Genomic DNA, 57,671 nt, shown 5'->3' with positions numbered 1-57,671 from the left:
AGTAGGATCCGCTGGTGCACGCGGGTTCCGCCTTTCACTCTGGTGCCATGTTGGCGTATCGCCCTCTTGGCTTGAGGTAGCCGCACGAGCGCAGAACAGAGATCGTATTGTACCGGCGGGAAGGGCTGACGCCGCTCGGGTGCCCTTGGCCTGTGCGGGCTGGCAACCGGCTGGGCTGCGGTGGTGGCCGCGCAGACCTTCCAGGTTGTCGTGGATTGGACGTTCACCCCTGGGGTGCCCAGCCTTCTGGTGGCCGGGGTGCCAGCCGTGGATTCGAGTGTGAAGCTGCGGGCGACGGCGCTGTTGCTCACAGCTTGCGCGTAAACCGATTTTATGAGGTCGCTCATAGTCTGGCCGAATCGGTCAAGCGCCTCAGGTTGACCGATTACCCCAGGGTCGCCTGTGGCGATATTCGGCGAGCCGTCCGGTTCTTTACCCCCGGGTTCCGTGATGGCCCGCCGTCCCATTGATTCAAAGCCGGTAATGCTGTCCGAAATTCCGGTCATGATCGATGTTTAAGCAGGTCAGGGTGGGTTGGCAGGCGGGGTGTTGGCCAGTAGTGTCGGCGCGTCCGGTGCGGTATCCGATCGCCAAAAGGCGACACCGCGCGGACCCGCTATATCGCCCATAGGCAAGCCGGTAACCATTGCACCTGGGGTGAATATGCGTGTTCTGCGGTAGGGCGTGCTGCCTGCCCGAATCCGTCAGCTAACCCGGTCGGCGGTGTCGGAAGGAGTTTGGCTTTCGTGCGGTATGAACCGGAACTGGCCCCTCGGGTGACCCGTCGTCCCCACGGCGCCGTGGTGCCCGCCCCCATCCGGCCGGTCGCCGGACGCTGACCAACCACCCCAACGCGCGGCCCCGCGGGCGCGCTTCCTCGTGGCCACCCTGCCAGCGGATTCGTTCTGCGCGGCTCTCCTGACGCTGCCGTCACCGGCATGGTGCGCCCTTCAGTCCTGACAGCTTGTGGAGGACCCGTGATGCATCACCTCAAGCGACAGCTTCGCCGTTTCGTTTCTCAGCCGCCGTACCAGGTGGCCGCCGCGTCGGCGGCGGCCTTCGTGGTCGTGGTCGGTGCCGGTGCTCTGGCTGCCGGCAGCGACGAGGCTCCTGCCTCGGTGCAGCCGACCACCGCCGCAACAGCTGAGGTGCGCGGTGAGGTTGCCGCCGTGCCCGACGAGGCCCGCGCCACCACAACACCCACCAGCCCTGCGCCGTCGAGTCCATCGTCGTTCAGTGCCGCCGCCAGCGATTCCGCCCCGGACCCGGATCTGAGCGCGGAGACGCCGACGTCCAAGGTGTTGGAGTACGACTACCAGGCGCAGATCAATTTCTACTACTGCGGCCCGGCGGCCGTTCGCAATGCCCTCAGCGCCAGCGGCGTCGAGCGGACGCAGGATGAACTCGCGGGCCCGTTGGGCACCGACCAGTTCGGCACCGACTCGGCCGAGGACACCACGCGGGTACTCAACGCTGAGGTGGCGGGCGAGCCCTACCAGACCCGGATGATTTCCGGCGGCTCAGCCACCCCGACGCAGATGGACCAGCTGCAGGCCGATGTCGTCAAGGCCATCACCGACGACCGGAGCGTGGTGGTGAACATCGCCGGCTCCGCCACCGACACCGCCGGCGGATGGCACTCCTTCCCGGGCGGCCACTACGTCGCCGTGGTCGGGTACGACGACGACGGTCGCCTGGTGCAGATCGCCGATTCAGCGAACCCCGCGACCAGTTCGTACTGGATGACCACGATTGCGCTGGCGAACTGGGCTGGGACCCGCGGATACTCCGCCTGACCCACCCACCGACCTCGCCTGACGGGCACCGGACCTTTCCCAGGGCCGGTGCCCGTCAGCGTGTCGGGCCATCCTTGACGTCGGCGTGCGTGACGGGCGCGGGCGGGAGGAAGTCAGGTGGTGGCAGCGGTGTCCGCTGTCCGCGGGGCCGGCACCATCACGGTGTCCTGCTCGTCGAGTTCCTGCCGGGCGGCGGTGAGGAAGCGCTCGGCATACGAGTCGGCGGGAAAGTCGCCCAGGTAGCGCGTCCGGGTGGCCCACCGTGACTCGGCCAGCGGGTCTTGGCCGAGTAGCAGGTCCAGCACGGCGCCCGCGTCGGGGGTGTCCCGCCGCAGCACGTACCCGGATGCGGCGAGGGGAAAGTCGATCGGGAACCGGTCACCCAGGTCCAGCATGTCGGTTACCGCGTACGGCTTGCCGGAGTAGAGGTAGTCGGAGACGACCCCGGAGACGTCGGAGACCAATGCGTCCGAGCGGTTGACGCACTCGGCGAGGCTCAGCTTGCGGCTGGCGGCACCGAACACGTGTTTCCGTCCGGTGCGGGTCCGGTCGGCGGAGAGTAGGCCGTGCAGCTGAGCGAGTTGCCGTGCCGAGGCTGGGTTCTGGGAGGTGTACGGGTGGGCCCGCAGGATTACCGTCACGCCCCGCTCCAGTAGGCCCCGGAGCAGCGTCTCCGCGATCGGAAGCGAGCAGTAGTCGGTGTCCGCGTGGTGACCGGTCCAGGTCGGCGTGTAGAGCACGGTCGGCGCGGCGGTGGTGACCGGTCCCCGGCGTACGTCGATCCCCGCCACCTGGGGACGGCCGACCACGACGAATTTCTCGGCGGGGAGGTGGACGCCGGCGCGAGCATACCGGTCGATTGCTGCCTGGCCGGCCACGAAGATTCGGTCGAAGACACCCGATGCCGGGTTGGCGCTGGGGGCCTTGTCGCTGTCGCCATGGTGTAGCTGCACGTGGGTGAGCCGGGTGAACCGGACGCAGTGGCTGTTCTTCGCGCCGTGGTTGACGTAGAACGCCACCTTCAGACTTGGCACCAGCACCTCATCCATGCCCTTGATCGTTGGGCAGAGGACGACCGGCGCCCGGGTCGCGGCGGCGACACTGGCCAGAAATTCGGGCTCCCGTACGAGCACCAGGAACGGCCGACCGATCTGCTCCAGGTGTGGTAGCCACATCTTGACCTGGTACTCGGAGCCGGGCGGGGCGGAGAAGTAGAGCAGAAACTCGGGCTGGTGCAGGCGTACCGCCCGCCCCACCCCGCCGCCCGCGGACGGCCGCCGGAACCGGCCCCGAGCCAGTTTCAACCCGACCGCACCGCTTACCGCCACGACCAGCAGCACGGCGGGCAGGGTCACCCAGACGGGCAGGTCAAGGCCGGCGGCCACGGCGACCACGGCGAGTAGTCCGAGCAGCACGTCGTCGAGCCGGGTGCCGATCGCCGCGGTCCACGTGCGGACCGGGAGGTTGGCTGCCCGATTCTCGTGCGCGCTGGCATCCCGCAGTGGCCCGACCAGCAGCACCAGGCCGAGCAGGAGCGGTGCGGTCAGGGCGAGCGACGGGCCGATCCGGTGGGCGTAGGCCACCAGGATCGTTGCGGCGATCAGGACCGTCTCGGCAGCGATATCCGCTTTCGGTCGTACCCGGCGCTCCACCGCAGCGGCGGTGAGGGCCGCCACGGTGATCGTCATACCCCAACCGGTTGCCCCGGTCAGCGTCACAACGAGGAATGCCAGCACCACCAGCCCGGTGGTCAACACCCGGGCCTGCAGCTTCCGGACCAGGTCCCCACGCATGTCGCCGGCCGCCTCCGTTCTTCGGTCAGCTGGCGCTGGCGCCGCTGAGAAGTGTGTCCCCGGTGGGCGGGGCCGGCTGGGTCGGCACGGCTGCCACCGGCTCGTCGGGCGCCCGGCGCACGTCAATAACCTGGCCGGTGAGCTCCGAGATCAGTGCATCCAGTGATGCCTGAGCGACCGCCTCGGCAGAGAGCAGGGTGTGCTCGGGCTCCGCCCCGAATGCCTTGGTGCGCATCGGGGTCGCGGTGCGTTCCGGGTTGATGCAGTTGACCCGGACCCCGAAGTCGGCCCATTCGTCGGCGAGGGCCTGGGTCAGGTTGACCAGGGCGGCCTTCGTCGCGGAGTAGAGCGCGTACTGGGCCCGACCCCGGGTGTATGAACTGGAGGTGTAGAGCAGTAGCTGGCCCTTGGTGCTCTGGAGATAGGGCAGCGACTGGCGGGCGGCGATGACCGGACCGACGAGGTTGACCTGCAGGATCCGATCCACAATGTCGTCGTCCATTTCGGCCAGCGCACCCTTCTCCAGGACGCCGGCGGTGACCACCACGTAGTCGATTCGCCCGGTTGCCTCGAACGCGGTCTTGAGCGCGGCCTCGACGTCCTCGGCTCGCTGGACGTGGGTACCGGTGCCGGAGCGGCTGAACGGGAAGACCTGCGCGCCGTAACGCTGAGCCAGCTCCGCCAGTTCATGGCCGATGCCGTAGCTGCCGCCGAAGATCACCACTGTCCGGCCGGTCAACGCCTCGCTGTAGCTGCGGTGGTCGTCCAGCTGGGGCGATCGGGCGGCGGAGAGCTGGAAGAGCTTGTCCGCCAGGTGCACGTCGACCGGGTGGGTGACCTTGATGTTCTCGTCCGAACCGTCGATCACCTTGATCGGGGTCCCGGGCAGGTAGCGCAGCACCACACCGCAGTCGTCCGTGGCGGCGAAATCGGGGTCACTCTCGGCCCGTCGGTACGCTTCCCGGATAGTGCTGGAGCGGAATGCCTGCGGGGTCTGGCCGCGGCGCAGGGTGGATCGGACCGGGATGTCGGTGATGCAGTCGTCCTCGTCAACCTGGATGATGGTGTCGGCCGAGGGGATCGCCACATCGACAGCGGCATACGTCCAGAGTGCATTGACGCACTCCCGAACAATTCGGGCACTGACCAGCGGACGGACTGCGTCGTGGAAGAGGAGGTTGACGTCGTCCCCGCCGACCGCGTCCAGTGCGATGCCAGTGGTGGCGTTGCGCGTGTCGCCCCCCTCGATGACCTTGCTGACCTTGCGGAAGTGGGCCTTGTCGACGATCTGCTGGGCCTCCGCGACATGGCCAGCGGCCATCAGCACGATGATTTCGTCGATCTCGGGGGCGGCTTCGAAGACGGCCAGGGTGTGCTCGATAATCGGCTTACCGGCGATCTTCAATAGTTGCTTCGGGATGCCCAGCCCGAGACGGGTCCCGGTGCCGCCCGCCAGTACCACCGCCACCGTCCGCGTGGGCCGCCACGGTGTCGCCGCAGCCGACGCGTTCTGCGGGCTGGTGGTGTGGTCCTGGGTCATTGCCGATCCTCGCTTTCAACGATGTACCTTCGCGGGTCACCCGACACTATTTGCCGTTCGAGAAGTCTTCGTAGGCGCGGAGCACCTCGTCGGTGGGGCCGTCCATCCGCAGCTCACCTGACTCCAGCCAGACCGTCCGTTCACAGGTGTCCCGGATGGAGGAGAGTTGGTGGCTGACCAGGAACACGGTGCCGGCGCTCTCCCGCAGCTCACGGACCCGCTGCTCGCTGCGCTTGCGGAAACCCTTGTCGCCGGTGGCCAGTGCCTCGTCAATGAGTAGCACCTCGTGCTTCTTCGCGGCGGCGATCGAGAAGCGTAGCCGGGCCGCCATGCCAGCGGAGTAAGTACGCATCGGCAGTGAGGCGAAGTCGCCACGCCGGTTGATGCCCGAAAAGTCGATGATCTCCTGGGTGAGCCGAGCGACCTCGTCCGGTCGCATACCCATGGCCAGACAACCGAGGGTGACGTTCCGCTCTCCGGAGAGGTCGTTGAGTAGCGCGGCATTGACACCGAGCAGGGATGGCTGTCCCTGGGTGTAGATCGCGCCCCGGTCAACTGGGAGGAGGCCGGCGATCGCTCGCAGCAGGGTCGATTTACCCGAGCCGTTGCTGCCGATCAGGCCGATGGCCTCACCCCGGTACGCGGTGAAGCTGACTCCCCTGACCGCGTGGACCTCCCGCACGTTGGGAGCGGAGGTGCGCTTGACCAGCCGGCGCAACGACGCCGCCGCGCCGCCTGCGGCGGCGGCCCCCATGTGTACCCGGTAGGTGATGTGTGCCTCGTCGACGACTACCGTGGGGATGCGGGGTGTGTGTGGTAGCACGGGGGTTTTTTCGGACCCGCGGAAAGGCTCAACCACGACCGTACTCCTGCTCGCCGCGCCAGAAGTAGATGAAGCCGCCGACGCCGGCAACCAAAGCCCAGCCGGCTGCGACCAGCCAGAGTTGCAGCAGCGAGTCGTTCAGCAGCGGAGCCTGCTCCAGCAGCGCGCACCGGGCCAGCTCGATATAGACCAGCAGCGGGTTGAATTGGACCAGGGTGGTGATCCAACCGGGTAGCCGCTCGAAGAGGTTGACGTTGTAGAGCACGCCGGAGCTGTACATGAACGTGCGCAGAATAAATGGCATGACCTGTTTCAGGTCGCTGGCTTTCGCCCCCATCCGAGCAACCGTCATCACCATGCCGGCGTTGAAGATCGCCTGGAGTAGCAGGGCCGGCGGCAACAGCAGCCACTCCACCGTGAGTGGTTCGCCGGTTACCAGCACGATGGTGATCAACACGATCATTGAGGCCAGTAGCTGCTGGAACTGGGTGAGGGTCGCGGCCAACGGCAGGCTTGCCCGGGGGAAGTGCAGAGCCCGGATCAGCCCGAGGTTGCCGCTGATGGACTGGGTGCCGGCCATTATCGAAGTCTGGGTGAAGTTGAAGATAAAAAGGCCGGTGGCCAGGTAAGCGATAAAGTTGGGGATCTCGTTTTGTTCCAAAACCACGCCGAAGACCAGGTAGTAGACCGCGACGTTGGTTAGTGGTGTCAGCACCTGCCAGATCTGACCCAGCCTGGCGCTGCTGTAGGAGGCAAGGAGCTTTGCGCTGGCATACGCGGAAATGAAGTGCCGATAGGCCCAGAGCCGACGGCTGTATTCGCGTAGCGGCAGGCGCTTGCCGGCGACCTGCAGCCCGTGTCGAGCGGCCAGCTGCGCCTGGGTCGGGCCCGCGTCGGGGCCGGCCAGGGCGGTGTCGGCCATGAGCTGGGCACTCCGATCTTCCATGCCAATGGGGTGGGGGTGAGCCGCCCGGGTGCGGTCCGGTTGCCGCGGCGGGCTCGCTGCTGCCTGGACAGTAGTCCACCGAACGTCAGGACGCAACGGTACCGTCGTTGCGCTACATTAACCCACGTGGAAGCCGAGATTGAGTCTCCGGCGACGGCCGGGAAGAGGCGCACGCCTGCCGGCGCGGCGGTGCTGCGGGGTGAAATCACCACCGCCATCCGTCGGGCCCTGTTGCAGGAGCTCGCGGCCGTGGGATTTGGCCGGCTCTCCATCGAGGCGGTCGCCCGCCGGGCCGGGGTAAGTAAGACGGCGGTCTACCGGCGCTGGAATTCCAAGCTGGCGCTGGTGCTGGAGGCCGTGGTGGCGGCGGCCGGCAGCAAGCTGCCGGCGCTGGACACCGGGAGCCTGCGCGGCGACTTGAGCCTGCTGTTTCAAGTGGTGCAGCATGCCCTGCGTCATCCGCTTGCCGCGCAGATCATCCCCGACCTGGTCGCTGAGGCAGCACGCAACCCGGCGCTCGACCAGGCGCTGCAGGAGGTGCTGCGTAGTAAGCAGCAGGAGATCGGTGGCCGGCTGGTCGAACGGGCGGTGCACCGGGGCGAACTGCCGCTCGGGGTGGACCAGGACGTGGCGATCGACCTGATCGTGGGGCCGCTCTACTGGCGGCTCGCCATCGCCCGGTCGGCGCCGACCGACGCGTACCTGGAGGCGTTGGTGGAGGTGGTGGCGACGGGGCTGGGTGCGGCTCCGGCCGTGCCCAGCCAGCGCCCCACCCCGACGACCTGACGAACAGCAGCCGTGATGCCTTGTTCAGCAAGCCTGGTCAGCTGGGAGCCGGGACACGATGTGCCGGGCAATTTCCAACGAACTGGTCGCGGCGGGAGAGGGCGCGTTCAGTACGTGCACTTGCCGGTCAGCCTCGACAATCAGGAAGTCGTCAACCAGGCCGCCGTCGCGCCGAATGGCCTGGGCGCGCACACCGGCCCCAGCCGGGACGATATCTACCGAGGTGAGTTCTGGTACAAGGCGTGCCAGACTCGCGGCGAAGCGCTTCTTGGAAAGCGAACGAGCTACCTCGGTGAGGCCATACCGATAGTGCTTGCGGCCGAGTGCCCAGAGGCCACGGTAGGTCAGCTCGTCCCAGACATCCCGCGGGTTGATCCTCCCCCACGAGTAGCCCTCCCGGGCTGCTGCCAGCACCGCGTTCGGACCTGCGTGCACGGTGTCGTCGATCATGCGGGTCAGGTGCACGCCAAGGAACGGAAACTGCGGATCCGGCACCGGGTAGATCAGGCCGCGGACTAGATCCCGCCGACGGGGGATAAGTTCGTAATATTCACCCCTGAAGGGAACAATCTGTACCGGAGTCGTAATTCCAGACAAACGGGCAATGCGGTCGGCGTGCAGGCCGGCGCAGTTGATCAGGACGTCCCCGGCTACTTCCCCCCGGGTGGTATGGACCACCACCCCACCCGTTCGTGTGGTCACCCCGGTTACCTCGGTGTCGGCTTTCGGCTCTGCCCCACCGGCGACCAGTAGCTCGGCTAGCTTGCGGCAGACCGCGCCAAAGTCGACGATGCCGGTCGAGGCAACGTGTAGCGCTGCGACTGCCGACACGTGCGGCTCGTATGCGCGGGCCTCCTCGCCGCTGACGAGTCTCACTGGCAAACCGTTGGCCAGCGAACGCTGGTGCAGGCCGTGTAGGCGGGGCAGCTCGGCTTCGTCGGTGGCGACGATCAGTTTGCCGCAGATGTCGTACGGCAGGCCGTGCTCCTCGCAGAACTGGAACATCGACGCGTTGCCCGCCACGCAGAGCGCGGCCTTCAAACTGCCGGGCTGGTAGTAGACCCCGGCGTGGACCACGCCGGAGTTATGACCGGTCTGGTGTGCGCCCCAGCCGGACTCCTTTTCCAGAACGGTGACCGAGTCACCGGGGCGGTCGGTCATCAGCCGGTGGGCCACAGCCAGCCCGACGATGCCACCCCCCACCACCACGAACTTTGTCATCATCATCTCCCCAGGCGGGTGCCGTGACCGATCGTAACGAAGGCCCGTCCGCCCGACTCGTGCCCAGCCCCCCTACGTGGCCTACACTGCACCGGGTCCATCACTCGGGGAGTCTTAGTGTCTGACGTCATCGCGCTCGGCCAGCCCACGGTCGGCGAGGCCGAACTCGCCGCCATCGCTGAAGTGTTCGCCTCCGGCTGGCTCGCCGGCTCCGGGCCGACCAGTCGTCGTTTCGAGGAGCGGTTCGCCGCGACTGTCGGCACCCGACACGCGCTTGCCACCAGCAATTGCGGCTCCGCATTGCACTTGGCACTGCTCACGCTCGGTGTCAAGCCGGGCGACGAGGTGATCGTCGGCGACTACACCTTCCCGGCCACCGGCCACTCGGTGATGTGGACGGGAGCGCGTCCGGTATTTACCGATGTCCGTCCAGATACCTGGACAGTGGACCCGGCTGCGGTGGAAGCGGCGATTACTCCACGTACCGTCGGTATCGTTGCTGTTGACGTGTTCGGCCAACCGGCCGACTACGATGAGCTACGCGTCATCGCGGATCGGCACGGATTGTTTCTGGTCGAGGACGCGGCGTGTTCCGCTGGGGCTGCCTACAAGGGGCGCCCAGCCGGCAGTCTCGCCGATATCGCCACCTTCAGCTTCCACGGCCGCAAGGGCATCACCGCCGGAGAGGGCGGGGCGTACGTTACGGATCGCGAGGATCTGTCGTCGCATGCCCGGAAGCTGCTTTCGTACGGCGTCGAGAGCGCCCTGAACCGGGCCGAGCTTTCTCACTTGGCCATTCCTGCCTTTACCGACTTGGGCTACAACTACCGGCTTTCTGACGTGGCTGCCGCTATTATGATTTCCCAGCTCGACCGATTGCCGGACCTGCTCGCGACCAAGCGGGCGATCGCCGCTCGCTATGGCGAACTACTCAAGGGTCACGAGCTGATCACACTGCCCTACGAGGCACCGGATCGCGAGCACCCCTGGCAGTCGTATGTGGTTACTCTCGACGCCAGGGTTGATCGCGGAGCGGTCGCGATGGAGCTGCGGCAGCGCGGCGTGCAGTGCACTTTTGGTACCTATGCTTCGCACCTCCAGCCGCTATACGGTCAAGCTGACCGCTGCCCGGTGTCGGCCGACCTGTTCGTCCGGCACCTGGCGATTCCGATGCACGCCAACCTTACCGAGGCGCAGGTTGAGACGGTCGCGGCGACACTCGTGGACGTCGTCGGCTCCTTTGCCGCCCGCTGACAATCCTGGAAGGACACGTTCTCAATGTCGAAGCAGACCGTATTCATCACCGGAGGTGCAGGCTTCATCGGACTGCACGTGGTCCCACTACTGCTGGAAAAGGGCTACCGGGTCCGCATCTTCGACAACATGTTCCGCGGTGACCGGGACCGGATCGCGGAGCTGACGGCCACCGGTGACGTCGAACTGATTGACCAGGATGTGCGGTACGGCGGTGCCGTGCATGCGGCCATGAAGGGCTGCGAATACGCGATTCATCTTGCCGCCGTGTCGATCAACAAGAGTCAAGCTGACCCGCATGAGTCGGTCGATATCAATATGGTCGGCAATCACCATGTTTTCGCCGCCGCCGCCGACCATGGAGTAAAACGGCTCGTTTTCGCCTCATCGGCCTCCGTGTACGGCGACCCGAAGAAGCTGCCGATGCACGAGGATGATCGACTCGATCCGCTGACCCCGTACTGCATCTCCAAGCGAGCCGGCGAGGACCTGCTCGGCTTCTACCAGCGCAGCAGGGGCCTGAACTGGGTCGCCCTGCGCTTTTTCAACGTGTATGGCCCTGGCCAGAAACCGACCGCCTACTACACATCCGTGATTAATCACTTCGTGAAACGGCTCAAGGGCGGCGAGCCGCCGGTCATCGACGGTAAGGGTGAGCAGTCGATGGACTTTATCCACGTTCACGACATCGCCCGTTCAGTGGTTGCTGCCATGGAGTCCGAGCAGGGGAACGTGCCGGTCAACATCGGCACCGGTATCGACACCTCGGTCGCTACTCTGGCCGAGATTCTGATCAAAGCGGTAGGCGTCGATGTCCAGCCGCAGTTCAACCCGCGTGACGTGCTGGTCAGCCGGCGCGCCGCAGACATCAGCCGGGCCAAGGAGGTTCTCGGCTGGGAGCCGTTCATCGCCGTCGAAGACGGGATGACCGACCTGATCAAGACTGAGACGGCGTGACCGGGCAGCCAGATGCCGGGGGCCCGTCGTCACACGGGATCCAGGGGAATCCGTATAATCCGCACGCCTGGATAATCGGCGAGCCGGAGATCGGCCCGGGGACCTGGATCGGCGCGTTCACAGTTATTGACGGGTCGGGCGGTCTAAGAATCGGCGCCGGCTGCGATATCAGCTGTGGAGCGCAGATCTATACCCACTCCACCGCCCGTCGTTGCGTATCTGGCCGCACCTATGCCTCGGTTGATCGGGAGCCGGTTCACATCGGCGACCGGGTGTTCATCGGCCCCAACGCAACGGTGCTGATGGGCGTCACAGTCGGCGACGGGGCGGTCATCGGCGCGGGCGCGGTGGTCGCCAGGGACGTACCTGCAGGGGTAGTGGTGGCCGGGGTGCCGGCCCGGATGGTGTCTACAGTTGAACTGGACGGGGAAGACGTTCGATTCTCGGGCGTGGAGAGCTAGGAGTTCCGTTTCTGTGCGAGTCACAGTGGTCAACAACTTTTTTCCGCCTCGGACCGGCGGCAGCTCCCACCTGTCCGAGGCGCTAGCCAAAGGTTACGCCGCAGCCGGACACGAGGTCCTCGTGCTCACGGCCGCATACCAGGATGCGCCGGCTCTCGAGGAGCGCGACGGTCTCCGGATCGTGCGGCTGCCTGCCTGGATGCTGCCACAGACCCGGTTGGCCGTTAGCTTCGACATCTCGTTCACGAGTCGGCCAACCCTGCTCCGCCGCGTCCGTACGCTACTCGATGATTTCCGTCCGGACGTGATCCACCAGCACGGCCAGTTCTTTGACCTGACGTGGGCGACTTCGCTGTATGCCCGTAGGCGAGGGGTGCCGACGCTGCTCTCCATCCATACCCGCTTGGAGAACCCGCGAGCTCGCTACGCGAAGGTCTTCCGGGGCTTGGACGCGATTATGGTCAAGCCGTTTATGTGGTGGGCCAAGCCCAAGTTGGTGGTCATGGACGTGCTCATGCAGGAGTACGTACAGCAGCGCTATCGTGGGGCACACTCCGGCCTGGTACCGATTCCGGTCGGCATTGACCCTGAATGGGTCCTCGGTGGCAATGGGCAACACATACGCGAGCGTTATGCCTTAGGTGACGCGCCGGTGATCCTGTCGGTCGGTCACGTCATTCCATTGCGCGATCGGGTGGCGTTGGTCGAGGCGCTACCCGCGGTCGTTGCTGCGGTGCCTGACGTAAAGCTGCTGGTCGTCGGCCAGATCTACTATCCCCTCTTTCAGGAGCGGGCCAGATCGCTCGGGGTGGAGCACGCGATCGTCGCTGTGGGCAAGGTGCCGAAGAGCGAGGTCCCGGATCTGCTTGCCGCCGCCACGGTCGAGTCACACGAGCAAGGCCTGGGTCTGGGTACCGCAACCCTAGAGGCAATGGCAGCCGGAGTTCCGGTCGTCGCGCCGGCGCGACCAGACAACTTCCCCGGGATCGCGCTGCGAGACGGGGAGAACATCCTGCTTTGCGAGCCGGGTGATACCAGGGGGCTCGCCGAGCGGCTGATCGCCGCGTTGACCGATCCAGCGGTGGCCAAGCAGGTCGGAGTGAACGGGCAGGCCCTGATCCATGAGCGGTTCAGTTTGTCGGGAATTACCGACCGGTACCTTGAGGTACTCGGTGATATGGCAGCCGCCCGGCACTGATCGCCAGGATCGAGCTGCCCCTCCAACCAAGGTTGGAGGGGCAGCGTTTTCGTGTGACACCGGTCAGCGGGTAGCTGCTGTCTGCTCGGCCTGCTTCTTGTTGGCACGTGGGGCGGGCGGGTGGTTACCTCCGGCAGTTGGCTGGTCCCCGGAGGCGGCGGTAGTCGCCTCGCCAGTGAGTTTCCGGACCTGCCCCACGCCGGAGAGCGCGGCGATGCCGGCAGCCAACAGGTCGGCCAAGGTGAAGATCAACCGGGAAGCCAGGGCAATCCCGGTGGCCGCGCCTACCCCACCGGCGCCAACTAGGAAGGGAGCGAGTGCGGCAACCAGCACCGCCTCTCGGACACCAAGGCCAGACGGCGACAAGAAAGCGAACATACCCACTGTCATAGCGATGGCGAATGAGCCGATGCTGCGCAGTAGCCCGCCGATACCGGGTGCTGCCTGGGCGTTTGCTAGCAGCCAGAGGTGCACCCCGAACATGGTGTAACCGAGCGCGCTCCAGACAATTACCCGGAGTACACCGGGTGTAGTGAGCTGGTTGTGCAGCGGCTCCCGACGCAGCAGCTTCAGCGTGAGCCGGATCAGCCGGGTCAGCACCGCGGGGATAGCGCAGATAAGCGCGAGGGGGAAGAGGATCGCCACGATCCAGAGGGCCACCCGGACCGAGTCGGCATAGTCGGGATCGTTCATGGTCGTAGCGTCGAGGAGTGCCGGCAGACTTAGTAGGCCGAGTCCGAGCGCGGCGACGACACCCAGGCCCATAGCCATCAGCGTGGCTAGGAAAGCGCGGGCACGCGGTAAGCCGGCCCGTCGGCCCAATTCCATCTGGAGCACATACGCCCAGATGCTGCCCGGGATGTACTTGCCGAGCTGGCCCACCATGCAAATGCGCAACGCGGCTGGCACCGACACCCGATGCTCCAGGTCCTCGGCGGCAGCCCGCCACGCCATCGAATTGGCAAACATGCCTGCCAGCACCGCCAACACGGCTAGCACCACGGAAGGCCATGCCAGATCGAGCCAGGTCTGCCGGACGTCAGGCCACTGGTGCACGACGCTCCACGTCATGCCCACAGCGATTAGGGCGATCACCGTGATCCGTACGGCTAGCGAGAGCCGTCTTGCCGCCCTCGGGGTGGCTTCGGTCTGGTCGACCGGGGTTGGGCCGTCAACCTGAATCGCGGTCTGTGCCACGGACTTCCTACCTCCGCGTCGCTGTTCGTCCAGTCGGGGTGGGACAAGCAAACGCCGAGGCTAGCGCAGATGGCGGGCCGGCAGGAATCCGGGCGGCACTGTGTGTCTGGGTCATCCAGTTTTCAGGCGGAGTCAACACACTGACGGGTGGCGACACCCAGTCCGGGTCGCCGACCCAGCCCCGTGGATTGCGGACGCCGCTGCGAATACGGTCAAGTGCTCTGAGCTTGCCAGATGGGCCAGCTACGGCTACTGGGCCGCTCACCTTAGCAACTTTCCGGGGAGCGCCAAGGCGCCGAGTTGGTCAAGTAGCCTTCAAGGTCACTCGACTGGAACGCCGCGGCGGACGGACCCGCGGGGTGCGGCTATGCACGTCCTGCAACGCCTCTGTTGTGGCGTCGCCGGCTGGCGCAACCGGTGCACCGGCCAACCCGTCATGCGACTCCTCGTGGCGTACGCGCACCAACCCTTGGAGTGGATCGGATGTAGCCGAACCCGGGGCTTGGCCCCTGATCCTGGACACGGGGTTTATGCGGCCGGGGCCAGCGTAGCTGGCGCTGGCCGGGTGTTCTTCTCGTAGGTGATCGGTGGTTGGTGTCCGAGCCGGGAGTGGCGGCGGACGGTGTTGTAGCGGTGCAGCCAACGAAACGCGGCGAGTCGGGCTTCGCGTTCGTCGGTAAAGGCGCGGTGGCCTTGCAGGGTCTCGCGTTTGAAGGTGGCGTTGAACGACTCCGCGGCGGCGTTGTCGGCGGAACTCCCGACAGCGCTCATCGACTGTCGGACTCCGGCGGCCTGACATTCGGCGGCGAAGGCTCGGGAGGTGTATTGGGCTCCGTGGTCGGTGTGCATGATCGCCCCATGCAGGCTGCCTCGAGTGCGTTGCGCGGCGTGGAGGGCGTCGATGACCAGGTGCGCAGGTGATCCGCGATCGCCGAGCCCGCGAGACGCCGGGAGTACAGGTCGATGACGGTGGCCAGGTAGAGAAACCCGCGCTCGCCGACCGGCAGGTAGGTGATGTCACCGACGTAGCGCTGGTTGACAGCAGGGGCGGTGAAGTCCCGGCCGATCAGGTCCGCAGCCTTCGCCGCGGCCGGATCCGGCACCGTCGTACGCGCTCGCCGGCGCAGTCGTAGACCCTGCACGCCGAAGCGACGCATCACCCGCGCGACCCGTTTACGGTTGACCGGCAGACCGGCAGACCGGCAGACCGGCAGACCGGCAGACCGGCAGACCGGCAGACCGGCAGACCGGCAGACCGGCAGACCGGCAGACCGGCAGACCGGCAGACCGGCAGACCGGCAGACCGGAGTTCGGCGGTGATCCGCGGCGCTCCGTAGGTGCCGTCATGCTCGGCGTGCACCGGACGGATCCGGCCCGCAAGAGCTGCATCCGCGGCCTGACGGGCGGCCCGCGCTTCGGCGCCCGAGCGCCAGTAGTAGAAGCTCGAACGGGACACCCCGATGACCTGACACAACCGCTTCACGCCGTAGCGTGCCTGGTGGCCGGCGACGAACTGGAAGCGGTTCACCAGCGCGTCTCCCCGGCGAAATACCGGGCCGCCTTCCGCAGAATGTCCCGTTCCTCCTCCAGTTCCCGGACCCGCCGCCGCAACGCCGCATTCTCGTCCTCCGCCGACCCTGCCGCCGAACCCCGACGCTGATCATCAGCGCGGACCCAACTGCGCAACGTCTCCCGATTGACCCCGAGGTCATCGGCGATCTGCGCGATCGTCGCCCCCGGACGAGACCGGTACAACGCGACCGCGTCGGCCTTGAACTCGGCGGGGTAGTGCTTGTTCACCATCTGTCAGGGACTCCTGATCTCCCCGGACCATCACGATCCAAGGCTCAAGTGTCCAGGACCAGGGGGCAACTCCCCCCTTCTGCCCGGTCCGAATGTGCCCCGCATGGCTTCCGCTGCTACCGTTCCCAGGCCCCAACATCTCGAGGAGGAGAACTCCTGTGATCCCGATTTCCGTCGTCAAGCTCGACGAGGCGGCCGAGCGGTTGGCGATCGAGGTGATCCGTTCGGGCGTCCTGGCGCAAGGTCCGATGGTGGCCCGCCTGGAACGCGAGTTCGCGGATCTCGTCGGCGTCGAGCATGCCGTTGCGGTCAGTAATGGCACGACTGCGCTCGTGGCGGCTCTGCAGGTCCTTGGACTTGAGCCCGGCGACGAGGTCGTCACCAGCCCTTTCACCTTCGTCGCGACTCTCAACGCGATCCTGGAAGCGGGAGCCACCGTGCGGTTCGCCGACATCCGGGAGGATGACTTCGGTATCGATCCGCAGGCCATCTCGACCGTCGTCGGCCCGCGTACCCGGGTGCTGATGCCGGTGCACCTGTACGGGCAGCCGGCCGATATGGACGCCATCGTGCCGTTGGCCCAGCAGCACGGTCTCGCGATCGTCGAGGACGCTGCGCAATCGCTCGGAGCGACGATTTCCGGACGGAGTGTGGGCAGCTTCGGTCTGGGCACCTTCTCGCTGTACGCCACGAAGAATCTCACCACCGGTGAAGGTGGCATGATCACCACTAACGATGGCGTGCTGGCCGACAAGCTTCGAGTGCTGCGCAACCAGGGTATGCGGACGCGTTACCAGTATGAGATGGCCGGCCATAACTACCGGCTCACTGACCTGCAGGCGGCGCTGGGGATCCCGCAGCTCGCCGCGTATGGTGACAACGTCAAGCGGCGCAGGGACAACGCGGCCCGGCTCTCTGCCGGTCTCGCCGACGTGCCAGGTCTACGGCTGCCATCAAGGCTGCCCGGCCGATCGCACGTCTGGCATCAGTACACCCTGCTGGTCACCGATGAGGCGCCGGTTGACCGGGACGAGGTCACCAAGCGGCTCACTGAGGCTGGGGTCGGCTGTGGTATCTACTATCCGAAGGCCGTTTATGACTACGAGTGCTACCGCGACCATCCGCGGGTGATTGTTGGTCCTGCCCCAGTCACCGCGCGGGTTGTCCGGCAGTGCGTCTCGGTCCCCGTGCACCACCATCTCACCGACGGCCAGGTAGACCAGGTCGTCGAGGCTGTCCGGAAGGCAGTGGCAGCATGACCGCGAAGCTACGTCTCGCTCTCGTTGGCGCTGGTGCGATGGGCGGGCTGCACGCGCGCGTCATCGCCCAATCCGAGCGCGCCGAGTTGGCCCGGATCATTGAACCGCGCCGCTCCATCGGCCAGCCGATCGCCGAGCGTTACGACGCAGTCTGGGCTCCCGAACTGGCGGACCTGGTCGACATCGACGCCGTGGTCATCGCGGCGCCCACCGAGATCCATCATGGCCTTGCCGACCAGGTGCTGAATGTCGACATGCCGCTTTTGATTGAGAAGCCGGTCTGCGGCAGCCTGGCCGATACCGAGGAGATCGTAGCCCTCTCTGAGAAGCGTGGCGTACCTTTGCTGTGTGGCCTGCTGGAGCGGTTTAACCCGGCGGTGCGGACAGCGTTCGCCCTGTTGGACCGGCCGGTGCACCTTACCGCGACGCGGCACTCGCCGTATGCGCCACGGATTCGTACCGGCGTTGCATGGGACTTGCTCATCCACGACGTGGACCTGGCGATTCAGGCATTCCGTGGTGCCGAGCCAGCCAGTGTGCAGGGCGTCCTCGGGTATTTCCACCCGGGCTCGATGACCGGGGCGGAGGACGTGGCCGAAGCTGTGCTCAGCTTCGGTGACGGTGGAGCCCTGGCCAACATCTCGGCCAGCCGGATCGGTCAACGTAAGGTCCGTACGTTGGTGATCAGTGAGGTTGACCGGCTGATCGAGGTTGACCTCATCCGCAAGGACGTCACCATATATCGACACGTCTCCTCCGACGCCGCTACCCCCGATGGCCGTGGCTACCGTCAGCAGAGCATCATCGAGGTGCCCGAGCTGATCACCAGCCGGGAGCCGCTTGCCGCCCAGCTCGACCACTTCCTCGACATCCTTGCCGGTGCGGTTGACGCGGACGCGGAACGGCGGCGGATTCTGCCGGCGCACCAGGCGGTCGGTGCGTTGTTCGCCGGGCGTTGACCGGGCGCGACGCGATGGCCCCTGACCGGATCGGTCAGGGGCCATCGCCTAGGTAATCTCCCGTCAGCTCGCTTCGGTGCAGGAGCGTCCGGTGTCCGTCACCCGGAAGATGCGGATGTTGCCGACCTGGTGGGTTAGGTCGATGCGGTCACTTGTGGCCAGCCGGTCCGGGTCGTAGTGCCGGGTCCAACCGCCGGGCATCCGCCGTTTGCCGACCACCAGGTAACTGATGTTGAGCCGGCGCACCTCACATCCGGCTGGCATGGCGTCCTCGTTGTCCACCAGCCAGTCCCAGGCCGCCCACCGCTGCTGGTAGTTCTCGTCGGGCAGGCCCGGCAGAGGCGGGATGCCGAACAGCAGTGGCACCCCGTAGTCCGCGTAGGACCAGGTCATGAACTCCCGGTTCCGGTCGTAGGCCACCACACTGTCCGGCGGCACGTTGTGTGCCAACCATCGGTAGGCCGCTGGGTAGGAGCCCCCCACCGGTGCACGTCTCTTCATCTCGCCCCGCAATGGCTCCCAGCTGTCCGGTATCGCCGCTAGCCCGAGCAGGGGCAGTACCACCAGTGCGGCTGCGGCCGCGGCCGGAGTGGGTGAATCGCGAAGTGCCCGCCCGCGGGCCGTCAGACGGCCTGCCAGCCAGGCGATGGCCAATGCAAGGACCACGGCACCGGCGACCGTCAGTAAACCGTGTACCGGGAACATCATCGAACGGACGCGTGCTCGTACCCCGTACCAGAGGCTGGACACCGTCATCGCGGCTGGTGAGTCAGAAGCCGAGGTCCAGAACCCGAGAAGAGTGAAGACGGCACCGGCGATCAACCAGGGGCGGGCCCAGCGCAGGGGGCGTAGCACCAATGCGAACACCGACAGCGCCAGGCAGGGGATGACGATCCAGAGCCCGACCTGAATCGCTGGCATGTCTAGCGGGAAGTCCTCACCGCCTACCGCAGGGTAACCGAACAGGATATAGCGTTGCGGGTCGGTGACCCAGTACTCCCAGGACTCACCATACCTGCCAAGCATCCGAGGCGGAATCGAGAGTCGTTCACCGTTGGCGCCGAGCAGTGCCCCGAGTATCGGCACCAGCGGTATCAAACCGGCGATGACCATGGCGGAGAAACCGAGGCCTACGTGACGCCAGACAGGCCGATCAGGAAGGAAGAGCGCCATCCCGAGCGCGAGCACACCGATGAACAAGACGTCGTAGGTGTGAGTCATGACGATCCCCGCGCCAGCCAAGCCGGCCAGCAGGCCCAGCCGCACCGGGTGGGCGCCGCGCAAGGCGAGTGCGACCAGCAGCGCCACCGCACCGGCCATGGCAGGTGCGGTCATCTCGGTGATCCGGCCCGTGACCGCCGAGAGCCACATCGGGCCGACTACCGCCGGCGCGGCAGCAGCACAGGCCGCGACAACCGGGCGGCCGCCAAGCATGCGTACCGCCGCGTAGACTCCGGCGACCAGAGCAATCGGGCCGAGAACGACCGACCAGACGGTCATCACCGCGCTGACCCGGCCGCCGGAAAGCTCGGCAGCCTGTGCCCAGGAGACGTTCGCCGCCAGGGGGTAGAAGGAACAGGACACCGCGGCGTCCGTGGCTCCAGTAGCGCACGTGGAGGAGATTAGAACACTATCGGTGTCCATGATCCGGCGGGTTAGGAATCCGTGGTTCATCGCGTCCCACCCGGGCGGTGCGTTGAGCCGCCCGAGGATCAGCCAACCGAACGCAACGCTGATTAGCGCCGGCACTGTAACCCCGACCAGGTCGGACCAATACGCTCGGACGGACGATAGTCGCAGCCGCTTTCGGAGGACTGGTCGGGATTGCCGGGTGTTCGTTCTGTCCGGCTGAGTGATCCCGCGGGCGACCAGTCGGGACCCAAGTACGGCAAAGCCGGCGAGGAGTAATTCGGCGACGAGTACCGCCAGGGCGCTGTCAGGTAGGCCGAGCTTCGGCAGCCACGACATGGCCAGGCTGATCAGGCCCAGGGTGAGTGCGGGTGCCGCGGCCCAGATTGCCCACCGGTAGCGCCCCGGGGGGAGGGTAAAACCGAGTAGCGCGCCCGGCACGAGGGCGACGGCGAGCGCGACGAGTGTGATCAAAGCCGTGTGTCCTTCCAAGGTGAGCCCAGGTCACCGGGATGAGGGGGCGTTTGTGCCCGCTAGTACGGCAGCCGCCGTCTGGGACCTTGCTGGTGAGGTGGGGCGAACGTCCCGCGGCCACCGTATGACCCTCTGTACGTTGTGGACATTACTTCGGATCTCGTGGTGGCCGCAGGCCACAGCGTAGACCCTGCAGCGTGGGAGCGGGTCGTGGCCGGGTGCTCGGGTGCTTCGCGGGCCGGTTCGGGCGCATGAAGCCGCAGCGGGCAGCGGCAGCGTTCGTGACCGGGTTGCGGTCTGACCTTGAGGCCAAGACGTATTGGCGGTTGGCGGAGCAGGCGCCGGGCCCGGCCTGCCGGATGCGATGCCACGGCTGTTGTACCGGGCGGTCCGGGACGCTGGCGCCGTGCGTGATGACCTACGGGCTCTGGTTGAGTTCCCCCCGCTTTGATGGAGCGGTGGTTACCTGCTCCCGGCTGGTGCCGGGGTGGCGATAGGTGGTTCGGCTGGTTGCGTCTGGCGGGTGTGCCAGGCGGTTTCGTATTCGTTCGGGCTGAGCCTCGATCCACCGACGCGGTTGCCGCTGAACGGTAGTTGATCGTTTTGGTTGTTGCTGATTCGGCGGGTGCGTGGGGCGGCCGATTACGTGATCGGCTTGCTCCGGTTGCGTGGTTCGGGCTGGAACGGGGTTGTGGCCTGTGGTCGGGCCGCCTGGTTTTCGGCTGGTGGGCCGTGGTCAGCCGGGTGCCGGCTGCACGGCGGTGTAGAGGTTGTCGAACGCCGCTTGCCAGGGCCAGTGCTCGGGTAGGTGCAGGCGGATGGTGCGGGCCCGGTGCGCGAGGCGGGCGGCGACGTTGATGATCCGGGTGCGGATGGTGGCGGGCCGGGCGGTCTTCCAGGCCCCGGCGGCCAGGTGTCCGGCGGCGCGGGTGAGGTTGTGCGCGATGCCGGCGCACGCGAGCCAGGCGTCGTTGGCGGCGAACCGTCCGGAGGGCAGGTGCGCCAGGGGTCCGGCGATCAGGTCGGCGTTGATCTGCTCGATGATCGCGTGGCCGCGGTGTTGGGCCTCGGCCTGCATCAGGGTGTAGGGGCTGTCGGTGAATACCGCGTGGTAGCGGTAGGCCGGCATGAGTTCTTCCTGGCCGGGGGCCTGGGCGGGGTCGTCGCGGCGGATGCGGCGCACGATCAGCCGGGCGGTCACCTGGTGGCGGGTGCCGGCGAACGCGGTGTAGGTGGTTTCGGCGATCTGGGCGTCGGAGATCCACCGCCCGGCGTCGTCGTCCCATACGGCCTGCGGGTACTTGATGTCGACCCACTGCTCGTCGCCGATGCCCTCGCACGCGGCGCGGATCTTTGCGTCGATCCGGGCGGTGAGCGAGAACCGCACGCCGCGGCGGCGGCACGCGGCGATGACGGTCTTGGCGTAGAACGCCGAGTCCGCGCGCACCACGATCTCGCCCGTCGCGCCGCACGTGCGGGCAGTGGTGATCGCTTCAGTGATCATGCTCGCGGCGCCGCGGGCGGAGCCGGCGTTGCCGGCGCGCAACCTCGTGGCGGCGATCACCGGCGCCGACAACGGCGTGGACAACGTGGCAACCAGGGGGTTGTAGCCGCGCAGCCAGACGTTGTAGCCGCCGACCTTGGCGTGGCCGAACCCAATGCCCTGCTTCTGCTTGCCGTAGACCCGACGCAACATCGAGTCGATGTCCACAAAGCACAGCGTGTCGGCGCCGGCCAGCAGCGGCGTCCGCCGAGCCAGGCCGATCAGGGCGTCGCGGGCGGCGGCCTGCAACTGGCGCACGTGTCCGTGGGTGAAGGTGCGCAGGAACGAGCCGAGTGTCGACGGCGCATACACGCTGGTGAACAGCGACCGCATGCCGCCGTGGCGGGCCACGTCGAGGTCGTCGATACTGTCCGCGCCCGCGAGCATCCCCGCCACGATCGTGGCGACCTTCCCGGCAGGGTTCGCGCCCTTGTCCGTGGGCAGCCGCACCCGGTCGGTGACCGCGTCGTGCAGACCGGCCTGCTCGGCCAGGCGCATCACCGGCACCAAGCCGGCACACGACACCAGATTCGGGTCGTCAAACGTCGCGCGCACCACCGGCGCGTCATGGCGTAATCTCACCTGCGAGGTGCCCTTTCGAGCCGAACGATAGAAGCGTCGCAACTCCTATCCTTCCAGCTCAGAGGGCACCTTCTATCTTCGGACTCCCGCCGACCCGGCCTTCATCGAGGCTGAGGTAGCTCAACTCTTTTTGGATGCGGCGGGTGTTGTACCAGCCGTCGATATAGGCGAAGATCGCGTTCTCGGCCTCGTCGCGGGTCCGCCACGAGGTGCGGTAGACGAGTTCGATCTTCAACGTTGACCAGAAATTCTCCATCAACGCGTTGATGCCCCTATGTCAAGTTTTGAGCTTGGTTGATCTTCGGCGGGGTGAGGGCGCGGCGGATCTCGGTGAAGACTTGGCGGGCGATGTAGCGCTTAAGCAGGCGCAGGATCTCTTTGCGGCTGGAACCGAGCGCTGTGCGGCGTGCTGCGTACTCGCGGGTGCGCGGATCATGCATGAGGCGGTTGTTGGCAATCGTCCATAGTGCGCTGTTGGCGGCGCGGTCACCACCGAGGTTGAGCCGGTGGCGTCGGGTCTTGCCGCTGGAGTGCGCGACCGGGCTGACGCCGCAGAGCGCGGCGAATGCGGCTTCGCTGCTCAGCCGGTCGGGGTTGTCGCCAGCGGTCGCGAGGAGTTGGGCTGCGGTGATCGGCCCGATGCCGGGCTGGTTTAGCAGCCGGGGAGCGGTCTGGCGGACGATCGCCTCGACCTGGGCGGTGTTCGCGCGGACCTCGGTGTCGAGGAACTGCCAGCGGCGGGCCAGCGAGGCCAGGGCGAGGCTGATGCCGTCGGCGCCGGTCAGCGTGGCGCAAGCGGCGGCGAGGTGGTCGGTGCGCCGGCGGTCCAGCTGGGCGCGCTGGTCATCGTCGAGTTCGAGGATGAGGCTACGTAGCTGCAGCTCGGCTTGGGTGCGTGATTTGGTCGCGCTGCGCCGGGCAACCAGGAGAGCCCGCAGCTGCCCGGCTGGTCCGGTGCGAGTCTTGGGGGTGGCGGTTGCGTCGCCGGAGAGAACCGCGCGGGCGGCGTTCTCGGCGTCGACGGGGTCGGACTTGCCTCGGCGACGCCGGGCAGCGCGGTCGGGTCAGTTGACCTCGAACACGGTGATACCGCGGCCGGTCAGGAACTGGGCAAGCCGGTAGCCGTAGCTTCCGGTGCCCTCCACGCCAGCTTGGGCGAGCTGCCCGAACCCGGCGACCCACTGCCACAGGTCAGCGTGGTGGGCGTCGTCGGTGGGAAAGCTGGCTATGTCGTTGACCGACTCGATCAACTGCCGGATCTTCGTGAGTATCGCCTCGCCGTGGCGGGCCCTCTCCGGTTTGCGTGACGGACGCAGCAGCTCGATGCCCTGTTCGGCCAGTCGCTTCTCGAACGGCTGGGAGGCGAAGCCCTTGTCCGAGATCAGCAGGATCCCGTCATGCCCGGCAACCACGCCTGCCTCGACCTGCAGCATCGAGGCGAGAACTTCCCGTTCGCCGATCTTCGGGCTGGCCAGGGCCCACAGGATCGGCATCCCGGTCGGGGCGCACACCAGGTACAGCCGTAGTCCCAGAAGAACCGGGAGTGGGAGGCGCAGTACCCGTAGCTGGCCCAGCCGGCCAGGTCCGAGCGTTGGACCGTGGGGCGGCACATGCCGCACGGGATAGGGGTGGAGTCGACGATCCAGTGGCTGTCGAGCCAGAAGTCACTGTCGCGGGCCAAGTCCCGGATGGTCTTCTTGATCAACGGTAGCGCGGCGTGTAGGCGCTTGTTGTAGCCGGGTCGCTGCGGCAGGTACGGGAACATACTGGCCAGGTGGATAGGGCCTGCCCATGGTCCACGAGCCCTGATTGCCGGACCGCCGGCGATGTGGGGTTACTCCGGATGAGGCATACGGGAAGGACTCAAAATTCCGGACCTGGCTACAGCAGCAGCGCATCGGCTATGCCCGGCCGTCAACGCGCCTCTTGGCATGGAAACGCTGCAGCTGCGGCGACGGGGCCAAGGGCCACGACTCTACGACTGGGCCGTGGCGAGCGTGTCACCGCCGGTGACGGCTACGGCACCTGCTGCCGATCCGCCGCAGCATCATCGACCCACCGACCTAGCCTACTACCTATGCTTCGGCCCTGCCAATACCCGGGATGAGGGCCTGATCCACATCGCCGGGGCACGGTGGGCCATCCAGCGGTGCTTCCAACAGCCAAAACCGAGGGCGGTCTGGAGCACTACCAAGTGCGCCGATACGGCGCCGGGCACCGACAAACAACGTACGTACTGTGCGTCCACGCCTACCCCGCCGTCACCACCGCCCACCCCAAGAGGGGGCACCGAATCCGATGGCGGCCTCGTTCCCCTCACCCTCGGAGATTCCGCCGTCTGCTGGCAAATCTGATCACCACCACCCGACCCTTCCACCACATCCACAGCAGGAGACACTTCGGCTACCCGTGGTGTTCTCCACGTTAATGCTGCCACTTGCACTGAGAAGATCTGCGAACGCGGCGCTGGCCCGCTGGCCTCGGCGTGGCCCGGTGCGCCGCGTGGTGTCGCGGTAAGGTCGGGCCCTGTACTGTTCACCAGCGTCACGAACGGGCTGGCCAGAAAGTGGTTTAGGTCACGTCGACCACACCAGATTGTCGACCTTCTAGGGAGTGGACGCGTTGTTCGGCAAGTTGATGGGGCCGGGAGGCGGTGCTGCCCGGGGCATGGTGGTTGTGCTCTGCTACCTGGCGATGCTACTGGCCGGTGCGCTCGGCCAACCCGCTTTCTTCGCGGTGGCCGGCACGCTGGCGGTGTGCGGCGAGTTCGCCATGGTGAAGTGGTCGGCACCATCTGAGGTATTGTTGACAAAGGTCGGTCTGACTGGGCCGTACCGACAGCTCACCCGTGACCTCGCCAGCGTGCTGCTGGTCGTCGCCGCGGTGCGCCCGGATTCGGTGTCGGTAGCCTGGCTGATGGTGCTGGTGGCCTCAGTATGGGTGATTGCTGTCCTTGCCGGCGCCTTGAATTCGATTATCGACCGACGCAATGCGATATCGGTGCTTGTGCGCAACATCGACTTCGGTCCGGTGCGTTTGGCGCCGCGTCCTCCGTCCTGGGCTGCCGATATCGCTGGTGGGCGTCTAACTCTGCTCAACATCGTGCTGGTCCCTGGTGCCCTTGTCGCCGCCGCTACCGATGACGTCGCCCCCGTACTGATCGTCGCGGGAGTCGCCGTATCGGTCGCCGCTGTGGTCGGCTTGGCAGTGGCGGCGACCTGGCTACGCGGTCGCAGCACGGGCCAGCCGAGCCCGCTGCCGAAAGTTCAGCACTGGCTGGACGTCCACCAGCCAGAGGTGGCGCTGTACTTCGCTGGTCCAGCTAAGGACGTCTACCAGGCGAATATGTGGTTGGCCCCGACCGAGGCGTTGGAGCGTCCGGCGGTGGTGCTGATGCGTAGCCGCGAGGCGATCGACGCGTTGGCCGATACCCGGCTACCGGTGATCTGTGTGCCAGCCGGGGTCAATTTCATGAACCTCGACCTCAGTAGCATCCGGGCCACCCTCTACGCGGCGAATGTCGGTGCGAACATCCACATGCTCCGCGAGCCGGGAACGAAACACGTCTTCGTCGGACACGGTGATAGCGATAAACAGGCCAGCGTTAACCCGTACAGCAAGGTGTACGACGAGGTCTGGGTGGCCGGTATGGCCGGCCGGGAGCGGTACGAACGGGCCGCGGTCGGCGTACGTGACGAGGCCATTGTTGAGATAGGGCGACCGCAGCTGGCTGGCGTACAAACCTTCGGTTCGGAAGCCGTCGATCGGCTGTTCACTGTGCTCTACGCTCCAACCTGGGAGGGCTGGCTCGACGACGACCCGTACCACACCTCCCTTATGCTGATGGGTGAGCGGATCGTCAGGGATCTGCTGGAGATCCGGCCTGCGGTCCGGTTGATCTACAAGCCCCACCCGCTTACCGGCTCCCGCTCCAAAGAGGCCGAGGCTGTACACAAGCGGATGGTGGGGTTGATCCGCGCGGCCGGCGGCGACCCGGCGGCGACCTCGTTGGACGGATCCCGCCACCTCGTAGTGACCGGCCGGGTGCCGGCGCTGTATGACTGTTTTAACCAGACCGACCTGTTGATCAGCGATGTGTCCAGCGTGGTGTCCGACTTCGTGCAGAGCCAGCGACCATATGTTGTGGCGAATCCCGGTGGATTGCCGGACGACGAATTCCGTCAGGAGAACCCAACCGCCCGGGCCGCGTACCTGCTCTCCAGCGATTGTGGCGAGTTGGAGAAGATCCTGGGACTGACCCGGGCCGGCGACGACCCGATGGCCGAGGCGCGGCGGGAGCTGAAGACTTACCTGCTCGGTCCGGGCGAGCCTAACGCCATGGTTCGGTTCCAGGCCGAGATCGCTCGACTCTGCGACTGAGTTGATGTAGCGGCCGGGACGGGTGAGCGGCGCCAACGACCCTTTCCCGAAACCTTTGATCGTCCCCAGCCGGGACTCCTCGGTCGCCCAGCCCGGTGGGACTTGGCCGCCTCGGTCGTTCGGATGATCTCGGGTACCGAGGGTCTTCGCCGCCATACCGATGCCGGGTAGGTTGGTCAGGCTGCTTCCGGCCGCGGCTACTGCCTAACGACCTCGCTGGCGAAGCCACCCGCGTGTCCGACCGATCCGTGGTCGTTCAGATTACCCGCTCTGACCTGAGTTTGGTCACCGGCTTGCGGGGCGATGGGGTGTAGGGCGCTGACCTGGGGTGTTGGGTGCTGGTGGGTTGTTTCTGAGGCACTAATTGGTGTCTTACGCTCGGGTTCGTGGCGTGGATTCGGCGGGTGCGGACGGCCTCGGGCGCGACGGCGGTGCAGATCGCCGAGTCCGTCGGTGGGCGGCGGCGGATCATTGCTCATGTGGGCTCGGCGCATACCGAGGCCGAGTTGGGGTTGCTGATCGCGCGGGCCCGCGAGCTTCTTGCCGATCCTGGGCAGGGTGAGCTTGAGCTGGGTGTCGAGCCGGTCGCGCCGAAGGCGGCCTTGGTCGGCCCGGTCGGTGACGCGGCGTTGTTCCAGGTCGAGGGTTCATCGGTGCATGGGCCGGCGGTGGTCGCCGCGCCGCGGGTGGTGTCGACGGCGTCGCGGGTGCTCTACGACGTGCTGGCCGCGGTGTTCACCACTTGGGATTCGACGCGGTGGGCGACAAGGTCTTTCGGGATCTGGTGATCGCGCGGATCGTGGAGCCGACCTCGATCCGCGACACCGGTCGCGTGCTGATCGACCTGGGTCGTAAGCCGTCCAGCGAGAAGACGATGCGCCGCACCCTGATCCGCGCACACGAGGGCGGTTACCGCGATCAGGTCGCACGACTGTGCTTCGCCCACGCCACGGGCAGCGGCGATGTCAGCCTCTGCTTGTACGACGTGACCACGTTGTACTTCGAGGCCGACAAGGAAAACGACCTACGCAAGGTCGGATACTCCAAGGAACGACGTGTGGACCCGCAGATCATCGTCGGCCTGCTGGTCGACCGACACGGGTTCCCGTTGGAGATCAGCTGCTTCGAGGGCAACAAGGCCGAGACATTGACATTGCCGCCAGTCATCCGCCAGTTCCAGGCCCGCCACCACATCGCGGGCATGGTCATCGTCGCCGACGCCGGCATGCTGTCGGCGACCAACCTCCGCGAACTCGACGCCGCCGGCCTCGGCTTCATCGTCGGTTCACGCACCACCAAGGCGCCGATCGATCTGGAGTCGCACTACCGCTGGCACGGGGACTACTTCACCCACGGACAGATCATCGACACCATCACCCCCCGCACCGGCGCCAACCGGGACAACGATCCCGCCCTCAAGGCCGAGCCGGTGTGGAACCCACGAACACACACCTCGGCGTGGCGGGCGGTGTGGGCCTACTCCACCGCACGCGCCGTCCGGGACAACAAGACCCTCAACGCCCAAGAGGCAAAAGCACGGGCCGTCATCGCCGGGGAGAAGACGACCAGGACCCCGAGATTCGTCACCATCAACGGCACCGCCCGCACCCTCGACGAAACGTCGCTGGCCAGGGCACGCAAACTCGTCGGACTCAAGGGCTACGTAACCAACATCACCCACAACGTGATGAGCCCGGCCGAGGTGATCTCCAACTACCACGACCTGTGGCACGTCGAGCAGTCCTTCCGCATGTCCAAGACCGACCTCGCCGCCCGACCCATGTTCCACCACACGAAAGACGCCATCGAGGCACACCTGACCATCGTGTTCACCGCCCTGGCCGTGACCCGCGAAGTGCAGACCCGCACCGGACTCGCGATCCGCAACGTCCTGCGTCAGCTACGCCCGCTACGCTCCGCCACCCTCGCGATCAACAACGCCACGCAGACGTTCCCACCCCAGATCGACCCCGAACGACAAGCCATCATCGACGCACTCACCATGGGCGGACCTCAGGCACTAACGAAATGACCGAACTCAGGTCTGAACGGGTCCTCGGCCCGAAAATCAGTCATAGGGGCAGCCCTGGAGCTGCCCGCTACCATCGCCGCAGGGGCACAGTCGGCCTACGCAAGGCAGTCTTCGGAAACTGGTCTTGATCGCCGCCGTCCACGCGCTCCGCCTCGCCAGACAGCCTTTGCGGCATCCTGCGACAACGCGTCCAAGTCGCTGGCGAGCTCGAAAGAACTCACGTTGCCCCGGTCTGACCATCATTGTTGATCAAGGACGTCGTCCCGGTTCGCGTCGCCGCCGCCCTGCGGCGAGTCGGACGCCAACCAGATCGGCGACTGCCGTTCGAGCCGGGGCAAACGTCACAACGCCGACCTCAGCTGCCTCGCCCGAGGCCGCCGCGACGTCCTGTTCGCCATGCTCCGTGAGTAGATCCCTACCAGCTACACCTCACGTTTCCGTCTCGGCCTGACGAAATCCGCCGGGGTATCTCCTCCGTCATCGATGGATATCAGCTCTGCTGAGGCGAGGTCTTGGCGTTGCGGGAGACGACCTCGCCCTTGGCGTTCACCCAGCCCCTCGGGCGGGCCGGGTTCCCCATTACCAACTGGTACGGCTTGACGTCCTTCGTCACCACGGAGCCGGCGGCGATCATGGCGTACTCGCCGACCTCGATCCCGCAGATCAGGGTGGCGTTGGCGCCGATGGAAGCCCCGCGGCGGACCGTCGTCTCGGTGATCGTCCAGTCGGGGTTTTGGGCCCGGGGCCGGAAGTCGTTGGTGAAGACCGCGCAGGGGCCGACGAAGACCTCGTCCTCAAGGGTCACGCCCTGGTACACCGAGACATTGTTCTGGATCTTGACTAGGTTACCGACGGTGACCTCTGTGTCCACGTACACGTTGCGCCCGATGACGCAGCCCGCGCCGATCCGCGAGGTAGAGCGGATGTGGGCCAGGTGCCAGATCTTCGTGCCGTCACCGACCCAGGCGCCGGCTTCCACATCGGCGGTGGGGTGGACAAAGACCGGCGTCCGGTCGTTGGTGTCAGCCATGTCAACTCACATCGTCTCGGGTCCCAATCGCGTTGTAGCATAGCCACCCGAACGAGCCGGCCCGCAGGCCCGCCGTGTCGGCCATCGGCGCGACCGATGCCGAGATGGAATCCGCCCCTCCCGTCAATCGCCGATGTCTGCGACCATTCGTGGTCAACGAAGGCGAGAGTTGGGGGCACCGGGTGCGGATCCTGCTTGTCGAGGACGACCATCGGGTGGCCGCCGCGCTCACCGCGGCCCTGACCCGGCGCGGTTACCAGGTGGAGCACGCGGCGACGGTCGCCGCCGCGCTCTGCGCAGCTCCGTGCGACCTGGCCCTGCTGGATCTCACCCTGCCCGACGGAGACGGCACCGACCTGTGTCGGGAGCTGCGGCGGCGCAGTAACCAACTCGGGATCATCGCGGTGACCGCGCGGGGGGAGGAGCGCGACCGGGTGCTCGGGCTGCGGATCGGTGCGGACGACTACGTGGTCAAGCCGTTCTCGATGGTGGAGTTGCAGGCCCGGATCGAGGCGGTGCTGCGCCGCGCCGCCCAGGCCGCGCCAGAGCGCAACCTGATCGAGGTCGGTCCGGTCCAGATCGATGTGGCGGCCCGGACGGTCCGCATCCACACCCAGGAGGTGGCGCTGACCCGTAAGGAGTTCGACGTGCTCCTCTCCCTGGCCCGCCAGCCCGGAGCCGCCGTGCCCCGCGATCGGATTCTGCTCGACGCCTGGGGCACCACCTTCGCCGACGGGCACACCGTCGAGGTGCACGTCGGCTCGCTCCGCGGCAAGCTGGGTGACCCCCGCCTGGTGGAGACCGTACGCGGGATCGGCTACCGGCTGCGGAACGGGTGAGGTGCGGTGCGCCGTCGCCTGGTGATCAGCTATCTGCTGCTGATGGTGCTGGTCCTGGTTGCCCTGGAGACCCCGCTCGCGGCCACGCTGGCCAGTCGGGAGACCGAGCGGGTCCGCGCCGACCGGCTCGCCGACGCGACCCGCTTCGCGTCGTTGGCCGACGCGGCGCTGCGCGGCGGCAGCACCGGCCCGATCGGCAGTGAGTTGGACCGGTACGACGAGCTGTACGGCATCGGCGCCGCGGTCGTCGACCGGGACCGGCGGACGGTGGTCGCGTCGCCGACCTGGCAACCCGCCTCGGGCACCCGGGGGGCGCTCGACGTGGCCCTCTCCGGTCAGCAGGCCAGCGGGCCCGACTCGGTGCTGCCGTGGGTGGACGCGCCGATCGTCGTCGCGGTGCCAATCAACGACGGCGGCGAGGTCCTCGGCGCGGTGGTCACCACCACCCCCACCGATCGGATCCGGGGGGCCGTCACCACCTGGTGGCTGCTGCTCGCCGGTGCCGGCCTGCTCGCGGTGCTGGCCTGTGTCTCGACCGCGTTCGCCCTGGCCGGATGGGTGCTGCGACCGGTCACCGAGCTGGACGCGGTGACCCACGAGATCGCCGAGGGCGACCGGAACGCCCGCGTGCAGGATCGGCAGGGTCCACCCGAACTACGCCGCCTGGCGGCGAGCTTCAACCACATGGCCGACGCCGTCTCCGACGTGATGGATCGGCAGCGGGCGTTCGTGGCGCACGCCAGCCACCAACTCCGCAATCCGTTGACGGCACTGCGGCTGCGGGTCGAGGAGCTGGGATCCAGCCTGGGCGACCCGCAGGGCGCGGCCGAGCACCAGCTTGCCCTGGCCGAGACCGACCGGCTGGCGCTGGTGCTGGATGCGCTGCTCACCCTGGCTCGGGCCGAGCGGACGGAGAACCTGCGCGTGACCGTTGACGCGGCAGCGGTCGCCGCGAGCCGGGTGGCGGCGTGGGAGCCGCTCGCGCGCCGCCGGGCGATCACCCTGCGACTGGACACCGATGCTGCTCCGGCGTATGCGAGAACCGTGCCGACCGCCGTTGACCAGGCGCTTGACGCGTTGATCGACAACGCGGTGAAGTTCAGCGTCGCGGGGGGTGAGGTGACGGTGGCGGTTCGGGGTCGGGCGGACGGGACGACCCTGCAGGTACGCGACACCGGCCCGGGTATGACGGCCAGCCAACTCGACAAGGCGACCGAACGGTTCTGGCGGGCGCCGGAGGCGCAGAACATTGACGGTGCCGGGCTGGGTCTGGCCATCGTCGCCGTCCTGGTGGACGCCTCCGCGGGGCGGCTAAGTATGCGTCCGAACCAGCCACATGGCCTGGTCGCTGCCCTCTGGTTTCCCGCGTCGCCGCCCAGCACCGCCGACGACGGGGAGCAGGACGCGCCCCGCCCTGCTGCTCGGTGCTGACCGGTGGCTACGGCTTGACCGCGTTGTACCAGGCCACCGCCCCAGGGTGCAGTGGTAGGGGCGTGGTGTTGATGGCCGAGCGCGGACTCAGCTGGCCGGCTGCGGGGTGCGCCGACGCCAGCTCCTGGCGTCGCTCCATCAGTAGCCGGGTCAGGTCCCGGACCAGTCCCGCTGGCAGGTCGGCCCGGACGATCAGGTAGTTCGGGTTGGCAACGGTGGTCACCGGGTCCACCCCGTACACCGAGCGGGGAACGTCCCGGGAGACGTAGAAGCCGGGGTACTGGGCGCGTAGCGGCGTGCTCCACTCGCCCAGGTCGACCAGGTGGACGCGCCGTTGTGCGGCCAGCGTCGCCACCGCCCCCACCGGTAGGCCCCCGGAGAAGAAGAACGCGTCGATCTGGCCGGCGTGCAGCGCCTCGACCGAGTCGTCCAGGCCGAGCCGCTCCCGGCGTACCGCATCCCCGCCGAGCTGGGCCACGTCGAGCAGCCGGGACGTGGTGATCTCGGTGCCGGAGCCGGATGCCCCCACCGAGACCCGCTGGCCCCGCAGGTCGGCGAGGGTGCGGACGCCACTGGTCGGGGTGGTGACGAGGTGTAGGAGGTCGTCGTAGACGCGGGCCACGGCGGCCATCGTCGGCGGCGTGGCCGGCACGGCGGGGAGCGCGTCGGCCTGGGTGAAGCCGAGTTCCGCTTCGCCAGCGTTCACCAGCCGGATGTTCTCCGCCGACGCGGCGGTCACCAGCACCTCCGCCTCGACGTTCGGTAGTTCCCGATTGAGGATGGTGGCCAGTGACTGCCCGAAGGCGTAGTAGACGGCGGTGGGACTGCCGGTGGCGATTCGGATCTGCACGGTTGGTGGCGGGCCGTGCTGGCATCCGGTGAGACCCGGCAGCGCCATCGCCAGAAGCAGTACGGCCAGCACCGCGTCGCGGCGGCGACCTGGGATTCTGATCACGCGCTGCACTGTGCGCCGTACGCGTGGTCGGGCGCAACCCGGATCGTGCGCCGATCCGGTCCCGGCGCTCGACCCGCCCACCCACCGATAAGATCAGCCGTTCCTCAGCTCGGGGGTGGCGGCCCCAGCTCCGTGGCCTGCATGATCCGTACGCGGGCCGGCCCGTGCGGCACACTCACCAGATAGCAGCCGGTGCCAGGGCGCAGTATCGCCGGCGCGTCCAGCAGAGCGGCGCTCCGGACGAGGATCGCCGCCAGGTCCCGGTCGGTCACCCGGATCCCGAGGATGTGCCGTCTGATGTGCCGGCCACCGGCCAACAGCGCGGCTCGCCAGGCCGCTGCGGCCAGCCGGGTCCGCCCCACCCGTCGGGGGAGCGACGCGTCGCGCACCGGGGCGCCGATGAGTTCCCCGCGTCCGCGGCGCCAGCTGGCACCCAGGATGGCGGCGTACCCGGCTTGTTGGGCTGGGGCGATGGTCAGCCGGTGCAGCTCGTAGCGGCGGCGCAGCCCGCCGACGGCGCGTTCGTGCGTGACCGGAACCTCGAGCTGGTGGAGTAGGTGACGGAGTCGCTGCGCCGCGTCCTCGCGGTTGAACTCCACCCGCCCGGGCGCGTGGACGGGGGCGCCGCGCTGGCGTCGGGCCGCCGTCGGCACGGTCGCGCAGCGCAGGAGACAGGCGGCCTCGAACGCGGCGGTCAGGGTCCGCCAGTCCAGCGGCGGTGGGGTCGACGCTGACCGGGGACGGTCCAGCAGGGTCGGGTTCACCGTGGGACTCCTTAGCGGCGTCGGATTTCCCCTACGGTGACGGCTGTCACAAGCGTAGGGAACCGATTGGGCCAAGCCTTGAGGAAATCTTGCGAGTGTGGTGGCGGTTGCTGACGGTCGCCCTACTGCCAGGGCCGGAGCGGTGTCTCCGGGTGATACACCCGATACTCCCCGGCGTCGGAGATGAGGGAGGCGTCAGCTCGTTCGCCGAGCAGTTGGCGCAGGCGTTGTTCCTGGGGCGATCCGGTCTCCACCACATAGCCGGGCCGGCTCGCCACCGCCACCCGGTCCCAGTAGGCGGGGTAGCGGTTATTTCCCGGGTTGAGCTCGTCGTCGAGGACCCCGCAGGCCACCTCCTCGTCCGTGTTGAAGATCAGGCGGTTGCAGGTCCAGTAGGTCCCGTAGACCTCGTGGGGACCGGTTGCGCGCAGGGTGTCCGCCAACTCCCGGGCGGCGCGTTCGTTGGCTCGAGAAGCGGCGGTGCCGGTGGTGATGAACAAAACCGTGATCAGCGAGGCGGTGACGGCGAGGGCGGCGAGGAACGCCGCGGCGAGCGTGCCCGCCAGCCGACCAAACACACCGGCGGTGCCCTGTAGGGCCGCGACCGCCGCCTGCCAGAGCGGCCACAGCACCGCGGGTAGGGACAGCTGCAGCAGCGCCAGGTAGCGGGCGTTGGCCAGGGGATCCGTGGCGGCGACCGAAGTGCGTATGTACGACAGGAGGGTCAGCGCCGCGCCGACGACCAGCGCGAGGTGCACGACCGGGGCGACCCGCGCGGCCCGTCCGGTGGCCCGCAGATACGCGACGACCGCGACCACGGTCGCGATCACCAGCAGCACCGGGTAGAGCAGGCCGAACCCCTCCAGCCAGCGGCTGCACCCGTTGACGGGGCAGAGCCCGGTGGCCAGCGGCACCCCCTCCAGTACGGCGCCGGCGAACCGCTGGGCCAGCGGTGGGTCCAGATCGTCGTGGACCTGTTGGAGCACCGACAGCGGGTCCGTACCCGGGCCGGCGGTGCGGTAGTACGCGATCATCGGCGAGACGCCGAGCGCGAATCCGGCGACCAGCAGCACGCCCGCCCAGCCGAGCAGGTCGCGGCGGGCCGCCCACAGCAACGCCAGAGTGGCGGCCCCGACGTAGGGCAGGAGCAGCCAGTCGGACCAGACGGCCACCCCGGCGAGCAGGCCGAACAGGCCGACAGCCAGCCGGCGGAGCCGGAGCGTCCCCCGGGCCAGCCCCACCACGACCAGCAGCATCAGCAGCACCGCCACCTTCCCCTCCGGGCGCCCGCCCACCGCGGTCAGCTGGTCCCGGATCACCCGCTCTGAACCGAGCGCGAGTAGGCCGACGATCAGGGTGGCGAACCAGGGGGAGCCGATCCGGCGGGTCAGCCGATGGATCAGCCAGAGGAAGAGTGCGTAGAGGGCCAGCAGCGGCAGCCGGAGCACCGGCCAGCTCGGCCCGAAGAGCGCGAGTAGGGGCGCGGCGAGGTACGACTCCAGCACCCCCATGTAGTGCTGCCCGTACAGGAACACGGGCTGCTCCTGGCCAGCGGCGATGTGGAGGGCGGCGAGTCCGAACGTCGCCTCGTCGCTGTTTGACGGCGGGACCGTGGCCAGGGTGAGGAGCAGCCGGTATCCGACACCGGCCACCCCGAGCACCAGCGCGACGAGTGCCGGCGGGTCCAGCCGCCGGCGCCATCGCCCACGGCGCGGTAGAGGTTGCGACACGATCAGGCCCCCGTCATCCCCTCACCGGAGTCTGTCACAGGCGCTCGGCGGGGCGGGGCGGTTCGCTGCCGGCCCGTTCGCCTGGCGTGGTCGCGGTAGGTCGGTTGTGGCAGGGTGGCCGTGTGCCACCGACTTCCGCCGGCCAACTGGCCGTACCTCAACTACATCGGGCCGCGCGGATGGAGGACGCCGTACACCGTCTGCTCGAGCGGCGGCTCCGGCGCACCGGTTGGCGGATCCACACCGTGGCCTACCCGGGCTACGGGGCCCCGGGCTGGGTCCGGGTGACGTGTCGGGTGCTGTTGCGGCGGCCGGACAACCGGCAGCGAGGCCGGCCGGAGAAGGTTCGGGGCTGGCGTAGCTTCGCCACCCTGCCGGCCAAGCACGTCCAGGTGGACATCGAGTCGGGGGGCGAGCGGCACGAGACGCGAACCGACCGCAGCGGCTTCGTGGACACGATCGTGCCGGTGGACCTGCCCCCGGGTTGGGGGTCGGTGCGGATCCGGGTCCCGGAGGCAGAGCCGGTCCAGGCGCCGGTGCGGATTCTTGACCCCCGGGTGCGCTTTGGGGTGATCTCCGATGTTGACGACACGGTCATGGTCACCACGCTGCCGCGGCCCCTGCTGGCCGCCTGGAACACGTTCGTCCTGGACGAGCACGCCCGGGCTGCGGTGCCCGGGATGGCCGTGCTGTACGAGCGGCTGGTCACCGCCCACCCCGGCGCTCCGGTGTTCTACCTGTCCACCGGCGCCTGGAATGTGGCGCCGACCCTGACCCGGTTTCTGTCTCGGCACCTCTATCCGGCCGGGCCGTTGCTGCTCACCGACTGGGGCCCGACGGCGGACCGGTGGTTCCGCAGCGGCCGGGAGCACAAGCGGGCCACCCTGACCCGGCTCGCCACGGAGTTCCCGGACGTGCGCTGGCTACTGGTCGGCGATGATGGTCAGCACGACCAGGAGATTTACCGGGAGTTCGCGGTGTCCCACCCGGACAACGTCGCCGGGATCGCGATTCGCCGGCTCTCCCCGACCCAGGCGATGCTCGCCGGCGCGTTGCCGTACTCCGCCAGCGACAGCGCCTCGACTCCGCCGGTGGGGCAGGAGTGGCTCTCGGCGCCGGACGGGGCCGGGCTGTGGCACCTGCTGCGGGAGGCGGGTCTGGTCTGAGCCGCGGGTCCACCGGATCTTGATAGCCTCGAGACACGGCCGAGGTGGGCCGGGATCAGGAGGTCACGTGGTGGGCACGCACCCCCGAGCGGGCCAGCCGGCCCAGCCATCCGACCTGGTGGACGTGGCGAGGCTGGTCACCGCGTACTACGCGGAGCACCCGGACCCGGCGGACCCGGGGCAGCAGGTCTCCTTCGGCACCTCCGGGCACCGGGGGTCCTCGCTGCGGAACGCGTTCAACTCCGATCACATCGTCGCGATCACCCAGGCGCTCTGTGACTACCGGCGGGAGCGCGGCCTCGACGGCCCGCTCTTCCTCGGCCGGGACACCCACGCGCTCTCTGCCCCGGCGGCGGTGGACGCGCTGGAGGTGCTCGCCGCCAACGAGGTCTCGGTCCTGTTGGACAGCCGGGACGGATACGTTCCGACGCCGGCGGTCTCCCACGCCATCCTGGCCCACAACCGGGGGCGGAGCAGCGGGCTCGCCGACGGCATCGTGATCACCCCGTCGCACAATCCGCCGGAGGACGGCGGGTTCAAGTACAACCCGACCCACGGGGGCCCGGCGGACACCGATGTCACGAGGTGGATTCAGGAGCGGGCGAACGCGATCCTCGCCGCCGGGCTAAAGGAGGTGCGCCGCATCCCGTACGCGCGGGCGCGCACCGCCGACACCACCGGCCGGTACGACTTCCTCGGCCGCTACGTGACCGACCTGCCGTCCGTGCTCGACCTCGACGCGGTCCGGTCAGCCGGCGTCCGGATCGGGGCTGATCCGCTCGGCGGGGCCAGTGTCGCCTACTGGGGCGAGATCGCGGAGCGGCATCGGCTGGACCTCACCGTGGTCAACCCGACCGTCGATCCGACGTGGCGGTTCATGACCCTGGATGGGGACGGCCGGATCCGAATGGACTGCTCGTCTCCGAACGCGATGGCGTCGCTGATCGCCGCCCGGGACCGGTTCGCGGTCTCGACCGGTAACGACGCCGACGCCGACCGGCACGGCATCGTCACACCGGACGGCGGTTTGCTGAACCCGAACCACTACCTGACGGTGGCCATCGCCCACCTGTTCCGCACCCGGACCCGGTGGGGGCCGGACGCCGCCATCGGCAAAACCCTGGTCTCCTCGTCCATGATCGACCGGGTCGCCGCCGACCTGGGGCGCCCGTTGTTGGAGGTGCCGGTCGGCTTCAAGTGGTTCGTGCCGGGCCTGCTCGACGGCGCAGTCGGCTTCGGTGGCGAGGAGAGCGCCGGCGCCTCCTTCCTGCGTTGCGACGGCAGTACCTGGACCACCGACAAGGACGGCATCCTGCTCTGCCTGCTGGCATCCGAGATCATCGGCACCACCGGCCGGAGCCCGAGCGAGCACTGGGCGGAGCTGGCCGGTCGGTTCGGCGCACCCGCGTACGCCCGGATCGACGCTCCCGCCAGCCGGGCGGAGAAGGCGGTGCTCGGTCGACTCTCGCCAGCACAGGTGACGGCCACCGAGTTGGCCGGTGAACCGATCACGGCCACGCTCACCCGCGCACCGGGTAACGGGGCCCCGATCGGTGGCTTGAAGGTCACCACCGAGAGCGGTTGGTTCGCCGCCCGCCCCTCCGGCACCGAGGACGTCTACAAGATCTACGCCGAGTCGTTCCAGGGGCCCGAGCAGCTGGCGCGTATCCAGGCGGAGGCGAAGGAACTGGTCTCGTCGGTGCTGGCGGCGGCTTCGGGCGGGTGAGTCAACGGTGCGGGGGGTGCCACCGTCGGCTCATCTCCTCGCGGAGGCCATCGGGGAGGAGTTCGCGAAGCTGCTCGGGCAGGAGCGGTAGGTCCAGCAGGCCCAGCTTGAGCTGGTTGCGCTCCCGGTAGCGACGTGGGTCGAGGCGGACCACCAGGCCGGCGTCGCGGTGGTATCTCACCTCCACCGCGCCCTCGGTCACCGCGTCCTGGATCACCTGCCCGTCCATCTCCACCGCCATCGGCGCGGAGCCCGGGGCCAGCTCCAGCCGGATCTGTTCGTCGGGGGAGAGGACCACCGAGCGGGAGATCCCTGCCATCGGCGCGGACGGGGTCACCACCACCACGTCGCTCGCCGGGGAGACCAGCGGTCCGCCGGCGGCGTAGCCGTACGCCGTGGACCCGGTCGGTGTGCTCACCACCAGCGCGTCGCACCGGTAGTAGCCGTACCGCTGCCCATCCACGGCGAGGGTGGCGGTGACGAAGCCCGCGCCGGGCCGGCGAACCAACGCGACATCGTTGAACGCGACCACATCATCACCGCAGACCGCGCAGGCCAGGCAGCTGTGCCGTTCCACGGTGAAGTCCCGGTTGGCCAGCCGGGCCAACGCGGTCGGCAGGTCCGGTGGCTCGACCTCGACCAGGAAGCCAAACTGGCCCAGGTGCACCCCAAGCACCGGTTTCGGGTCGCGGACCGTCGAGCGCAACGCGCCGAGCATGGTGCCGTCGCCGCCGATGCTGATCAGCACGTCGCTGGTCGGGGCCACCTGCTCGGTGGGCAGCGGTTCCACCGTCGCCGGTACCCGGTGCCGGTCCGGCCCCTGCACGGCCAGCGTTATCCGGTGCCGGGTCGCCCAATCGACGATGAGGTCGACCACCTCGGATACGTCCCGGGTCGGGTGCAGCACCAGTCCGAGCCGGATCTGATCCATCTGCCCAGCTCACCACATTCGGGCTGGCCCGGCGGGACTTCGTCGGCCGCCGACGGTGCGGTTGGCCCGGACGCCCCGCCCGTAGCTGCGCGGGCGCCGGCGGCCTCCGCAGGCCGCCGGCGCCACGAGCCGGTTAGCGACGATCCGCCGCGAACAGATGGTCTATCGTCCGCTGGACCAGGTCAGCCCGGGCCTCCGGAGCCAACCCTTCCAGGCCGAAGCCGAGGTAGACGGTGTCCGCGGTGACCACCGCCGACCCCTCCGCGAAGGCCTGCTGGCTGCGCCCCCAGTTCTCCGTGGTCTCGGCCGAGCCGGGCGGCGGGCCAGCCGGAGCCCAGTCACCCAGATCCGTCTCGAACGAGGTGTCGCTGACCGTGGCGCCGTCCACGATCACCCGGGCGTCGTCCAGGAAGACCCCCAGACCCTGGGTGCCCCAGTCCGAGATGTAGGAGATCGACAGCTCGACCTCCGTACCGGCGTACCCGGAGAGGTCGACCACGAGCTCCTGCCAGCCGTTGGAGGCGCCGGTGATGGCGTTCCAACTGCCGGTGGTGCCCGTCGGCGAGCAGTCCTCGCCCTGGTATCGGGCGAGCCACGGGTGTAGCGCCTCGACCCAGCCCGACTCGCAGCTGTCCCCGGTGTCGGTGGTGGTCCGGCCGTTGGCGTCCGGCAGGGTCGTCCAGCTGTCGCTGCCCACCTCGTGCGCCTCGACGATCAGGTAGTCCCAGTTCGTCTCGATGTCGTACGAGGTGAAGAGGCGCAGTTCGGCGTCGTTGGCACCGGTGAGGTCAACGGTCTGGGTGAGCCGCTTGTACGAATCGTTGGTCTGGCCGCTCCACAGATACCAGTCACCGGTACGCGGGTCGAACGGCGCACCCCCCGGCCGCTCCCAGCCGAGCGGCGCCGCGCTGTCGAACTGCGGGAACTGCTCCGGTGGCAGGAAGCCCGACGTGGTCAGGAACGACGCCGTGTGCTCCTGGTTAGCGGCCGAACCCGGTGCGTTGAGCGCGCCGGCGAAGCCGGTGAACCGGTCGTCGGTGCCGGTCACCGGGTACGGCCCGGTCTCGCCGGTGCCACCGTCACTGACGTAGGTGAAGGCACCCAGCCAGTACTGCTGGAAGTCGTTGAGCACCGGCAGACACGTCTCGTCGTTCGAGTCGGTGCACTCCGCCGGCCCGTTCGGCTGGTAGCGGTAACCGCCGTTGGCGGCTTGGGCGTAGAGCGCGTACTCACCGCTGAGGAGGAGCTTGCCCCCCTCGTTCAGGTAGTCCCGGACGGCCAGCTCGGTCTCCACCCCCGCCCGGGCGATGGTGCCCGGTACCTGTCCCGGAGCACGCGGGATGATGTCGTCACCGGTCTCCCAGAGCACCATCTGGTAGTGCGACAGCACACCCAGGTGGTGCGGAGCCTGCCGGCCCATCGTGTCAAAGTCGTACACGTCGCTGGTGCGCCCGGCCGCGGTCAGCGCGTCGGCCATCTCGTCGGCGTACTTCGCGCTGGTGGCGTCCTGGTCCGGGACCGGCCCGTTGACATCCTCCATCGCCAGCACCAGGACATCGCCGCCGACGTCGTCGTGCACCTGGTAGGTGAAGCGCTCGCTGGTCACCTTCCCCGCTTTGGGCTTCTTGCCGCTGAACCAGACCTCGACCTGGTCGCCGGGTCTGGCCCCCTGCACCGTGCCCCGCAACTCGGCGTAGTAGTCGTCGTGGGTGTCGCCGTAGCGCTCACCGCCCCGCCACTCCCGGACGCTGACCGTCTTGGTCCGGCCGTCGTTGATCGTGTAGTGCATCCGGACGTTGCGGAGCGCCCGTCGGGTGATCGAGGCGACCTGTTGCTTGCGGCCGTACGACGTGTCGAAGGTGTCCACCACGAAGTCCGGGGTGCTGCGGCCGACGACCGACACCGGCTCGTCCGGGTCGTGTGCCGACTGCGCCACGGCCAGGGCGAATGGCAGGTTCTTCGCCACCTCCGCGGAGATCAGTTTCTCGTCGTCGGGGAAGATGAAGCCGCTGACGCAGTCCTCCGGTAGCCACTCGTCGTCCGGGTCGGACGCCGCTGCGGCCTGACAGGTCGACATCTCCGGGGTGAAGCCGAGGGTGCCGTAGCGGACCGTGGCGTGGGTGTCGGTGTCGCCGTTGGTGGTGTACAGCTCGGCCGAGATGTCCGGGTCGTAGCCGGGCACGGCCGGGTTCTCGTCGTCACCGACCATCGCCTCGTAGATGATGTCGTCCGGGGTGGGGGTGGCGACCTGCCAGCCCACGCCGTAGAGCAGCAGTTGGGCGGCGGAGTGGTAGTTCACGAAGAACTCGAAGCCGACCCGTCGGAACAGCTGGTCCAGCGCCCGGGTCTCGGGCTCCGAGTGCGGGCCGGGGCCCCGGTAGGTGTTGCTGTTCGGGTCGGGGGAGGAGCCTTCGTTGTCGTAGCCCCACTTGTAGCCCCAGTTGCGGTTCAGGTCGACGCCGTCGGCGGTGGTGACCTGCCCGTCGCCGTCGTTGTCCCGTAGGTTCTTGCGCCAGAGCCGGTTGCCGGGCGTGAAGGTGTGGTCGTAGCCGTCCGGGTTGGCGACGGGCAGGAACCACAGCTCGGTGGTGTCCACCAGCCGGGTGATCTCCTGGTCCGTGCCGTAGTTGTCCAGGACGTGGTGCATCAGTCGCCGGGTCATCTCCGGCGTGATCCACTCTCGGGCGTGCTGCGCGCTGGCGTACAGCACCGCCGGCCGCTTGCCGTCGCGGGTCCGGTCCGCGTTCTTGGTGACCTTGACGGCGAGGATCGGCTGGCCCTGGTGGCTGCGGCCGATCGTCGTCACCTTTGTCAGCTCCGGGTAGCGGGCGGCGGTGGCGGTGATCTCGTCGCGGATGCCGCCCGGCTCGCTGTAGGACCGGAAGGCGGACCATCCGGTGGCGGCCTGCTCCCGCAGCGCCTCGCTGGCCGGCTTGCCCCGTACCTTCTTGACCTCCAGCTGCACGCCCTGGCTGGCCAACCGGGCCGCCTGCCGTTTGCTCAGCACCGTCTCGACCTGGACGTCGCCGGACCGGTCCGTCTCGGTGTGCTCGTGGCCGAGGTCCGCCCCGGCCTGCCGCAGCTTCTCCAACTGCTCCGGGCCGACCGTGCCGACATACACCTCCAGACTGTCTCGGCTGCCCGGGTCGGACCCCGGTTGTGCGGTTGCCGGTGTGGTCAGCGCCAACGCGCCGACCAGGGTAAACACGCCGGCAATCGCCAGCCGTGTGCGCCTCATCGCGCCTCCTGGGATGGAAGGGCCTGTGCCGCGAGCTTTCGCCATCCGTCAACGGCTGTCAATCAAACGTCTGGGTGGCTCTTCACGATGGAGGGTGAAGGAATACTGACGTGCGGCGCGGCCGTTGTGGCGCCCTGCTGCTCAGCCCACCCAGGGTCAGCCGGCGTCGTCCAACCGCCGACGCAGCAGCAACCGCAGTGGCACCGACTCGCCGTCGCGCCCACCCGCGCCGACGACCAGCGGCGCGGGGCTGGGCTGCGGGTTCGCGCCGAAGAGCCGGGCGCGCAGGCCGCCGGGTACGACCAGGAGGTGGAACCGGCCGTCCACGTCCACCGCGCGGCTGCGGGCCCGGTCCACGTACCAGCCCCGCAGCCGGGTCCGGTAACGCCCCCGGCCCCCGTGCCCGGTCGCCGTGAGCTGCTCGGGTGGCAGGCCGCGACGGCGGGCCTCGGCCACGAACTCCGCGACCAACTCGGCGGCCTCCGCCTGCTCGGCGAGTCGCCGGTGCTCCTCGGCCGCGGCGTGCGCCGCTACCGCGCGTCGTCGCTGCTCCCGCCAGTCCCGGCTCTCCTCCACGCCCACGTCTGTGACGCTACGCCCCCCACCCGTGACGCTCGCCTGGGGCGCCGCTGCGGCAGTGGCGGTTAGGCTGGCTGGCTATGGGAGCGCTCACCTTCACCCTCAACCTCACCCTGGACGGTTGCGTTGACCACCGGGAGGGGATCGCTGACGACGAGACGCACGCCTTCTTCACCCGTCTCATGGACGCAGCCGGGGCGATGCTGTGGGGTCGCGTCACCTACGAGATGTTGGAGAGCTACTGGCCGGCCGTTGCCCGCGGCGAGCAGGAGGCGCCGTCGGCCATGCGCGAGTGGGCGGTCAAGCTGGAGGCCAAACCCAAGTACGTGGTGTCGTCGACGCGTACGGACTTTCCGTGGACCAACAGTCACCACATCGGCGGCGATCTGCGCGAGGGCGTGCAGAAGCTCAAGGACGCGACCGCCGCCGGGGTTCTCCTCGGCAGCGGCAGGCTCGCGACCGCGCTCGACCGGCTGGACCTGATCGACGAGTACAAGCTGCTCGTCCATCCCCGGATCGCCGGCCACGGCCCGACGCTGTACCAGGGCGGGCTGCCCGGCACGCGTCAGCTCGAGCTGCTCTCGGCGGAGCCGCTCCGCAGCGGCGTGGTGGCCATGCACTACCGCCGGACGCACTGAATCAAGGAGTCCAGCGCCGCCGACTCACCGGCGGGTGCGCGTCCTCCTCGCGCGCCCCGCGCAGCCGCCAGGACGCCCTCCCGCTGACGTGCGCGGCGCTGTCCGACCCGGCCGAGGGTCGGGTCGGACAGCGCCGGCGCTCAGGCGAGACCCGCGCGACGTAGGGCATCCGCCATCGCGTCGTTCGCCGGGGCCCCGCCCCCACGTCCCGATCGTGGCTGCCCGCCGCGATCGCCCTGCCCGCCGCGACCTTGGGAGCGCTCGCCCTGCCCGCCGCGATCGCCCTGCCCGCCGCGACCTTGGGAGCGCTCGCGCTGCCCGCCGCGACCGCCCTGCCCGCCGCGGCCCTGGGAACGGGCGCCGGCTTCCCGGTCGCCGCCGCGGCCCCCCTGCTGCCCCCGGCCGTCGGTACGGGCGGCCTCGGTGTCGTCCAGGCGCAGGGTCAGCGAGATGCGCTTGCGCGGTACGTCCACGTCGAGGACCCTGACCTTCACCACGTCACCGGACTTCACCACCTCGTGCGGGTCCCGGACGAAGGCGCGGGACATCGCCGAGACGTGCACCAGGCCGTCCTGGTGCACGCCGATGTCCACGAACGCGCCGAAGGCGGCCACGTTGGTGACCACTCCCTCCAGGATCAGGCCGGGCACCAGGTCGGCGATCGTCTCCACGCCCTCGGCGAAGGTGGCGGTGCGGAACTCCGGCCGCGGGTCCCGGCCGGGCTTCTCCAACTCGGCGAGGATGTCGGTTACCGTCGGTAGCCCGAAGGTGTCATCGACGAAGTCGGTGGCCCGCAGCCCGCGCAGGATCGCACTCCGGCCGATCACCGCCGGTAGTTCCTGCTTGACGGCGGCGAGGATCCGCCGCACCACCGGGTACGCCTCCGGATGCACGCTGGACGAGTCCAGCGGGTCGGCACCGCCGGGGATGCGCAGGAAGCCGGCGCACTGTTCGAACGCCTTCGGGCCGAGCCGGGGGACCTGCCGCAGGTCGCGTCGGCTTCGGAATGGCCCGTTGGCGTCCCGGTGCAGCACGATGTTCTCCGCCAGCCCGGCGCCGATCCCGGAGACTCGGGTCAGCAGCGGTGCGGAGGCGGTGTTGACATCGACCCCGACCGCGTTGACGCAGTCTTCGACGACCGCGTCGAGGGACCGGGACAAGGCCACCTCGGACAGGTCGTGCTGGTACTGCCCGACTCCGATCGAACGCGGGTCGATCTTGACCAGCTCGGCGAGCGGGTCCTGGAGGCGACGGGCGATCGAGACTGCTCCCCGCAGCGACACGTCCAGGCCCGGCAGCTCCTGCGCCGCGTACGCGGACGCCGAGTAGACCGAGGCTCCGGCCTCGGAGACGACGAGCTTGGTGAGGTTCAGCTGGGGGTGGCGCCGGATCAGCTCTCCGGCGAGCCGGTCGGTCTCCCGACTCGCGGTGCCGTTACCGATCGCCACCAACTCCACCTGGTGTGCGGCGGCCAGTCGGGCGAGGGTCTCGATCGAGGCGTCCCACTGGCGGCGCGGTTCGTGCGGGTAGATGGTGTCGGTGGCGACCACCTTGCCGGTGGCGTCAACGACGGCGACCTTCACTCCGGTGCGCAGGCCGGGGTCCAGCCCCATCGTCGCCCGGGTCCCGGCCGGGGCGGCCAGCAGCAGGTCCCGCAGGTTCGTGGCGAAGACCCGTACCGCCTCCGCCTCGGCGGTCTGCCACAACCGCAGCCGCAGGTCCGCGCCGAGGTGGATGAGGATTCGGGTACGCCAGGCCCAGCGAACCGTGTCGCAGAGCCAGCGGTCGGCCGGCCGTCCCTGGTCGCTGACCCCGAACCGGGCGGCGATGGCCGTCTCGTACCGGGTCGGGCCGGTGACCGCCGAATCCGGGGCCTCCTCCGACTCCGGCTCCATCGTCAGGTCGAGCACGCCCTCCTTCTCGCCGCGGAGCACGGCGAGGACCCGGTGTGCGGGCAGCTTCGGGTACGGCTCGGCGAAGTCGAAGTAGTCGGCGAACTTGGCGCCCGTCGTGGCCTGGCCGTCGCGGACCCGGGACACCAGCCGGCCCCGCGACCACATCTGCTCGCGCAGCGTGCCGATCAGGTCGGCGTCCTCGGCGAACCGTTCGACGAGGATGGCCCGGGCGCCGTCGAGCGCGGCGGCGGCGTCGGCGATGCCCCGGTCCGGGTCGACGAACCCGGCGGCCGTCGCCCGCGGCTCCTGGGCCGGCGCGTCGAGCAGGGTGTCGGCGAGGGGTTCCAGGCCGGCCTCGCGGGCGATCTGCGCGCGGGTTCGCCGCTTGGGCTTGTACGGCAGGTAGATGTCCTCCAGCCGAGACTTCGAGTCGGCGGCCATGATCTGTGCGGTCAGGGCTTCGTCGAGCTTGCCCTGGCTGCGGATCGACTCCAGGATGGCGTCCCGCCGCTGGGCCAACTCGCGCAGGTAGCGCAGTCTCTCCTCGAGGGTGCGCAGTTGGGTGTCGTCGAGCAGGCCGGTGGCCTCCTTGCGGTACCGGGCGATGAACGGCACGGTCGCGCCGCCGTCGAGTAGATCCACGGCTGCGTGTACCTGACGCTCGGCGACGCCGAGCTCCTCGGCGATCCGCTGAGAAACAGAGAGGGTCACGATCTCGATCCGCCTTCGGGAGTGGTTTCCCATGCATTCTGCCGGGCCACCGACGCGGTGGTGGAATCAGGCAACCGCCTGCCACCAGCCGTCCACCGGCGGCGGGTCGTCAACCACCACCCGCTGGCCCGGCCGGGGCACCGCCAGCCGCACGTCCCGGGCCTTCGTCTCGGCCCAGAGCCGGTTCACCGGCTCCGACCAGTCGTGCACGGCGAGGTTGAAGGTCGCCCAGTGCACCGGGACCAGCAGTCCGCCGCGCAGGTCGAGGTGGGCGGCGACCGCCTCCTCCGGGAACATGTGAATGTCCTGCCAGGCCCGGTCGTAGGCGCCGATCTGCATCAGCGTCACATCAAAGGGCCCATATCCGGCGCCAATGGCAGCGTATCCCGCGAAGTACCCGGAATCGCCGGTGTAGAAGACGCTGCGGTGCGCCCCGGCGATCACCCAGGAACTCCAGAGGGTGGCATCCCGGCGCAGGCCGCGTCCGGAGAAGTGCTGGGCCGGGGTGGCGGTGAGCCGTAACCCGGTGACGTCGTGACTCTCCGACCAGTCCAGCTCCACGATCCGGTGCTCCGGAACCCCCCACCGCTGAAGGTGGGCACCGATCCCGAGCGGCACCACGAACGGCGCGTCCTGTTTTGCTGTCAGCCCCTGCACGGTCGCGAGGTCGAGGTGGTCGTAGTGGTCGTGGGAGATCAGGATCGCGTCGACCGCGGGCAACTCGTCGAGGCCGACCGGTGGCGGGTGGAGCCGCCTGGGCCCGACCCGGGTCGACGGGGAACAGCGATGACTCCACACCGGATCGATCAGCACCCGGCGGGCCTCGATCTCGACCAGCGTGGAGGCGTGGCCGTACCAGACCACGTTCAACTCGGGCGAGTGCGGGGATGACTCCGGCGCCGTTGGTGCTGGGCGCACCAACGGCACCGGCAAACGCGGGTGGCGTTGCTGCTTGCCGAAGAGGAGCTCGCGGAGCAGGTTCCGGTCCGTGGAGCCGGTCGCGGGGCTGGCGGCGGGACGGCTGCTCGCCGGGTTCCGGAAGGCGCCGGCCCGGAACTGCGGCGAGTGCCGGGCACGCTCGGCCCGCGCGCCGGCCAGCCGGCCGCCGAGGGCCAGCGGAACATCCCGTACCGCCCAGGCGAGGCCGGCCAGCGCGGCCATCCCGACCGCGCCGCCCACCCGTCCTGCGCTGACGGCCCCGCCCAGTCGCCGCCCACCCGTCCTGCGCTGACGGCCCCGCTCTGTTGGTGCCCCCATCGCCGTCCCTCCGAGTGGATTCCGCCGTACCCGTCGGCCCTATCGAATCAGCGCCGTCGGCTCCGCCCCCCTCTCGCTTTCGAGAAGGGGGCTACCCGCAACGGAGGGGTTGAACCGACGGTGTCGCGGTCAGGAGTGCCCGGTGTGCTTGGCGGTGGCCGCGAGGTAGTCGCGGTTGAGCCGACCGATGGTGTGCAGTGGGATGCCCTTGGGGCAGACCACGGTGCACTCCCCGGCGTTGGTGCAGCCGCCGAAGCCGGCGTCGTCGTGCGAGTCCACCATGCCGATCACGCGGGTGTACCGCTCCGGCTGGCCCTGCGGCAGCAGCGAGAGCTGGGTGACCTTGGCGGCGGTGAAGAGCATGCCAGAGCCGTTCGGGCAGGCCGCCACGCAGGCGCCGCAGCCGATGCAGGCGGCCGACTCGAAGGCGGCGTCCGCGTCGGCCTTCGCCACCGGTGCCGCGTGTGCCTCGGGCGCGCTGCCGGTCGGAGCGGTGACGAAGCCACCCCCGGCGATGATCTGGTCGAAGGCGTTGCGGTTGACCACCAGATCCTTGACGACCGGGAACGCCCGGGCCCGCCACGGCTCGATGTCGATCGTCTCGCCGTCGGTGAACTGCCGCATGTGCAGCTGGCAGGCGGTGGTGCCGCGCTGCGGCCCGTGCGCGTTGCCGTTGATCATCATGCCGCACATGCCGCAGATGCCCTCGCGGCAGTCGTGGTCGAACGCCACCGGCTCCTCACCGGCGAGGGTCAGGCGCTCGTTGAGCACGTCGAGCATCTCCAGGAACGACATGTCCGGAGAAATATCCTCGACCGGGTAGGTCACCATCCGACCCTTGTCCTCGGGGCCCGTTTGGCGCCAGATGCGTAGGGTCAGGTTCACTTGTAACTCCGCTGCGTGGGGTGGACGTACTCGAACTTGAGGTCTTCCTTGTGTAGCACCGGCTGCTCGATGCCGTACTCCCAGGCCGCCACGTACGCGAACCGCTCGTCGTCGCGCTGGGCCTCGCCGTCCGGGCTCTGGTGCTCGGCCCGGAAGTGGCCGCCGCAGGACTCCTCACGGTGCAGGGCGTCGATGCACATCAGCTCGGCCAGCTCGAAGAAGTCGGCCACCCGGCCGGCCTTTTCCAGGGACTGGTTGAGTCCGTCGGCGTCGCCGACGATCCGGACCCGCTGCCAGAACTCCTCCCGCAGCGCGCGGATCTCGTCGACCGCCTTGCGCAGACCGGCGGCGGAACGCTCCATGCCGCAGTGTTCCCACATGACCTGGCCCAGCTCCCGGTGGAACGAGTCCACGGTCCGGTCGCCGTCCACGGCGAGGAGCCGGTGGATCCGATCCTCGACGGTACGCCGGGCCTCGACTGCCGCCGGATGGCTCGGTTCGAGCTTCTCGAACGGGCCGGCCGCGAGGTAGTTGGCGATGGTGTTCGGCAGCACGAAGTAGCCGTCGGCGAGCCCCTGCATGAGCGCGGAGGCGCCCAGTCGGTTCGCGCCGTGGTCGGAGAAGTTCGCCTCGCCGATCACGAAGAGGCCGGGGATGGTCGCCTGGAGGTCGTAGTCGACCCAGAGCCCACCCATCGTGTAGTGCACGGCCGGGTAGATCCGCATCGGAACCTCGTACGGGTCCTCGCCGGTGATCCGCTCGTACATCTCGAAGAGGTTGCCGTACTTGGCCTCGATGGACTTGCGGCCCAGCCGCTGGATCGCGTCGGCGAAGTCCAGGTAGACGCCGAGCCGGGTCGGGCCGACGCCGCGCCCCTCGTCGCAGACGTTCTTCGCGGCGCGGGAGGCGATGTCCCGGGGCACCAGGTTGCCGAACGAGGGGTAGATCCGCTCCAGGTAGTAGTCCCGCTCGTCCTCGGGGATCTCGCGGGGATCGCGGTCGTCGCCCTCGGCCTTGGGCACCCAGACCCGGCCGTCGTTGCGCAGCGACTCGCTCATCAGCGTCAGCTTCGACTGGTGGTCGCCGGAGACCGGAATGCAGGTCGGGTGGATCTGCGTGTAGCAGGGGTTGGCGAAGTACGCCCCCTGGCGGTGCGCCCGCCAGGTGGCGGTGACGTTGCAGCCCTTGGCGTTGGTGGAGAGGTAGAAGACGTTGCCGTAGCCGCCGGAGGCGAGCACGACCGCGTCGGCGAACTCGGTGGTGATCTCGCCGGTGACCAGGTCCCGGACGACGATCCCCCGGGCCCGCCCGTCAACGACGATCAGCTCCAGCATCTCGTGCCGGGTGTTCATCTCCACGTTGCCGAGGCCGACCTGACGTTCCAGCGCCTGGTACGCCCCGAGCAGCAGCTGCTGACCCGTCTGGCCCCGGGCGTAGAAGGTGCGCTGTACCTGCGCGCCGCCAAAGGAGCGGGTGTCGAGCAGGCCGCCGTACTCGCGGGCGAACGGGACGCCCTGGGCGACGCACTGGTCAATGATGTTGACCGAGACCTCGGCCAGTCGGTGCACGTTCGACTCGCGGGAGCGGAAGTCACCGCCCTTGACGGTGTCGTAGAAGAGGCGGTGCACCGAGTCGCCGTCGTTGCGGTAGTTCTTCGCCGCGTTGATGCCGCCCTGCGCGGCGATCGAGTGGGCCCGGCGTGGGCTGTCCTGGTAGCAGTAGGACCGGACCCGGTAGCCCTGCTCGGCGAGGGTGGCGGCGGCCGAACCTCCGGCCAGGCCGGTGCCGACGACGATCACCGTCAGCTTGCGGCGGTTGGCCGGGTTGACCAGCTTGGCGTTGAACCGGCGACTGTCCCAGCGGCCTTCGATCGGCCCGTCCGGGGCCCGGGTGTCGGCGACCGGGTTACCTTCGGTGTAGAGATCCATGATCAACGCACCAATCCGAGGAGTACGGCGAACGGGACCACCAGGTAGCCGACGCTGAGCGCGACGGCGAAGACCAGTGCGAGGCCCCGGGCGCGTCGTTCGCCCTGCGGCGTCTGCTGGCCGAGGCTGCGGAGCGCGCTGTAGACGCCGTGCCGTAGGTGGAAGCCGAGAGCGACGACCGCGAGCGTGTAGAACAGCGTCACGTACCAGCGTTCCGGGGCGAAGTCGGCGACCACGTTGGCCTGTGGCCGGGTCGGGTCGCCGACCGGGTTCAGGTGCCCGGTGGTGAGGTCCAGGATGTGGTAGATCACGAAGAGGGCGATGATCACGCCACCCCAGCGCATGGTGCGGGCGGCGTAGCTGCCCTGGACCTTCTTGCGGTGGGCGTAGCGGACCGGGCGGGCGGAGCGGGCGCGCAGCGCCAGCATGGTCGCGGCCCAGATGTGGCCGGCCAGCGCGACCAGGAGTGCGCACCGCTGCAACCACAGGTACCAGCCGTACGGGAGCAGCGGCGTGCCGAGATCACGCAGCCAGTGGGCGTAGTGGTCGAAATCCTCAGCACCGGTGAAGATCTTCAGGTTGCCGAGCATGTGTGCGACGAGGAACAGCACCAAGACAAGGCCCGTCACCGCCATGACGGCTTTGAGGCCGACAGTGGAGCGGATGGGCGACCGAGTTCGTGACATGACTACCACACGGCTGACGCTAAGAGCAGTCGGATCAGTCGTCCAATGCATCGACTCCGCAGTCTTCATAGCCATAGGCTATGAAGATGCAACTCCATCAGCTTCGGTACTTCGCAGCGGTCGCAGAAGTACGACATTTCACCCAAGCTGCCGATCATGTCGGCATAACGCAGCCCTCGTTGAGTAAGCAAATTCACGCTCTGGAGACGGAACTCGGCACCCCGCTCTTCGAGCGGGTAAGGGGAAAGATCGCGCTCACCGCCGCGGGTGAGGTGCTGCTGCCGTTCGCCAAACGGATCCTCACCGATGTGGAGATCGCCACGCGCGAGGTACAGGAGCTGGTCGGTCTGCGGCGGGGCCGGGTACGCCTCGGTGCAACCCCCAGCCTGGCCACCGCACTGGCCCCACCCGTGCTGCGCCGCTTCCGCGACGCGCACCCGACCGTTGACCTGTGGGTCGAGGAGGGCGGCTCCCAGGATCTGGTCCGGCACCTGCTCCGCGGTGACCTGGACCTGGCGTTGATCATCGCACCGGCCCAGGGCACCGACCCGGGGCTGCGCACCGACGCGATCCTCACCGAGAGCCTGGTGGTCGCCAGCGTCGGGCCCCTGCCGGACTCCCTGCCGGCACACCCGATCCGCGTCGCCGACCTGCGCGGCCAGCCGCTGGTGATGTTCCGGGAGGGGTACGACCTGCGGGACGCCACCCTGCAGGCGTGCCGGGAGTCCGGCTTCGAGCCGTGGATCGCGGTGGACGGCGGGGAGATGGACTCCGTGCTCAGCTTCGTCGCCGCCGGGCTGGGGGTCGCCCTGGTGCCCGGCAGCGTCGTCGCCAGCCGGCCCGGAATCCACGTCACCCGACTCGCCGCGCCCGGCGTTCGCCGGACCATCGCGGTCGCCCGCCGCCGGGATGTCGTCCCCACCCACGCCGGCCGGGAGCTGCGTCGCATCCTGCTCGAGTACGTGGACGACGCGATCGCCGCCGACGCCCTGCCATCCGGCCTCGAGCCCCGCTAGGCCACCTCCGCGGCGTCCATGGCCTTGTAGATGCGCTGCTCGCTGACCGGGTACGGGGTCCCCAGCGCCTGGGCGAAGACGTTCACCCGCAGCTCCTCGATCATCCACCGGATCTGTCGGACGGCCGCCGTCCGCTGCTTCGCGGGCGGCAGCGCGGCGAGCAGGTCCGCGTACTCCCGCTGCACGACGGCGATCCGGTCCTGCTGCTGCTTGTCCCGGGCCGGGTTGCCGGGGAGCCGGTCCAACCGGCGTTCGATCGCGGTCAGGTAGCGCCGCAGATCCGGTAGCCGTGCGTAGCCGGCCTCGGTGATGAAGCCCGGGTGGATCAGGCCGGTGAGCTGGCTGCGGACATCGGCGAGCGCGGCCACCACCGCCAGATTTCGGGTCGCGCCGAGACGTTGCTCGATCGCGTACCCGGCGGCGAGTACCCCGCGGACCCGCTCCATCACCTCGACGACGGTCTCCACCAGACCGGCGCGGACCGCACCGCGCAGCGCGGCGAAACCGTCGGCGTCCCAGGCTGGGCCGCCCGCGTCGGCGATCAGTTTGTCGAGCGCCGCGCCGGCCGCGTCCTCGATCAGCGCCGGTACGCCCCCGTGCGGATTGCGGCTGAGCGCCAGCTTCGCCTCGTTGGAGAGCCGCCCCTGGAGAAACTTCGCCGGGGATGGCGCGGCCAGCCGGAGCAGGCGTCGGGTTCCCGCCCAGTGCGCGGCCTCCTGCTCGGCGGGGGAGTCGAAGACCCGTACCCCGACCGTGGCGCCCTCGTCCACCAGCGCCGGGTACGCGGTGACCGCGTACCCGGCCCGGACCTGCTCGACGGTGCGCGGCAGGGCGCCGATCTCCCAGTCGGTCAGCCCGGTGCGGGCCACGTCCGGCGCGGCGGCGGCCACCACCTGACGTACCTCCGCGGTGAGCTGGCGTTGCAGCGCCGGCAGGTCCTTGCTCTCGGCGACCGGGCGGTCGTCCTCGCCGAGTACCCGGAAGGTGACCCGCAGGTGCGGCGGTAGCTTCGCAGGCTCCCAGGCGTCCCGGGGGACGGTGACCCCGGTCATCCGGCGCAGCTGTCGGGTGAGGGCGTCCAGCAGGTCGTCCTCGCCGGTCGGAAGCTCGGCGAGCACGGCCCGGGCGTAGTCGGGCACCGGGACGAAGTTGCGCCGGACCGCCTTGGGCAGCGAGCGGATCAGCGCGATGACCAACTCCTCGCGGAGCCCCGGCACCTGCCACTGGAAGCTCTCCGCCGGCACCTGGTTGAGCAGCGGCAGCGGGATGTCCACCGTGACCCCGTCGGCGGAGGTGCCCGGGTCGAAGCGGTACGTCAGGGGCAGGAGCACCCCGTCGGCTCGCCACTCGTCGGGGAAACCGACCCCGTCCACGCCACCGCGGCCGGCGTTGACCAGCAGCTCCCGGGTGAAGGTCAGCAGCTCCGGTCGTTGCCGGCGCTCCCGCTTCCACCAGGAGTCGAAGTGCCGACCGGAGACCACCTCGGCCGGGATCCGCTCGTCGTAGAACTGGAAGATCGTCTCGTCGTCGACCAGGATGTCCCGCCGTCGAACCCGGTTCTCCAGCTCGGTCACCTTGTCGAGCAGGCACTGGTTGTCCCGCCAGAACTGGTGGTGGGTCTGCCAGTCCCCCTCGACCAGCGCATGTCGGATGAACAGTTCGCGGCTGGTCACCGGGTCGATCCGGCCGAAATTGACCTTGCGGGAGGTGACGATCGGAACGCCGTACAGCGTCACCTTCTCGACGGCCATGACCGCCGCCTGCCGCTTCTCCCAGTGCGGTTCGCTGTAGCTGCGTTTCACCAGGTGCTGGGCGAGCGGCTCGACCCACTCCGGTTCGATCCGACCGTTCACCCGGCCCCAGAGCCGGCTGGTCTCCACCAGCTCGGCGACCATCACCCAGCGCGGCGGCTTCTTCGCCAGGGCGGAGCCGGGGAAGAGGGCGAACTTCGCCCCCCGCGCACCCAGGTACTCGTACCGCTGGGTGTCCTTCAGGCCGACGTGGGAGAGGAGGCCGGCGAGCAGCGACTGGTGCACCTTCGGAGTGTCGATCTCCTCCGGCAGGTCCGCCCCGCCGCCGCGTCGCCCGCCGCCGCCGTCAGCGGCCGGCCCGCCGCCGTCCGGCCCGCCCCGTCGCCGGCTTTGCTCCGGAGTCCGCAGTGCCTGTCGGAGCTGGCTGACGATGTCCTGCCACTCCCGCACCCGCAGGTAGTTCAGGTACTCCGACCGGCACATCCGTCGGAATCCACTGGACGACCGGGCCCGCTGCTGCTCGCGCAGGTAGCGCCACAGGTTGAGGTACGCCACGAAGTCCGACTCCTGGTCGGCGAAGCGGGCGTGCGCCTGGTCGGCCTGGGCCTGCTTGTCGACCGGCCGTTCGCGGGGGTCCTGGATCGACAACGCCGCCGCGATCACGACCACCTCGGTGGCGGTGCCGTTGCGCTCCCCCTCGAGCACCATCCGGGCCAGCCGGGGGTCGACCGGCAGCTGGGCGAGCCGCCGGCCGAGCGGGGTGAGCCGTTTCGCCGGGTTGGTCTCGGCCGGGTCCAACGCGCCCAACTCGTGCAGCAGGTTGGCGCCGTCGGTGATGGTGCGCCGGTCCGGTGGGTCGATGAAGGGGAACGCGGCGATGTCGCCGAGCCCGATCGCGGTCATCTGGAGGATGACCGAGGCGAGGTTGGTCCGCAGGATCTCCGGGTCGGTGAACTCGGGTCGGGACTGGAAGTCCGGCTCGTCGTAGAGGCGGATGCAGATGCCGTCCGAGGTGCGCCCGCACCGGCCCTTGCGCTGGTTGGCCGAGGCCTGCGAGACCGGCTCGATCGGCAGCCGCTGCACCTTGAGCCGGTTCGAGTAGCGGGAGATACGCGCGGTGCCGGGGTCCACCACGTACCGGATGCCGGGCACGGTGAGCGACGTCTCCGCGACGTTGGTGGCCAGCACCACCCGCCGGCCGGTGTGCGGGGCGAAGACGCGGTGCTGCTCGGCGGTGCTCAGCCGGGCGTACAGCGGCAGGATCTCGGTGTGGCGTAACGCTGGTCGGTGCGTGACGAGCTTGCCGAGCGCGTCGGCGGTGTCCCGGATCTCCCGCTCGCCGGAGAGGAAGACCAGGATGTCGCCGGGGCCTTCGGCGGCGAGTTCCTGCACCGCGTCCCCGATCGCCTGGACCTGGTCGCGAACCTGCTCCTCGTCGGTGTCGTCCTCGTCCTCGCCCACCTCGACCAGCGGTCGGTATCGCACCTCGACCGGGTAGGTCCGCCCCGACACCTCGACGACCGGTGCCGGGTTGCCGTCGGCGTCGGCGAAGTGCCGTGCGAACCGGTCGGTCTCGATGGTGGCCGAGGTGATGATCACCTTGAGGTCCCGGCGGCGGGGGAGGAGCTGCCGTAGGTAACCGAGGATGAAGTCGATGTTGAGGCTGCGCTCGTGCGCCTCGTCAACGATGATCGTGTCGTACTGGCGAAGCATCCGGTCGTGCTGTAGCTCGGCGAGCAGGATGCCGTCGGTCATCAACTTGACCAGGCTTCGGTCGCTGACCTGGTCGGCGAAGCGCACCTGGTAGCCGACCACCTCGCCCAGTTCGGTGCCGAGCTCTTCGGCGATGCGGTCGGCGACCGTCCGGGCGGCGAGCCGGCGGGGCTGGGTGTGCCCGATCAGCCCGTGGACGCCACGGCCCAGCTCCAGGCAGATCTTGGGTAGCTGGGTGGTCTTGCCGGAGCCGGTCTCGCCGGCGACGATCACGACCTGGTGGTCGCGGATCGCCGCGGCGATCTCGTCCCGGCGCTCGCTGACCGGCAGCATCGCCGGATAGGTGATTGTGGGTACGGCGGCTTGCCGGCCCGCCAGCCGGGTTTCGGCGCGGACCAGATCCGTCGTGATTTCGGCCAGGGCTGTTTCCCGACGTTGGGGGTCGGGTATCCGTTGGGCGCCGTCCAGCCGCCGTCGGAGACGGTGCTGGTCACGGAGCATCAGCGGGCGTAGCCGGCGGTGCAGCTCGCGGGTGACATCGGGCGGGGTGGAGGCGACTTCGTTCGGCATGTCGTCGCCAAGGATAGGCAGCCGGGTGGTTGTCCGCCCGGAGTTACCTCCGCCGGGCTGTTGAGGCCCCGGTATCGGCGCCGCTGAGGCTCCGGTATCGGCCGGAGCCGGCACGACAAGAATCGAACTGTCATTTTGTATTCAGAACGTCAGTATGTAGGGTGGGTCCCGAGGCGGACTGCTCTGGCCCGCCCAGCTACGGAGGGTTTGATCAATGTCAAAGATCCTGTTCGTGGTTACCGGCGCTCACCACTGGGAGCTCGCCGACGGCACCATGCACCCCACCGGTCTCTGGGCCGAGGAGCTCGTGGTTCCCCACGAGATGTTGACCAGCGCCGGCCACGAGGTCAGCATCGCCACCCCGGGGGGAGTGGTGCCGCGGGTGGACCAGAGCAGCCTGCAGCCGGAGGCCACCGGCGGTCCCGAGGGGGCCGCCCAGATGACCAAGGCCGTGGAGAGCATCGAAGGTCTGCGCAAGCCGCTGACCCTGGCGGAGGTCAACCTCGACGACTATCAGGCTGTCTTCTACCCGGGTGGTCACGGGCCGATGGAGGACCTGGCGGTCGACCAGGACTCCGGCCAGTTGCTGGTGGCCGCCATGCGGGCGAAGAAGCCGGTCGGCATCGTCTGCCACGGGCCAGCCGCGATGCTCGCCGCGGTGAACGCCGACGGCAGCAACCCCTTCACCGGACGCCGGGTGGCTGCCTTCACCAACGCGGAGGAGGCCCAGGCCGGCTTGGCCGACAAGGCCAAGTGGCTGCTTCAGGACCGCCTGGTCGACATCGGCGTGCAGGTCCAGGAAGGTGAGCCGTGGGCGCCGAACGTGGTCGTCGACGGCAACCTGGTCACCGGGCAGAACCCGGCGTCCTCCGCGCAGGTCGCCACGGAGCTGCTGGGTAAACTGAGCTGATATGGACAATAGTCGGCTTTCCGACGTCCTCGACGCCACCTACACCTGCTTGACCAGGTACGGCGTACGGCGGACGACGATGGATGACATCGCCGCCGCGATGGGGGTCTCTCGGTCCGCCGTCTACCAGTACGTTCGGGGCAAGGACGACGCGTTCCGGCAACTCGCCGGACGCCTGCACACCCAGGCGCTGGCACGTGCCCGGCAGGCCGCCGGCCAGGACGCCCCCTACGCCCAGCGCATCCGGGGCGTCCTGGCCGCCAAGCTCGACCTGTCCCTGCACCTGATCGGGGACTCGCCGCACACCGCCGAGCTCATGGACAGCAAGGCCCGGCTGTTCGGGGAGATCTGCACCGAGTTCACCATGGAGCTACGGAAGCTGCTGGCGGATCTCTTCGCCGAGGCGGGTGCGGCGGACGCGGACGCGGCGGCCGAGATCTGTGTCGCCCTGGTCTCCGGCCTGGAGACGGCTCCGGACAGCCGGCGTCTGCTGGGGCGCGCCGTGGACGCGCTCGTCCCCGGTCTGCTGCACCCGGTCGAGCAGGTCGGTCATGTTAGTGGTACCACTGGCTAGTACGGCAGCCGCCATTCGTGATCATGGCTGGAGTTCGAGGGTGAGTCGCCGGGCGTAGTGGGCTCGTCTGGCTCGTGCCTGGTGGTGGCGTCGCCATCGTGACCAGCGCAGGTGG

General features: G+C 68.7%; 42 protein-coding genes, 4 pseudogenes and 1 riboswitch (1 of these 47 running past the window's edge). Of the genes and pseudogenes, 18 read left to right on the top strand and 28 right to left on the bottom strand.

What is annotated here, in order from left to right:
• Positions 1–20 carry the start of a polysaccharide pyruvyl transferase family protein gene (locus tag H0524_RS17355; protein ID WP_180199582.1) on the bottom strand. It extends 1,303 nt beyond the left edge of the window, so only the first 20 of its 1,323 coding nucleotides appear in the window; its start codon is at positions 18–20; its stop codon lies beyond the left edge, outside the window.
• A 592-nt stretch (positions 21–612) separates the two neighbouring features.
• Positions 613–738: riboswitch (cyclic di-AMP (ydaO/yuaA leader) on the top strand.
• A gap of 242 nt (positions 739–980) precedes the next feature.
• On the opposite strand from H0524_RS17355, the gene H0524_RS17350 reads away from it, so the two are divergent.
• Positions 981–1,796: a C39 family peptidase gene (locus H0524_RS17350; protein ID WP_180199642.1), complete on the top strand. Its 816-nt coding sequence runs from the start codon at positions 981–983 to the stop codon at positions 1,794–1,796.
• A 113-nt stretch (positions 1,797–1,909) separates the two neighbouring features.
• Here H0524_RS17350 and H0524_RS17345 read toward each other — a convergent pair whose 3' ends face one another.
• Genes H0524_RS17345 through H0524_RS17330 form a run of 4 tightly spaced genes read right to left on the bottom strand, consistent with a single transcriptional unit; the run spans position 1,910 to position 6,874 of the window.
• Positions 1,910–3,589: a CDP-glycerol glycerophosphotransferase family protein gene (locus H0524_RS17345; RefSeq protein ID WP_180199581.1), complete on the bottom strand. Its 1,680-nt coding sequence runs from the start codon at positions 3,587–3,589 to the stop codon at positions 1,910–1,912.
• Between the two features lie 25 nt (positions 3,590–3,614).
• The gene (locus H0524_RS17340) at positions 3,615–5,129 is read right to left on the bottom strand and encodes a bifunctional cytidylyltransferase/SDR family oxidoreductase (RefSeq protein ID WP_180199580.1); all 1,515 of its coding nucleotides are present in this window, start codon (positions 5,127–5,129) and stop codon (positions 3,615–3,617) included.
• Between the two features lie 46 nt (positions 5,130–5,175).
• Positions 5,176–5,988 (bottom strand): ABC transporter ATP-binding protein, encoded by an 813-nt coding sequence (locus tag H0524_RS17335; RefSeq protein ID WP_180199579.1) that lies wholly within the window; start codon positions 5,986–5,988, stop codon positions 5,176–5,178.
• Positions 5,981–6,874, bottom strand: a complete 894-nt coding sequence (locus H0524_RS17330; protein WP_180199578.1) for an ABC transporter permease — start codon at positions 6,872–6,874, stop codon at positions 5,981–5,983. The genes H0524_RS17335 and H0524_RS17330 overlap by 8 nt, the downstream gene beginning before the upstream one ends.
• Before the next feature lie 213 nt (positions 6,875–7,087).
• Here H0524_RS17330 and H0524_RS17325 point away from each other — a divergent pair, with 213 nt between their 5' ends.
• Entirely contained in the window at positions 7,088–7,684 is a 597-nt protein-coding gene (locus tag H0524_RS17325) for a TetR/AcrR family transcriptional regulator (protein WP_180199641.1), read from the top strand.
• A 24-nt stretch (positions 7,685–7,708) separates the two neighbouring features.
• Here the strand turns inward: H0524_RS17325 and lhgO are convergent, their stop codons facing one another.
• Positions 7,709–8,911 (bottom strand): L-2-hydroxyglutarate oxidase, encoded by a 1,203-nt coding sequence (gene lhgO, locus H0524_RS17320; RefSeq protein WP_255436030.1) that lies wholly within the window; start codon positions 8,909–8,911, stop codon positions 7,709–7,711.
• A 111-nt stretch (positions 8,912–9,022) separates the two neighbouring features.
• Here lhgO and H0524_RS17315 point away from each other — a divergent pair, with 111 nt between their 5' ends.
• The 4 genes from H0524_RS17315 to H0524_RS17300 are packed head-to-tail and all read left to right on the top strand — an operon-like array spanning position 9,023 to position 12,775.
• On the top strand, positions 9,023–10,159 hold the full coding sequence (locus H0524_RS17315; protein WP_180199576.1) for a DegT/DnrJ/EryC1/StrS aminotransferase family protein: 1,137 nt from the start codon (positions 9,023–9,025) through the stop codon (positions 10,157–10,159).
• A 24-nt stretch (positions 10,160–10,183) separates the two neighbouring features.
• Positions 10,184–11,116 carry an NAD-dependent epimerase/dehydratase family protein gene (locus H0524_RS17310; RefSeq protein ID WP_180199575.1) on the top strand — a complete coding sequence of 311 codons (933 nt, stop codon included), beginning with the start codon at positions 10,184–10,186 and terminating at the stop codon, positions 11,114–11,116.
• A complete protein-coding gene (locus tag H0524_RS25450) occupies positions 11,113–11,577 on the top strand; it encodes a DapH/DapD/GlmU-related protein (RefSeq protein ID WP_180199574.1) in 465 nt (154 codons plus the stop codon). Before H0524_RS17310 ends, H0524_RS25450 begins: the two co-directional genes overlap by 4 nt.
• Before the next feature lie 25 nt (positions 11,578–11,602).
• Positions 11,603–12,775 carry a glycosyltransferase family 4 protein gene (locus H0524_RS17300; RefSeq protein WP_180199573.1) on the top strand — a complete coding sequence of 391 codons (1,173 nt, stop codon included), beginning with the start codon at positions 11,603–11,605 and terminating at the stop codon, positions 12,773–12,775.
• Between the two features lie 63 nt (positions 12,776–12,838).
• Here the strand turns inward: H0524_RS17300 and H0524_RS17295 are convergent, their stop codons facing one another.
• From H0524_RS17295 to H0524_RS24975, 3 genes and pseudogenes are all read right to left on the bottom strand, one after another.
• Positions 12,839–13,972 carry a lysylphosphatidylglycerol synthase domain-containing protein gene (locus H0524_RS17295; protein ID WP_309225143.1) on the bottom strand — a complete coding sequence of 378 codons (1,134 nt, stop codon included), beginning with the start codon at positions 13,970–13,972 and terminating at the stop codon, positions 12,839–12,841.
• 528 nt (positions 13,973–14,500) lie between these two features.
• Positions 14,501–15,164 (bottom strand): annotated as a pseudogene (locus H0524_RS24980) (IS3 family transposase); the annotation flags it as partial.
• A 102-nt stretch (positions 15,165–15,266) separates the two neighbouring features.
• Positions 15,267–15,775, bottom strand: a pseudogene (locus H0524_RS24975) (transposase); the annotation flags it as partial.
• 158 nt (positions 15,776–15,933) lie between these two features.
• Here H0524_RS24975 and H0524_RS17275 point away from each other — a divergent pair.
• Together H0524_RS17275 and H0524_RS17270 are read left to right on the top strand one after the other, a co-directional pair.
• Positions 15,934–17,034, top strand: coding sequence for a DegT/DnrJ/EryC1/StrS family aminotransferase (locus H0524_RS17275; protein ID WP_309225142.1), 1,101 nt, complete (start codon positions 15,934–15,936; stop codon positions 17,032–17,034).
• Positions 17,031–17,993: a Gfo/Idh/MocA family protein gene (locus H0524_RS17270; RefSeq protein WP_180199569.1), complete on the top strand. Its 963-nt coding sequence runs from the start codon at positions 17,031–17,033 to the stop codon at positions 17,991–17,993. Before H0524_RS17275 ends, H0524_RS17270 begins: the two co-directional genes overlap by 4 nt.
• A 63-nt stretch (positions 17,994–18,056) precedes the next feature.
• On the opposite strand, the gene H0524_RS17265 is transcribed toward H0524_RS17270, so the two are convergent.
• The 6 genes and pseudogenes from H0524_RS17265 to H0524_RS24965 form a co-directional block, all read right to left on the bottom strand.
• On the bottom strand, positions 18,057–20,096 hold the full coding sequence (locus H0524_RS17265; RefSeq protein WP_180199568.1) for a DUF6541 family protein: 2,040 nt from the start codon (positions 20,094–20,096) through the stop codon (positions 18,057–18,059).
• Positions 20,097–20,832: 736 nt separating this feature from the next.
• On the bottom strand, positions 20,833–22,221 hold the full coding sequence (locus tag H0524_RS17260) for an IS1380 family transposase (RefSeq protein ID WP_180199638.1): 1,389 nt from the start codon (positions 22,219–22,221) through the stop codon (positions 20,833–20,835).
• A gap of 58 nt (positions 22,222–22,279) precedes the next feature.
• The gene (locus H0524_RS17255) at positions 22,280–22,477 is read right to left on the bottom strand and encodes an IS3 family transposase (RefSeq protein ID WP_180199567.1); all 198 of its coding nucleotides are present in this window, start codon (positions 22,475–22,477) and stop codon (positions 22,280–22,282) included.
• A gap of 16 nt (positions 22,478–22,493) precedes the next feature.
• Positions 22,494–22,661 (bottom strand): hypothetical protein, encoded by a 168-nt coding sequence (locus H0524_RS24970; protein ID WP_180199548.1) that lies wholly within the window; start codon positions 22,659–22,661, stop codon positions 22,494–22,496.
• 33 nt (positions 22,662–22,694) lie between these two features.
• Positions 22,695–22,853: pseudogene (locus H0524_RS25625) on the bottom strand (transposase); the annotation flags it as partial.
• Between the two features lie 432 nt (positions 22,854–23,285).
• On the bottom strand, positions 23,286–23,732 hold the full coding sequence (locus tag H0524_RS24965) for a hypothetical protein (RefSeq protein ID WP_255436027.1): 447 nt from the start codon (positions 23,730–23,732) through the stop codon (positions 23,286–23,288).
• A 1,111-nt stretch (positions 23,733–24,843) separates the two neighbouring features.
• Between H0524_RS24965 and H0524_RS17240 the strand changes: the two genes are divergently transcribed.
• Both H0524_RS17240 and H0524_RS17235 read left to right on the top strand, forming a co-directional pair.
• Positions 24,844–26,601 (top strand): CDP-glycerol glycerophosphotransferase family protein, encoded by a 1,758-nt coding sequence (locus H0524_RS17240; protein WP_180199637.1) that lies wholly within the window; start codon positions 24,844–24,846, stop codon positions 26,599–26,601.
• A 386-nt stretch (positions 26,602–26,987) separates the two neighbouring features.
• Positions 26,988–28,633: pseudogene (locus H0524_RS17235) on the top strand (IS1634 family transposase).
• Between the two features lie 490 nt (positions 28,634–29,123).
• Here H0524_RS17235 and H0524_RS17230 read toward each other — a convergent pair.
• The gene (locus H0524_RS17230; RefSeq protein ID WP_180199566.1) at positions 29,124–29,663 is read right to left on the bottom strand and encodes an acyltransferase; all 540 of its coding nucleotides are present in this window, start codon (positions 29,661–29,663) and stop codon (positions 29,124–29,126) included.
• A 182-nt stretch (positions 29,664–29,845) separates the two neighbouring features.
• Between H0524_RS17230 and H0524_RS17225 the strand changes: the two genes are divergently transcribed.
• Positions 29,846–30,502 carry a response regulator transcription factor gene (locus H0524_RS17225; protein WP_309225141.1) on the top strand — a complete coding sequence of 219 codons (657 nt, stop codon included), beginning with the start codon at positions 29,846–29,848 and terminating at the stop codon, positions 30,500–30,502.
• Between the two features lie 6 nt (positions 30,503–30,508).
• Entirely contained in the window at positions 30,509–31,933 is a 1,425-nt protein-coding gene (locus H0524_RS17220) for a HAMP domain-containing sensor histidine kinase (protein WP_180199564.1), read from the top strand.
• 7 nt (positions 31,934–31,940) lie between these two features.
• On the opposite strand, the gene H0524_RS17215 is transcribed toward H0524_RS17220, so the two are convergent.
• The 3 genes from H0524_RS17215 to H0524_RS17205 all read right to left on the bottom strand — a co-directional run bounded on the left by H0524_RS17215 (position 31,941) and on the right by H0524_RS17205 (position 35,382).
• Complete coding sequence (locus H0524_RS17215) at positions 31,941–32,897, bottom strand: TAXI family TRAP transporter solute-binding subunit (protein ID WP_180199563.1); 957 nt, start codon at positions 32,895–32,897, stop codon at positions 31,941–31,943.
• Positions 32,898–32,992: 95 nt separating this feature from the next.
• Positions 32,993–33,652 carry a hypothetical protein gene (locus H0524_RS17210; RefSeq protein WP_180199562.1) on the bottom strand — a complete coding sequence of 220 codons (660 nt, stop codon included), beginning with the start codon at positions 33,650–33,652 and terminating at the stop codon, positions 32,993–32,995.
• 122 nt (positions 33,653–33,774) lie between these two features.
• Positions 33,775–35,382, bottom strand: a complete 1,608-nt coding sequence (locus tag H0524_RS17205; protein WP_180199561.1) for a hypothetical protein — start codon at positions 35,380–35,382, stop codon at positions 33,775–33,777.
• Between the two features lie 179 nt (positions 35,383–35,561).
• Here H0524_RS17205 and H0524_RS17200 point away from each other — a divergent pair, with 179 nt between their 5' ends.
• Both H0524_RS17200 and pgm read left to right on the top strand, forming a co-directional pair.
• On the top strand, positions 35,562–36,548 hold the full coding sequence (locus tag H0524_RS17200) for an App1 family protein (protein WP_180199636.1): 987 nt from the start codon (positions 35,562–35,564) through the stop codon (positions 36,546–36,548).
• 67 nt (positions 36,549–36,615) lie between these two features.
• Positions 36,616–38,274 (top strand): phosphoglucomutase (alpha-D-glucose-1,6-bisphosphate-dependent), encoded by a 1,659-nt coding sequence (gene pgm / locus H0524_RS17195; protein WP_180199560.1) that lies wholly within the window; start codon positions 36,616–36,618, stop codon positions 38,272–38,274.
• 1 nt (position 38,275) lies between these two features.
• On the opposite strand, the gene H0524_RS17190 is transcribed toward pgm, so the two are convergent.
• From H0524_RS17190 to H0524_RS17180, 3 genes are all read right to left on the bottom strand, one after another.
• Positions 38,276–39,205, bottom strand: a complete 930-nt coding sequence (locus H0524_RS17190) for an NAD(+)/NADH kinase (RefSeq protein WP_018725529.1) — start codon at positions 39,203–39,205, stop codon at positions 38,276–38,278.
• A gap of 133 nt (positions 39,206–39,338) precedes the next feature.
• Entirely contained in the window at positions 39,339–42,443 is a 3,105-nt protein-coding gene (locus tag H0524_RS17185) for a M14 family metallopeptidase (RefSeq protein ID WP_180199559.1), read from the bottom strand.
• 156 nt (positions 42,444–42,599) lie between these two features.
• Positions 42,600–43,025 carry a hypothetical protein gene (locus tag H0524_RS17180; protein WP_180199558.1) on the bottom strand — a complete coding sequence of 142 codons (426 nt, stop codon included), beginning with the start codon at positions 43,023–43,025 and terminating at the stop codon, positions 42,600–42,602.
• Positions 43,026–43,102: 77 nt separating this feature from the next.
• Here H0524_RS17180 and H0524_RS17175 point away from each other — a divergent pair, with 77 nt between their 5' ends.
• A complete protein-coding gene (locus H0524_RS17175) occupies positions 43,103–43,660 on the top strand; it encodes a dihydrofolate reductase family protein (protein ID WP_180199557.1) in 558 nt (185 codons plus the stop codon).
• Between the two features lie 140 nt (positions 43,661–43,800).
• Here H0524_RS17175 and H0524_RS17170 read toward each other — a convergent pair whose 3' ends face one another.
• The 5 genes from H0524_RS17170 to H0524_RS17150 form a co-directional block, all read right to left on the bottom strand.
• Positions 43,801–46,266 carry a Tex family protein gene (locus tag H0524_RS17170; protein WP_309225140.1) on the bottom strand — a complete coding sequence of 822 codons (2,466 nt, stop codon included), beginning with the start codon at positions 46,264–46,266 and terminating at the stop codon, positions 43,801–43,803.
• Between the two features lie 66 nt (positions 46,267–46,332).
• A complete protein-coding gene (locus tag H0524_RS17165) occupies positions 46,333–47,523 on the bottom strand; it encodes an MBL fold metallo-hydrolase (RefSeq protein ID WP_180199556.1) in 1,191 nt (396 codons plus the stop codon).
• A 129-nt stretch (positions 47,524–47,652) separates the two neighbouring features.
• Positions 47,653–48,408 (bottom strand): succinate dehydrogenase/fumarate reductase iron-sulfur subunit, encoded by a 756-nt coding sequence (locus H0524_RS17160; protein WP_180199555.1) that lies wholly within the window; start codon positions 48,406–48,408, stop codon positions 47,653–47,655.
• Entirely contained in the window at positions 48,405–50,336 is a 1,932-nt protein-coding gene (locus H0524_RS17155) for a fumarate reductase/succinate dehydrogenase flavoprotein subunit (RefSeq protein ID WP_180199554.1), read from the bottom strand. Before H0524_RS17155 ends, H0524_RS17160 begins: the two co-directional genes overlap by 4 nt.
• Positions 50,337–50,338: 2 nt before the next feature.
• Positions 50,339–51,022 (bottom strand): succinate dehydrogenase cytochrome b subunit, encoded by a 684-nt coding sequence (locus H0524_RS17150; RefSeq protein ID WP_180199553.1) that lies wholly within the window; start codon positions 51,020–51,022, stop codon positions 50,339–50,341.
• A gap of 80 nt (positions 51,023–51,102) precedes the next feature.
• On the opposite strand from H0524_RS17150, the gene H0524_RS17145 reads away from it, so the two are divergent.
• Positions 51,103–52,038, top strand: a complete 936-nt coding sequence (locus tag H0524_RS17145; RefSeq protein WP_180199552.1) for a LysR family transcriptional regulator — start codon at positions 51,103–51,105, stop codon at positions 52,036–52,038.
• Here the strand turns inward: H0524_RS17145 and hrpA are convergent.
• Positions 52,035–56,072 carry an ATP-dependent RNA helicase HrpA gene (gene hrpA / locus H0524_RS17140; protein ID WP_180199551.1) on the bottom strand — a complete coding sequence of 1,346 codons (4,038 nt, stop codon included), beginning with the start codon at positions 56,070–56,072 and terminating at the stop codon, positions 52,035–52,037. The genes H0524_RS17145 and hrpA overlap by 4 nt on opposite strands.
• 214 nt (positions 56,073–56,286) lie before the next feature.
• Between hrpA and H0524_RS17135 the strand changes: the two genes are divergently transcribed.
• Positions 56,287–56,982, top strand: coding sequence for a type 1 glutamine amidotransferase domain-containing protein (locus H0524_RS17135; protein WP_180199550.1), 696 nt, complete (start codon positions 56,287–56,289; stop codon positions 56,980–56,982).
• A 1-nt stretch (position 56,983) separates the two neighbouring features.
• Positions 56,984–57,556 carry a TetR/AcrR family transcriptional regulator gene (locus tag H0524_RS17130; protein WP_180199549.1) on the top strand — a complete coding sequence of 191 codons (573 nt, stop codon included), beginning with the start codon at positions 56,984–56,986 and terminating at the stop codon, positions 57,554–57,556.
• Positions 57,557–57,671 lie beyond the last annotated feature (115 nt).

Origin of the sequence: Salinispora sp. H7-4 (assembly GCF_013416675.1) — a bacterium.
In the GTDB taxonomy this organism is placed as follows: Bacteria; Actinomycetota; Actinomycetes; order Mycobacteriales; family Micromonosporaceae; genus Micromonospora; species Micromonospora vitiensis.
Note: the sequence above shows the minus strand (reverse complement) of the source record. Positions and strands in the feature narration are given on the sequence as shown.

What these genes read in the sequence shown, in the direction of transcription:
- H0524_RS17350 (WP_180199642.1), top strand. Translation starts at nt 981, where the DNA reads ATGCATCACCTCAAGCGACAGCTTCGCCGTTTCGTTTCTCAGCCGCCG.
- H0524_RS17345 (WP_180199581.1), bottom strand. Translation starts at nt 3,589, where the DNA reads ATGCGTGGGGACCTGGTCCGGAAGCTGCAGGCCCGGGTGTTGACCACC.
- H0524_RS17340 (WP_180199580.1), bottom strand. Translation starts at nt 5,129, where the DNA reads ATGACCCAGGACCACACCACCAGCCCGCAGAACGCGTCGGCTGCGGCG.
- H0524_RS17330 (WP_180199578.1), bottom strand. Translation starts at nt 6,874, where the DNA reads ATGGCCGACACCGCCCTGGCCGGCCCCGACGCGGGCCCGACCCAGGCG.
- lhgO (WP_255436030.1), bottom strand. Translation starts at nt 8,911, where the DNA reads ATGATGATGACAAAGTTCGTGGTGGTGGGGGGTGGCATCGTCGGGCTG.
- H0524_RS17310 (WP_180199575.1), top strand. Translation starts at nt 10,184, where the DNA reads ATGTCGAAGCAGACCGTATTCATCACCGGAGGTGCAGGCTTCATCGGA.
- H0524_RS17270 (WP_180199569.1), top strand. Translation starts at nt 17,031, where the DNA reads ATGACCGCGAAGCTACGTCTCGCTCTCGTTGGCGCTGGTGCGATGGGC.
- H0524_RS17255 (WP_180199567.1), bottom strand. Translation starts at nt 22,477, where the DNA reads ATGGAGAATTTCTGGTCAACGTTGAAGATCGAACTCGTCTACCGCACC.
- H0524_RS24970 (WP_180199548.1), bottom strand. Translation starts at nt 22,661, where the DNA reads ATGCATGATCCGCGCACCCGCGAGTACGCAGCACGCCGCACAGCGCTC.
- H0524_RS17230 (WP_180199566.1), bottom strand. Translation starts at nt 29,663, where the DNA reads ATGGCTGACACCAACGACCGGACGCCGGTCTTTGTCCACCCCACCGCC.
- H0524_RS17200 (WP_180199636.1), top strand. Translation starts at nt 35,562, where the DNA reads ATGGAGGACGCCGTACACCGTCTGCTCGAGCGGCGGCTCCGGCGCACC.
- H0524_RS17190 (WP_018725529.1), bottom strand. Translation starts at nt 39,205, where the DNA reads ATGGATCAGATCCGGCTCGGACTGGTGCTGCACCCGACCCGGGACGTA.
- H0524_RS17185 (WP_180199559.1), bottom strand. Translation starts at nt 42,443, where the DNA reads ATGAGGCGCACACGGCTGGCGATTGCCGGCGTGTTTACCCTGGTCGGC.
- H0524_RS17175 (WP_180199557.1), top strand. Translation starts at nt 43,103, where the DNA reads ATGGGAGCGCTCACCTTCACCCTCAACCTCACCCTGGACGGTTGCGTT.
- H0524_RS17165 (WP_180199556.1), bottom strand. Translation starts at nt 47,523, where the DNA reads ATGGGGGCACCAACAGAGCGGGGCCGTCAGCGCAGGACGGGTGGGCGG.
- H0524_RS17155 (WP_180199554.1), bottom strand. Translation starts at nt 50,336, where the DNA reads ATGGATCTCTACACCGAAGGTAACCCGGTCGCCGACACCCGGGCCCCG.
- H0524_RS17150 (WP_180199553.1), bottom strand. Translation starts at nt 51,022, where the DNA reads ATGTCACGAACTCGGTCGCCCATCCGCTCCACTGTCGGCCTCAAAGCC.
- H0524_RS17145 (WP_180199552.1), top strand. Translation starts at nt 51,103, where the DNA reads ATGAAGATGCAACTCCATCAGCTTCGGTACTTCGCAGCGGTCGCAGAA.
- hrpA (WP_180199551.1), bottom strand. Translation starts at nt 56,072, where the DNA reads ATGCCGAACGAAGTCGCCTCCACCCCGCCCGATGTCACCCGCGAGCTG.
- H0524_RS17135 (WP_180199550.1), top strand. Translation starts at nt 56,287, where the DNA reads ATGTCAAAGATCCTGTTCGTGGTTACCGGCGCTCACCACTGGGAGCTC.
- H0524_RS17130 (WP_180199549.1), top strand. Translation starts at nt 56,984, where the DNA reads ATGGACAATAGTCGGCTTTCCGACGTCCTCGACGCCACCTACACCTGC.